Raw genomic sequence first — 44,712 nt, forward strand, 5'->3', positions numbered from 1 at the left:
TCAGGCTTTTTTGGTGGAGGTTCAAAAAGTTCGTCCTCGTCTTCTTTTGGTTCTTAAAGGTCAATAAAATGAAATTTTTAGAACTTGAAAAATTACAAAAAGATTATTTAGAAAATATGGGCTTTTCTTGGCATACTGATACAGATGGAAGTGATTATATAGATAATAACTTAGTTTGCGTTAGTCACAAAGAAGCAAATGCGTATTATGAGGCCGCTAATGAACTTTATGATATGTTTGTAAATGCAGCACAAAATGTAATTGATAATAATAGATTTTCAGAACTTAATATCCCTTTTAATTTAATTGATGCTATTAAAATGAGCTGGGAAAATGATGTGCACTGGCACTTATATGGTCGTTTTGATTTTGCAGGTGGGCTTGATAATGAGCCTATAAAATTAATTGAATTTAACGCTGATACGCCTACTTCTTTATTTGAAAGTGCTATTTTACAATGGGCGATTTTAAAACAAAATAATCTTGATGAAAGTGCTCAATTTAATAATATTTACGAAGCCTTAATGGATAATTTTAAAAGATTAATTAGCCTAGAAGAAAATGTCGAAAATTTTGAAGAACTTTATAGGGGTTGGAAAATTCTTTTTTCAAGCATAGCAGGCAATAAAGAAGAAGAACTTACCACTAAGCTTTTACAACATATAGCCATTGAAAGTGGCTTTAAAACGAGTTTTGCTTATGTTGATGAGGTGGATTTTTCAGAGAATGGAATTTTTAAAAATAATGAGAATTTTGAATACTGGTTTAAGCTTATCCCTTGGGAAGATATAGCTATAGAAGAAGGCGAATTAGCCATGCTTTTAACTCAAATAATGCGTAATCAAAAGGCTATTATTTTAAATCCAGCATATACCTTGCTTTTTCAAAGTAAGGGCATAATGAAAATTTTATGGGAACTTTACCCAAATCACCCCTTATTGCTTGAAACAAGCTTTGAACCATTACAAGGTGATTATGTAAAAAAGCCTTTTTTTGGCAGAGAAGGGGCAAATATTAGCATAGTTAAAAATAAAAAAATAGTGCATGAAAATATCGGCCCGTATGGCAATAATCCTTGCATTTATCAAGCCTTAGCTACTTTTAATACTCACAAGGATAATTTTTATCAAGCTGGAGTATTTTTTGCCTTTGAAGGCTGTGGTTTAGGCTTTAGAAAGGGTGGGACGATTATTGATAATGTTTCAAAATTTGTAGGACATATTATAAAGGAGAATTAATGAAAATTGTATGTTTAGATGCGGCAACCTTGGGAAATTATGATTTAAGTGTGTTTCAAAATTTTGGCGAGTTTATTAGCTATCAAACAACGCCAAAAGATAAGGTTATAGAAAGATTGCAAGGGGCAGATGTAGCCATGGTTAATAAGATTATCATGGATAAAGAAGTGCTTAGCAATACAAATTTAAAGCTTATTTTAGAAACTGCAACAGGGGTTAATAATATAGACTTAGAATATGCAAAAGAAAAAAATATTATAGTAAAAAATGCAGCTGGTTATTCTACAAAAAGCGTAGTACAGCACACTTTTGCTTTGATTTTTGCCTTTTTAAATCAAATAGTTTATTATGATAAATGGGTAAAGGATGGCAATTGGACTAGGAGTGAAATTTTTACTGATTATAGTGCTATATTAACCTCTATTCAAGCTAAAAATTATGGTATCATAGGACTTGGGACTATAGGAAAAGAAGTAGCAAAAATCGCAAGTGCCTTTGGGGCAAATCTTTGCTATTATTCAACAAGTGGAAAAAATAACGATTCAAATTATAATCAAGTTAATCTTGAAGAATTGCTTGAAACTTGTGATGTTATAAGTATACACGCACCCTTAAATGAAAATACTAAAAATCTTTTAAAAGAAAAAGAATTAATGCTTTTAAAAGAAAATGCTATACTTATAAATATGGGGCGAGGTGGCATTATAAATGAAGAGGACTTAGCTAAGGTTATAGATAAGAAAAATATAAGAGTTGGACTTGATGTGCTAGAAAAAGAACCTATGATAGCAAATCACCCACTTTTAAGCATTAAAAATAAACAAAATTTAATCATAACCCCTCATGTTGCTTGGGCTAGCACAGAAGCTGTGGAGGCCTTAATGAAAATTGTTTATACTAATCTTTTAGAATGGGTAGCAAATGGCAAGTGAACATAGTTTTGATATAAGTGCTAGTGTTGATTTACAAGAGCTTAAAAACGCCCTTGAACAAGCAAAAAAAGAAGTTGAAAATCGCTACGATTTAAAGGGCGTAAAGACTGAGTTTTTACTTGATGAAAAGCAAAATATCTTTAAATTAAGAAGTTCAAGCGAGACTAAGCTTGAAATTTTAAAGGATATTTTAATATCTAAGCTTATTAAAAGAGGTTTAAATTCAAATGCTATTAAAGAACTTTCAAAGGAAAGTGGGGCTATGTTTTCTTTAAATTTAAAGGTAAACTCAAGCATAGATAGCGAGAATGCAAAAAAGATTAATAAGACTATAAAAGATAGTAAATTAAAGGTAAATTCTAGCATTAGAGGGGATGAAATTCGCGTTGTAGCTAAGCAAATTGATGACTTGCAAGCTGTAATTAGCCTTGTTAAAGGCTTAAATTTAGAATTAACACTAAGTTTTAAAAACCTAAAATGAAAAAAAAATTTATCTTTTTATGCTTGATATTTATAGGGCTTTTTTTAAATGCTTGTGCTAGTAAGAATGAAAATTTTACTTCACAAAGCGTTTCTATTTTTATTTTTTCACCTAACATTAGGCTAAATGATAATGGTTTTTTAAAGCAAGATAAACAAAAAATACATTTAGAAGTATATAAATTTGGCAGGGCCTTTTTTGAATTAAATATAAGTGATAAAATTTGTACAAGTGGCGTTTGTTATGATAAAACTAGCTTTAATAAGAAATTTTTTAAAAATGTTTATTATGATGAGTTTTTAGAGGATATTTTGCTTTTAAAACCTTTATTTAATGGTAAGAATTTAACTAATACAGATTGTGGTTTTTATCAAAATTTAATCTCTAAAAATTATGAAATTTTATATGAAAAATGTGACGAGGGCATTAATTTTAGGGATAATATCTCACACACTAGCATTCGTTTGCTTTATATTTAGGAAAGATTATGCAAGATTTTAGGGAATTTTTAACAATGAGCGTTGAAAAAACAAAAATTTTCAAGGAGCTTAAATGTTCTAAAAATGAGGGTTTGATACTTCAAGAACTTTGTAAAAATTATGTCAATGCAAATCCAAGCGTAAATACCTCTTCCTTGCTTAGTACAGCCTTTAAAAATAAAAATTATGAATTCTTAGATTATTTACAAGATGTTAAAAATTTAATCGCAAGAGGTTTTATAGTGCAAAGTTCTGGCTTTTTAAAAGCTATTAATTCTAATAAAATTCAAAATTCAAAATTAAGTCTTTTGCAAAATGATTTAAGTTTAAGTGAGTATTTTTTGGAATTTTTAGAAAATAAGCCTAGAATCAGCCTTGATAAAACCGAAGCTTATACTGATTTTTTAGAATATTTAAAGGACGAATTTACTAGGATTGAATTTTATGAAAAACTAAGCTTTATGAAGTCAAATTCCTATAATATAGAGCTTAAAAAAGAGATTGCTAATTTTGAAAAATACATAAAAACTCGCCTTAAAAAAAGTAAATTTTACAATGTTTTAAACGCTATTTTTAAAGAATATGCCTTAGAAAAAAAAGAACAAATCATTTTCATAGCCCTTTTAAAAGAAGAATATACCCTAAGCGATGAAAATTCAAGCAATAGGGAGTTAAATTCGCTTTTATCTTTGATAAGTGAAAACGAGCTTGATTTAAGGCAAAATAAAAAATTCTTAGATGAGGGCTCAAAGCTTATAGATAATGGATTAATTGAAGGCGATGAGTTTTTTAGTAATTTCGGGCAGATTAATAAAAGCTTTTTTATAAGCGATGATATTTTGCAAAGAATTATTAATGTTAGGGGTAAGCAAAGTGCTAAGATTAAGCTTGAAAATGCTATTAAAGAACAAGATATTTTTGAGTTAATTGAACCAAGCACAGATATAAAAGATGTAATCATGCCTGAAAATACGCAAATACTGCTTGCAAATATCTTAAAACAACAAGATAAAAAGGTGCTCGAAAGGCTAAATTCTTGGGGTATTAAGACAAATAAAAATATAGAAGCAAAGATTATTTTTTATGGACCTGCAGGAACGGGTAAGACAATGTCAGCACTAAGCATAGCAAAATCAATGAAAAAAGCCGTTTTAAGCTTTGATTGTTCTAAAATTTTAAGTAAGTGGGTTGGAGAAAGCGAACAAAATGTGCGTAAGATTTTTGATACCTATAAACATGTTTGTAATTCTTGTAAACAAAGTCCTATTTTACTTTTAAACGAGGCAGACCAGTTTTTAAGCACTAGGATTAGTGGGGGTAGTGGTAGCGATAAGATGCATAATCAAATGCAAAATATTTTCTTAGAACAAATAGAAAGATTTAATGGGGTTTTAATAGCCACTACAAATTTTTTAGAAAGCTTTGATAGTGCGTTTTCAAGACGTTTTGACTATAAAATAGAATTTAAAAAGCCTGAATTTAAAGACAGGCTTAAAATGTGGCAAAAATTTTTACCAAAAAATGTGGAATTTGACGAGGAATTTAACTTAAAAACACTTGCAAATTATGAGTTAAGTGGGGCTCAAATTTTAATGGTTATTAAAAACACTGCCTTAAGGGCTGCAGTTTCAAAGGAGGGTAAATTTTTAATGCAAGATTTTTTAGATAGCATTAGAAAAGAACTTGACTCAAGCTTTGATAAAAGCAAGATTGTAGGCTTTTGATATGAAAAATATTTGCATTATACCTGCACGTGGTGGTTCAAAAAGAATTCCAAGAAAAAATATTATAGATTTTTGTGGCAAGCCCTTACTTGCTTATAGCGTTGAAAATGCTTTAAATTCTAAGATTTTTGACGAGATCTTTGTAAGTAGTGATGATGATGAAATTTTACAAACTGGTATTAAATTTGGAGCAAAGGCACTTTTAAGGGATGAGAATTTAAGTGATGATTATACTACTTCTTCTCAGGTGATTAAAGAAAACATTAAAAAGCTTATAGAAAGTGGCGAAAATTTAGACTCTGTGTGTTGTCTATACGCAACTGCTCCATTAATAAACGCTGATATTTTAAAAAAGGCTTTTGAAAGATTTAAGGAAAATAAAAGCAAGTTTTTATTTGCAGCAACTGAGTTTGATTATCCTATACAAAGGGCTTTTAAGCTTGATGAGAACTTTCAAGTTTCTATGTTTGATGAAAGATATTATAACTCCCGCTCACAAGATTTAACTAAGGCATACCATGATAGTGGGGCTTTTTATTTTGGAAAGGCTAGTGAGTGGTTAAGTGAAAATATAATGTTTAGACCACATTCTAGCGTATTTTTATTGCCTAAAAAATTAGTTTGTGATATAGATACCATGCAAGATTTAGAATTTGCAAAATTGCTTTATAAGGCAAATTATGAAAACATTAATTAGGGTGGATAGTTCTTCAAAAATAGGCTTTGGGCATATTAAAAGGTGCCTTGTTTTAGCTAAACAATATAGCGAGGTTAGCTTTGCTTGTCTTGATCTAGAAGGGGCATTAATTGAAGAAATTCCTTACGAGATCTTTATACTTGAAAATGAAAGCATTTTTGAACTTATAAATTTAATAAAGGCTGAAAAATTTGAGTTTTTGATTATAGATAATTATAATATTAGTGCAAATGATGAAAAGCTTATAAAGCTTGAAACGGGCGTTAAAATTTTAAGCTTTGATGATACCATAAAAGAACATTTTTGCGATATTTTATTAAATGTAAATGCCTTTGCAAAGGCAAGTGATTATGATGGACTAGTACCCTTTAAATGTGAAAGAAGATGCGGTTTTTCCTATGCCTTGTTTAGAGATGAATTTTATGAAGAGGTAAAGAAAAAAAGAAAGAAAATTTATGATTTTTTTATTTGCTTAGGAGGCACTGACATTAAAAATCTAAGCATACAAATAGCCCAAGACCTGCCCCAAGATAAAAAAATCGCCATTGCTACAAGTAGTTCAAATGCTCATTTAAAAGGGCTTAGAAGATTTGCAAATGAAAATGAAAATATAAGCTTATTTGTAAATTATGACAATATCGCAAAGCTTATGCATGAAAGTAAAAAGCTTATTATAAGTGCAAGTTCTTTGGTAAATGAGGCCTTACTTTTAAAGGCAAATTTTAAGGCTATTTGTTATGTGGATAATCAATTGCCAACTGCAAACTGGCTTGTTCAAAAGGGCATTGAGGTGGAGTTTATACAATGATATTTTTAAAGGATTTTACTAAGCTTAATAGGGCTGAACTTTATCTTGTGTTAATGTTTAGGAATGATAAAAAAATCGCCTCTTTTATGCATACAAAAGAAATTTCTTTAAAAACTCACTTAGAATTTATTGAAAATTTAAAAAATGATAAAAGCAAAAAATATTTTTTAGTCTTTGATGATGATGAAATTTTAGGCGTTATTGATTTTGTAAATATAAATAAGCAAAGTTGTGAATTTGGTATGTATCAAAATCCTTATTTAAAGGGCTTTGGGACTATTTTAATGAAAGAGATTAAAAAATATGCCTTTGAAAATTTAGGATTAAAAAATTTAAATGCTAGGGTGTTTAAGGACAATGAAAGGGCTTTAACACTTTATTTAAAGCATGGTTTTAAGATTATAAAAAAGGATGAAAATATGATTTATCTTAGCTTAAATGGGGGGGGTTAGCTTAATTTACGAGAGGCTTGCCTCGTGAAAATAGCTATATTAACTAGTAAAAATCAATGGTTTATACCCTTTGCTAAAAAATTAAATAAAAAGATTAAAGATAGTAAGCTTTTTTATTCGCATGATGATATAAAAGATTACGACATAGTTTTTATACTAAGTTATCATAAGATTATAGATAAAAAAACCTTATTGAAAAATAAAGAAAATGTAGTAATTCACGCTTCAAATTTACCTGCCTTTAAGGGCTTTGCCCCTATGTTTTATCAAATACTTAAAAATTATAAAAATATAGTTTTTTCTTGTTTAAAGGCTGATATAAATGTTGATAGTGGGGATATTTATTTTAAAAAGACCCTGCGTTTAAAGGGCGATGAGTTATATGATGAGTTAAGGACAAAGCAAGGGGAATTTGTAATAAAACTTTGTCTTCATTTTTTAAAACTTTATCCAAATTTTAAGCTTAAAAAGCAAAATGGGGTTGAGAGTTTTTGCAAGAAAAGAAATCCAAAAGATAGCGAACTTAACATTAAAAAAAGTATAAATTCGCAATTTAATCTACTTAGAATTTGTTCTAATGAAGAATTCCCAGCCTTTTTTTACAAAAATGGAAAGAAGTATATTTTAAAAATTTATCGCCAAGATTGAAATTTGAAAATATCAAAAAAAAACCTTTTAAATTTTAGCTAAAATTATGGATTAAATAATTATAATTTTAGCTATACAAAAAAGGGTTATTTTATGAAATTTACAAAGTCACAAAAGCAAATTTTTGATAAGAATCTTAATAATTTATTAAATGAGAATTTAAAAATCTCACTTCAAAATATAAAATCAAGCTCCTATAAAGTAGTTATAGGCGAAGATTCGCTTGATATAAATTTAAAAAAGGGTGATGATTTTTTATATGATAATGCCTTACAAGAAACACTTTCAATGCAGCAAATTTACAAGCAAAAATATATTTTTTACCCTGTTTTATACTTTTTTGGCTTTGGCAATGGAATTTTATTTAAATTGCTTTTGCAAAATAAGTACTTAAAGCATATCATAGTTTTTGAACAAGACATAGAGATTATTTGGACAATCTTTCATTTGGTGGATTTTAGTAAGGAGTTAAAGGATGACAAAATCATACTTTTTGATATCAATCATAGCGATACTAATTCTTTTGTCTTAACTACCTTATTTAGAAGTATCCCTATGCGTTATTTTTTAAGGGTATATTTTTTAGAACTTAGCTCAAAATACTATGAAAAAAAATTTCATCAAGAAATTCTTGATTTTAATAAAAAAATAGCAGAAATAATCCATTATGTTATATTAAATCAAGGAAATGATTCTAATGACGCCCTAATAGGCATAAATCAATTAGTTTATAATCTTGATAAAATGATAACTCATCCAAGCCATGAAAGCTTGATTAAAACAAGAAAGGTTAGTGGTAATCAAACAGCCATTCTCATAGCAACAGGTCCTAGTTTGGTAAAACAGCTTCCTTTACTTAAAGAAGTTCAAAACAAGGCAGTTTTATTTGTAGCAGATAGTGCTTATCCTATACTTTATAAGCATGGAATAAGACCTGATTATGTTTTATCCTTAGAAAGAGTTGTTGCAACTGCAAGATATTTTGACAATGATTTTAAGGAATTTGATAAGGATATAGTCTTTATATTCTCACATTTAATCCATAAACAAAGCATAGAAAATTTAGAAAAAAATAATAGAAATTATATTTTAGCATTAAGACAACTAAGCTTTTCTGATAGCTTAGGGCTTAATCATTTTGGATACTTAAACTCAGGTCAAAGCGTAGCCCATTTATCCTTTGGTCTAGCTTGTATGTTAAATTTTAAAAATATCATTTTAATAGGGCAGGATTTAGCATTTTCAAGCGATGATGGAAGCACCCATGCTAGTGGACATGTTTATGGTAATTATGGTGGCTATACTGGCAAAGAACACGAGATAGATTATAGCTTAAAGGTAAAGGCCTATGGTGGCAAGGGAGAAGTTTCTACAAGAAATGCTTGGAATATCTTTCGTATAACCCTACAAGAACACATAGTACAAAGTAAATATTTTGGCATTACAACTTATAATTGCACAGAAGGTGGAGCACGTATTGAAGAGTGCATTGAAGAGCCTTTTTTACAAGTATGCAACAAGCTTTTAAAGGATGATTTAGTTAAGGGGGGGGGCTTAACACCTTTTTGTCTAGCTAAACAAAATGAGTTTTTACTTAGGGCTTATGCTAGAATCTTTAAAAATTTAAGTATAGCACAAGATATTAAAAAGCAAATTATCCAAATTAAAAATAGTATCATAAATTCCTTAAATAACATAAATAACGCAAATGAAGAAGAGAAAAAATTTATCTTTGAGTATAGTTTTAATGAGATAGATAAGCTTAAAAAAATAATAGTAGATGAGTCTTGTTTATCAGATATGTTTCAAGCCTTGTTTTATCAAAATGAATTAAATATGGCTAAACTGTATGTTTTTAATCCACAAAATGAAGCAGAGATCATGCAAAAAAAGATTTTTTGGATTAATACGCATTTAAATTATTTTGATGAAATTTATGGGCACTTAAATGTTATGCAAAATAGCGTTTTTGAAAATTTAACCCCTCTTGAAAATATCATAAAAGAAAGAAAGCTTAGCAAATACAGAGATAAAATTTTCAATAAATTAGCTTTAAAATTACAAGGTTAAGCATGGAAAAAAGGCATTTTTTTGTAATAGGTGGAGGAAGTTTACAAGCTGATTTGATTTTATTGGCCAAGAAAGAATTTATAGTTCATTTATTTGATTATAATGAAGATTGCTTTTGTAGGGATTTAGCTGATATTTTTCATTTAATCTCAATAGATAAAAAAGAAGAAATTTTAAAACTAGCCAAAGAATACAATATAATAGGCATTGCAACTTGTGCTACTGAACTTGGAAATTTAAGCACTTGTTTTGTTGGAGAGCATCTAAATTTAGGAACAAATTCCTATGAATGTGCTCTAAATACTACCGATAAACTTCGTATGAAAAAAATTTTTGCTAAGCATGATATAAAAAGTGCTGAATACATCATTTTAAAAGAAGAAAAGGACTTAGAAAAGATTAAAAGCTTTCCTGTTGTTATAAAGCCAAGCGATAGGAGTGCAGGTAGGGGAGTGGTTAAAATTTATGATAAAAAGGATTTAAAAAATGCCTTTGAAAATGCACTGAGTTTTTCTTTTAATAAGATAGTCTTAGCAGAAAAGGAGTTAAAGGGTAAGCAAGTAAGCATTGAGTGCATAAGTTCAAATAAAAAGCACCAAGTTTTAGCTATAACAAGGGAGTATTTTAGAAGAGGCGAATTTGAAGATGATTTTTTAGAAACCATGCATTTAATGCCAGCAAGATTAGATAAGGATGATGAAAATTTAATAAAAGATTTTGCTATAAAAATTTTAAATGCCTTTGAAATTTGTTATGGGGCAAGTCATATTGAGATTAAATTTGACCCTGATACAAAGGAGATAAGTGTAATTGAGATTGCTAGTAGAATGGGTGGTTTGCGAGATTTTTTAATGCAAAATTCCTTAAATATTAATTATTTACAATTATTACTTGATGCTACCTTAAAAAAGCCCTTAAAACCTATATCAATTAAGCCTAGTTGTACTTGTTTGGATTATTTTATTTATACTAAAAAAGACTATGAATTTTATAAAGCTTTAAAACAATATAAACCCGAACTTTTCATAAAAGAACATATATTAGCAAATGAAAATACCAAATTTTCTTACCCATCTTCTTTAACAGATTCTCATGGGTATTATTATATAAAACTTGATTTAGACCAAGACATAAAACCCTTTATAGAACAAAATTTACAAGCTATAAAAATTTAAACTTATTTTTATAATAAATATGCTTTAATTTCAGTTTCAAATAAGCTTATTTTGGAGCTTATTCTCATTTTATAGTTTATTTTAAGGACTTTTTCATGCAAAGAAGACAATTTCTAGCACTTTCTAGTGCCTTTTTTGTTTCACTTGTCTCTTTAAAGGCAAATGATTTTTCTAAGGTAAAATTAGGATTTTTACCTATAACTGACCATTTTTTAATGATAGCTAAGGAACTTTACCCTGATAGCTTTCAAAGCATTAAATTTAACTCTTGGCCTGATTTAAGCGAGGCCTTAAGGGCTGGTAGCATAGACGGGGCTTTTATGTTAAATCCACTTGCCTTAAAACTTTCAACGCAACTACCGTTAAAATCAATTATGGCAACTCACAGAAACGGGTCGGTCCTAAGCGTAAAAAAAGAAATCAATAGCATAAACGATTTAAAAGGTAAAAAGATTGCTATACCAAGTCGTTTTTCTACTCATTTTTTACTTTTAAACACGCTTTTAACGCAAAATAATATTAAGCTAAGTGAAGTAAACTTAATAGACATGGCACCAAGTGAAATGCCTTTTGCTTTAAAAAATGGCTCAATTGATGCCTTTTTAGTAGCCCAGCCCTTTGGAAATTTGGCAAATTCCTTAAATATTTCAAAAAGTTTAAAATTATCAAGCCAAATTTTGCCAAACCACACTTGCTGCCAGTTTGTAGTAAATAAAAATTTATATGAAAATAAAGATAAATTGCAAGGTCTTGTTAATAATTTTGTAAAAACTGCTAAGTTTATAAATGAAAATAAAGACGAAGCTATAATCTTAGGCAACAAGGTTTTAGGGCATAAAAAAGAACTTTTAGCAAGTGTTATAAGAGATGAAAATTTGATATCTTTTTCGAATTTAAAAGTTAGCCAAAATGATTTTGACATAGTAATTTCGGGCATGAAAGATGCAGGGGTAGAAAATTTTAACATTTCATATAGCGATTTTGTAGATATTTCTTTTATAACTAAGGCTTATGTTAATAATGCTTAGTTTTCGCCTTTTATCCTTAGTTTTATTTGTCCTTGTTATAGGGCTTTGGCACTTTTTAAGCATTAAGGGCTTTTTTGTAATCATTCCAAGTCCCTTAGCTGTTTATGAGTGCTTTTTAGCAAATTTAAATGTCTTGCAAGTGGCTATTTTTGATAGCTTAAGAAGATTTTTTATAGGCTATATTTTAGGGGCATTTTTAGGGGTAATCTTAGGTCTTATTTTAGGTCGTTTTAGGCCGCTTGAAATTTTACTTGAACCTTTTACCCAGTTTTTAAGACCACTTTCTCCACTTGCACTCTTACCCTTAATAGTGCTTATCTTTGGCATAGGTGACATTGGGGCTATTTTTATAATAGCTTATTCTGTATTTTTCCCTATACTTTTTTTATGTATTAGTGGGGTTAGAAATATACCAAAACAAAGGCTTTTAATGGCTCAAAATTTCGGGGCAAATGAAAGGCTTATTTTTTATCATATCATTTTACCAAGCACCTTCTTAAGTATAGCAAGTGGCTTAAAACTAGCTGCAGCAATAGCCTTTATACAACTTGTAGCTGCTGAAATGTTAGGTGTTCAAAGTGGTCTTGGATATATGATTATTGATGGTAGAAACTTACTTCAAGTTGATTATATCTTAGTAGCCATTATAGTAATAGGCTTTTTAGGCTTTGTACTTCAAATTTTATTTAGTCTCTTAGAAAATTTCATTAAAGCAAGAATGGGTCATAAATGAATATAGTTTTAAAAAATGTTAGCAAGACTTATTCTAACAATATTATTTTGTCAAATTTAAATTTAAGCTTTAAGGATGGCGATTTTACCACGCTTTTGGGGGCTAGTGGCTGTGGAAAAAGCACACTACTTAATATAATAAGTGGCTTTGAAAGCTTTGGTGGAGAAATTCTTATCAATGAAAAAGCCTATAAAAATAGCTTAACAATTGATAATACAAGAATTAAAATTTTTCAAGATTACGCCCTTTTAGAATATAAAAGCGTTTTAGGAAACGTACTTTTTGCCTTAACATGCAAGAAAATTCCTAAAAATAAGGCATTAGAAAGGGCTAAGTATTATTTAAATTTGGTAGGACTTTATGAAAAAAGGGATAGTTTTATAAATGAGTTAAGTGGAGGTCAAAAGCAAAGGGTAGCACTTGCAAGGGCGTTAAGCGTAGAACCTAAAATGCTTTTGCTTGATGAGCCCTTTTCTGCCCTTGATAACTTTACTAGAAAAAAGCTACAAAATGAGCTTTTAAGCATAGTTTCTAAGCTAAAAATGAGTGCTATTTTTGTAACCCATGATTTAGAAGAGGCTGTGTTTTTAGGAAATAGAATTATCATTTTAAAGGAAAGGGGTGAAATAGTTGGCGATTTAAAGGGCTTAAAAAATATCACAAGTAGACAAAGCCTTGAATTTAACGCCTTAAAAAATGAAATAGAAAGTCTTTTAAAGGGAAAAAGTAAAGATGAGTATTATATCTAATCAAATTTTAAAGGAGAAAATATGAAAGAAAATGTTGTTGCAGGTTGTGCTTGTTTAAGTCCTATTGATAGGGCAGGTTTAGAGGCCTTAATAAAAAGTGGCAAGGAAAATCCAGAAGTGATTAAAACCTTAAAATGCAAAACTATAGCCGTTGGTAAGTTTAGACACGAAAATTATATTCGCAATCTTCCAGCCTATATAGTTGATGAACCGCCTGTTTTACTAGGAGATGATACAGCGCCAAATCCTAGCGAGGTAGTTTTAGCCGCACTTGGTTCTTGCATTTGTGTTGGAATTCATGCTAATGCAATAGCCCAAAACATTACTATAAGTAAGCTTGAAATCGAACTTGAGGGCGATTTAAATATAACTGCTGTTTGGGGAACTGGTGATTTAAGTAAAAATAAACCACTTGGCTTTACTGAACTTAGAATTAAGGTTGATTTGCAAAGCGATGCAGATGAAAAAACTAAAGAAGCCTTAATAGAACATGCGACTAAATACTCACCCGTGGCAAATACTATGATTCGCCACGTTAAAGTCGAAGTTGACGATAAAGAATTTAAAGGCTTATAATGCAAGTACTTGCAAAAGAACTTTTAGTTTCAAAATTAAAAGAAATTCATCAAGGATATTATCCTAAACAAGAATTAAAAGCCCTTGCACAAAAAGGGCTTTTTAATGGCTTTAATGAGGGGCTTTTTGGGGCTGTTAAAAACATTATGTTAATATCTTCATATTGTGCAAATACGGGCTTTTGCGTATGGTGTCAATATACTTTGATTTGGTATTTACAAAATAGTTCAAATGAGACCTTGAAAAATAAATTTATCCCCTTGCTTTCAAGTGGGACTGAATTTGGAGGAACAGGGCTTAGCAATGGAGCAAAGGCATTAAGTGATATTGAAAAAAATTTCATTAAAGCAAAAAAAGTTGATAAGGGCTATGTTTTAAATGGTAGCTTGCCTTGGGTTTCAAATTTGGATAATAATCATTATTTTGCCTTGCTTTGTGACGCAGATGAAAATGAAAAAATCTTTGCCTTTATTGATTGTTCTAAAGCAAAATTAAGCGATAAAATTCATTTTTGTGCTCTGGAGGGTTCTGCTACAAAATCAGTAAGCTTAAATGATTATTTTTTAAGTGACGAATTTATCATTGCAAAAAATGGAGAAGAATTTTTTAAAAAAGTATTAAAGGGCTTTTTATTGTTGCAATGCGGCATGGGTCTTGGGCTTTGTAAGAATTCCATTGAGCTTATGAAAAAGGCTAAAAAAGATGATATAAATTTTTTACCTATTAAGCCTAATATGCTTTTAGATAAGGTTTATGACTTTGAAAAAAAGACAGCCTTACTTTGTGAAAATATAAATAATACTGATATTAAAGAAATTATTGAATTTAGACTGGTCCTGGCTGAATTAAGCTTAGAGTGTTCAAAGTGGGCAGTTTTGTATCAAGGAAGCAATGCTTATTTAAAGGATAGTAATGGGGTTAAGAATTTGCTAGAAAGCTATTTTATGGCACTTGTAACGCCTTCGATTAAGCATTTATATAAGCTTTTAGCCAAATAATTGTTGCCAAAGGGCCTTTGCTTTTTGGCTTATATCATTAAATTTATTTTCCCATTCTTTATAAAGTAGAGTTTTAGGTCTAATCACAGCATTTCCTTTGCCATTTGTAGCATGATAAATGCTTACTCCATATTTGTTTGCATAATATCTCATTAAAAGCTGTTGCAATTTATACTCACTTGAATAATTAAACCAAGCATTATTTGAAATGGCTATTATAAGCTTTGATTTTTTATAAATTGCTTCTTTGGTAGCCTCGTAGCAAATAGCGTTTGTAATGAGTTGATTTTTAAGCTTATATTGACTAAGTAGGGGACCTTGAGAAAATTCTTGCATATTTGGTAAAAACCATTTTCTAACAAGGCTTGAAAAATAAGGAATGTATTCACCAAAAGGTACCAAATAATGCTTATCTAAGACATTCAAAATTCCACTTGCATAAATATAAGTAGAATTAAATACTTCATTATCATCGTCCGTGTTAAAGGCACCCGTTATTATAGTAATTTTTTTAGAAAGTTCTAAAAGTTCCTTGTGAAATTCGCCCTCATAAGCATTTTTTAAATCAAAGGCAAAGGCACTTTCAGGTAAGATTACTAATTCTTTTTTATTATCAATTGCTTTTTGAATTTCATAAAGTAAGATATTTGCATCTTCTATTTTATTTTCATTTATGTATTTTTTACCTTGATTAATATTTGTATTTACCAACTCATATCTTAAATTTAAGCTTTGACTTTCTTTTATATCATAATGAAAGCCTATAAAGAAAATTGCTGTTATAATCGCCATTTTATAGTATCTTGAAATAAAACGTTCATAATAAAAATAAGCTATTAAAAATAAACAAATGCTTCCTTGCAAATTTGAATCAAAAAAGCCAGGCACTGTTAAAATTCCCCAATTTAGCCAATCAAAGCCAATAGGGTGGATATAACTTAAACAAAAAATCGCACTTAAACGCAATAAATCAAAGTGAAATAAATGACAAATTCTAAACAAAATTCCATATACTAAGCCAACTAATAAGATAATAACAGGCACTAAATAAGTTAAATCAAAATAAATAGAAGATAAACCAAGCCACCAAAACCAGAAAATTCCTACTAAAACGCCTACCCAAAAATAGCCCTTTGCCTTTTGTCTAAGCAATAACACAAGTCCCCATATAGATAAAAGCGGGCTTAGAGTTTGAGTGTATATATTGTCATAAAAAGATAAATAAATACAATTTGATAGTAAAATTGCTATAAAAAAGACTTTTATTATTTTAAAAATGATAGAATTATAATTAAAATTTTTTGGAACAAAGGAAAAATATGACAGAATCGGGACTCTTAAGCTCATTGTTACCTCTTATAGTGCTTTTTGCAATTTTTTATTTTCTAGTTATACGACCACAACAAAAACAAGCAAAAGCTCACGCTTTAATGCAACAAAACCTAGAAAAAGGCGATAAGATTATCACCAATGGAGGTTTAATTTGCGAGGTTGTAAAACCAGAAAATGATTGTATCAAAGTTAAGCTTAATGATGAGAATGTTATTGTAAAAATTTCAAGAGAATTTGTCGCAAAGAAAATTAATGAGTGAATCTAAAATCACATATAGACTCGTAGTTTTCGCTATTGTATTTATCTTTGGTGTATTTTTTTCACTTCCTTCTTTTTTACAGTCTGAAAGTGGCAAAAAGATAAATTTAGGCCTTGACCTACAAGGTGGACTTTATATGCTTTTAGGCGTAGATAATGAAGAGGCCATAAAATCTAAGATAAAATCCATTGCCTCGTCCTTATCTTACTCAATAGATAAGGAAAATATACTTATAGATAAGATAATTATTAAGGATAAAAGTGTAGAATTTAATTTACTTGATGATAGCGATAAAAATAAAATTGAAAATTTGATAAATGAAACGCAGGGCTTAAATTTTAAGGTAGAAAATTTAGCTTATGAGTTATTGTTTAGCGATGAAGAGCTTAAAAATATAGAAAATTTTGCCCTTTTACAAGCTGTTGAAACTATTAGAAATAGACTTGATGAATTTGGACTTGCTGAACCTACCGTGGCAAAACAAGGAGAGGATAAAATTTTAGTAGAACTTGCTGGCATAAAAAGCAAGGAAGATGAGTTAAGGGCAAAGGAAAGAATCACCAAAGTAGCACATTTGCAATTAATGGAAGTTGATGAGAGTAGGCTTCATTTAGCAAATTCAATGAGTGATGCTGAGGCTGCTAGTTATGGGCTTGTAGTCGTTGAAGATGCTAAAAATAAAGATTTTAAATATACCTTAAAGGCTATTCCTATTTTGGATGGCTCACTTTTAACTGATGCAAGAGTAGGTTTTACTGATACTAGCACTTATCCAGTTATAAATTTTAGTTTAAATTCAGAAGGTGCTAAGAAATTTGGAGATTATACAGGTGCAAATGTTGGAAAAAGACTTGCAATAGTACTTGATAATAAAGTATATTCTGCTCCTTCTATTAATGAAAGAATAGGAGGAGGAAGTGGTCAAATAAGTGGGGCGTTTACTCAAGAAGAAGCAAGAGACGTGGCCGTTGCTTTAAGAAGTGGGGCACTTTTAGCCCCTATCAAGCTTTTAGAACAAAGAAGTATAGGTCCATCACTTGGAGCTGATAGTATTAGAATGTCTATGATTGCATTAATAGGTGCCTTTGTTGTGATAGTACTTTTTATGATGCTTTATTATGGGGTGGCTGGTATATTTGCAAATATTGCCTTGATTGCAAATATTTTGGTAATTGTCGCTGTTATGGCTATGTTTGGAGCCACTTTAACCTTGCCCGGAATGGCAGGGCTTGTTTTAACCGTTGGCATGGCAGTTGATGCAAATGTTATTATAAATGAGCGTATAAGGGAGCTTTTAAAAGAAGAGCAAGGCATTAAAAAAAGCATAGAAAATGGCTATAAAAACGCTATGAGTGCGATAATTGACTCAAATATTACCACCCTTGTTACCTCAATAGCCCTTTATGCTTATGGAACCGGACCTGTTAAGGGCTTTGCAGTTACCTTGGGTATAGGTATAATTATCTCTATGATTACTGCTATTTGGGGAACACATGGGCTTTTTGATTATTTTATGAAAAATATTGAAAAAAGTAATAATACAAGAATTTGGCTAGGATATAGGAGAAAATAATGCAATTTTTTAGCGAGAAAAAAATTTATAATTTTATGAAAATTCGTTTTATAGCCATTGCATTTTCTGCTTTTTTAATACTTGGTTCTATTTTTTTACTTTGGGATAGGGGACTTCAATATGGCATTGATTTTAGTGGTGGTACCTTAGTGCAGTTAAAATACGACAAAGACGCCCCTATAGCTCAAATTAGAGAACTTTTAGGCAATACAGGTAAATTTCAAAATTTAAGCGTAACTGAATTTGGAAGTAGCGAAGAAATTACCATTCGTTTTTTAGGAAGTGATGATAATTTAGGCGTTGATATAGGAGAGAGTATAAGTTATCTTTTAAAGGATACTGGAAATTTTGAAGTTAGAAGGGCTGATGTTGTAGGGCCAAAAGTAGGAGATGAGTTAAGAACTAAGGGCTTAATGGCAATAGGTGTTTCTTTAATAGCTATTTTAATATATCTAGCTTTTCGTTTTGAGTGGCGTTTTGCAATGGCTGCTATTATTACTGAAATTCATGATGTTTTAATCACCCTTGGGGCTATTTCTTTATTTAGAATTGATGTAAATTTAGAAATTTTAGCTGCCGTTTTAACCGTGCTTGGTTATTCTTTAAATGATACTATTATTATCTTTGACAGAATTAGAGAAGGCATTCAAAAAAGTAAAAGCACAAATCTGGCACAAATTATAAACGAAAGCGTTTCTGCCACACTTTCAAGGACTATTTTAACCTCTGGGCTTACCATTATAACCGTTGTTATTTTATATCTTTTTGGAGGTTCCATGATAGAAGGCTTTTCACTAGCCTTAATCGTAGGCTTAGTAGCCGGTACGCTTTCATCGATTTTTGTTGCAAGTCCTGCACTTTTATGGTTTAAATTTAATGTAGAAAATTATAGACAAAAAGAACTTTTAAAATTAAAAGCAAAACAAGAAAAAGAGAAAAATCGTGCATTATATGAAAAAGGTAGGGTTTAAAAATGGCTTACGAGGCTAGTTTAATAGAAAAAAAATGGCAAGAATTTTGGGATAAAAATGCTAGTTTTGAGCCTAAAAATGATTTTAACTTAAAGAAAAAATATATTTTATCAATGTTTCCATATCCAAGTGGGCGAATTCACATGGGTCATGTTAGAAACTATACAATAGGTGATGCTATGGCTAGATATTATAGAAAGGCTGGTTATAATGTACTTCATCCTATAGGTTTTGATAGTTTTGGAATGCCAGCTGAAAATGCAGCCATTAAACATAAAATTCACCCAAAAACTTGGACCTATGAAAATATAGATTATATGAAAAAAGAACTTTTTTCCTTAGGATTTTCTTTTTCTAAAAGGCGAATTTTTAATACCTCTGACCCACTTTATACTAAATTTGAACAAGAATTTTTTATAAAAATGTTTGAAAAGGGTTTAATTTATACAAAAGAAGCCCTTGTAAATTGGTGTGAACACGATAAAACCGTCTTAGCAAACGAACAAGTTGAAGATGGCAAATGCTGGCGTTGTGGAAACGAGGTTATTCAAAAAAATATGCCAGGATATTATATAAATATAAGGGCCTATGCTAACGAACTTTTAGATGGGCTTGAGGGCTTAAAAGAAAAATGGCCAAGTCAAGTTTTAACCATGCAAGAAAATTGGATAGGAAAAAGCGAGGGCCTTGAGTTTAAACTAAAACTTGATGATGAAAGCAATAAAAAGGCAGAATTTGAAAGCTTTGAAGTATTTACGACAAGGGCTGATACTATTTATGGTATTTCTTATGTAGCACTTGCCCCAGAACATAAAATTATAGAAAATTTGATTAAAAATAAATATTTAGATGAGAATTTAACAAAAAAACTTAAAGATTTATTTAATACTAGCTTAAAAGAAAGGCAAATGGCTGAAAAAGAGGGTTATTTTTTAGGAATTTATGCACTACACCCTTTAACAAATAAAAAAATTCCTATCTGGGTAGCAAATTTTGTTTTGGCCGATTATGGTAGTGGGGCTGTTATGGCAGTACCTGCACACGATGAAAGGGATTTTGAATTTGCTAAAAAATATAATTTAGATATTATTCAAGTAATTAATCATGCAAATTTTAATCAAAACGAAGCTTATATTGATAAAGAGGGTATTTTAATAAATAGTGATGAGTTTAACTCATTAGATTGTAACGAGGCTAGAAAAAAGATAATTGCTAAATTTGAAAGCTTAAAGCTTGGAAAAAAGGTGATTAATTTTAAGATAAGGGATTGGGGAGTTTCAAGGCAAAGATATTGGGGCGCTCCTATCCCTATGATAAGGTGTGATAGATGTGGCATAGTATCTCAAAGGCTAGAAAATTTGCCTATAACCTTACCTGATGATGTGCAAATCACAGGCGAGGGTAATCCTTTGGTAAATCATGCAAGTTGGAAATTTTGCAAATGTTCAAAATGTGGTGGTGATGCGTTAAAAGAATGTGATACCCTAGATACTTTTTTTGAAAGCAGTTGGTATTTTGCCCGTTTTGCAAGTGATGAAAATACTTGGCAAGAAAAAGCCTTTGATGAAAAAAGCCTTGATTATTGGATGAATGTTGACGAGTATATTGGTGGCATTGAACACGCTATTTTGCATTTATTATATGCAAGATTTTTTCAAAAGGCATTGCGAGATTTAGGATATTTAAGAGATAATGAGCCATTTGCTAAGCTTTTAACTCAAGGCATGGTTTTAAAAAATGGGGCTAAGATGAGTAAGTCAAAGGGCAATGTAGTTGACCCTGATGAGATTATTAAAAAATATGGTGCTGATACGGCTAGGCTTTTTATATTATTTGCTGCCCCTCCTCAAAAGGAATTAGAGTGGAATGATGATGCACTAGAAGGGGCTTATCGCTTTTTGTGTCGTCTTTGGGAAAGGGCTTTGAAGGTAAAAAAAGGAAAGCTTAGTGAAATTTTACAAGATAATTTAACTAAGGATGAAAAATACGCTCGTTTAAAGGTGTACGAGGCTTTGAAAAAATCTTACGAGGTTTATGAAAAAAGCTTTGCCTTTAATACCTTAATAGCAGCTTGCATGGAAGCACTTAACGCCTTAGCACTTTGCAAAAATGAAAATTTAGAACAAGAGAGCTTTTATATTATTTTAAATATTTTAGAGCCAATTGTTCCTCATATTTGCTTTGAGTTAAGTTCTATGCTTTTTGACCTAGAAAATTTTAAAGAGATTAAATTAAAAGATGAAGTTTTCATTAAAGATAGCTTAAATTTAGTAGTTAGTGTTAATGGAAAAAGAAGAGGAGAGATTGAAGTTAAAAGTCTGGCTACTAAGGACGAAATTTTACAAAGAGCTAAGGAAAATGTAGCAAAATGGCTTGAAGGAAAGGAAATTATAAAAGAAATTTATGTAGATAAAAAGCTTGTAAATTTGGTGATAAAATGAAAAAAATTATTTTATTTTTGAATATATTTTTTATATCTTGTTCTTATACACCAACTGCACAGCTTGCAGATTCTATATTTAATGATAAAATATATGTAAATGTGGAGTTAAGTCCACTTGACCCTCAAAATAGTGTTTTTATCGCTGATGCCTTAAAACAAATAACTATAAATAGGTTAGGTAAAAAACTTGCCTTGAAAGATGAAGCAAATGATATTATAAATGTTCGTATAAATAATCTTAGCTTTTCACCTTTGGTTTACGACCAGCATGGATATGTGGTTCGATATAAGGCAAAACTTAGTTTAGATTTTTATGTTGTTTTTATGGATGGGACTTCTGCGAATTTTACGACTGGTGGAAGTTATAATTTTGATATCTCGCCAAATAGCATTATTAGTGATAATGCAAAGACTATGGCCATTAAATATGCCTCAAGTGAAGCATTTGACGAGTTTATTTCAGTGATTGCTATTAGGAGGCAAGGCGGTGTTACCAAATATTAACGATATTGCAAAGCAAACTTTAAAAATTTTAAATGAAAGAAAGTTAAAACCCACTCCTGAAAATTACAATGAAATTTTTGAAGAAATTAGTAAAAAAAGTGGAATCATTAGCCAAAACCAGTTAAAAATAGAAAAATATAAATCCTTGCTTGTTCAAAATTATCAACAAGAACTTAAATCAAAACACATACGAACTATTGAAGAATTAATTAGCTTTTTAATTGCCATTTTAAATAGACAAAGTGGAAAGCAATTTAGCGAATTTTATGAGTTAATGTCTTTGATTATGAATGTTTTGCAAAAAAGTAAGGATAAAAAGGCAAGGGATTTAGCTAAGGTTAGCCTAGGAAGATTATCAAAAACTATGGATAGTGAAAGTATTTTTTTGTTATCTAAAAAATGGAAAGAATTAGAAAGCAGCTACGCAGATAATGACTTAGAAATAGAACTTAGCAAAATAGGCATAAATAAATATGAAGATTATGAAAGCATTATTAAAAAATTACTAGCAAGGCTTCAAGAAAGGTCCTTAGAATATTTTGCTACCTTGTTAAGTTCTTCTTTAATGCCTTCTTTGGTAGAGGATTTAAAAATTTTAGGTTTTTCACAAAATTTAGCCCAAAAGCCCTTTGTTATGATGGATACAAATTTTAAAAAAGAATTACTTGCTAATGTTAATCGAAGAATTGCAGTTGATAATATGTACGTGCAAAAAAATCTAAATTTCTTTAATGAAAATTTGCAAAAAACTCAGGAGTTATTAAGCTTACTTGAACATTCTAATAAAGAAAATATTGATTTTATGAATAATTTAACCCCCGATGAAAAGGGCGAGGTAAGGCTTAGTTTTGATGATTTAAAGGAAAAATTAACCCAGCTTAGTCAAAGAATAGATAGCTTAAATATACAGATTAAACTTACTCAAAGTAACGAGGCAAGGGAAGATTGGAGTATGGATAAAGAACTTGATAAGCTAGATGATAATTTTGAAAAATATAAGGTTAATTATTCTTTGGCTGTTTTTTCTATAGTCAATTATCGTTTTATTATGGAAAAATACGGACTTGAAAGCTTAAATGAAATTTTTGTACGTTTCAAAAAAACCTTAAAGGAAAGTTGCGAGGATGTGGATGAATTGTGGATGGTTGATGAAAAAAGCTATCTTATAATAACCCCTGGAAAAAACAAAGAAGAGATTGAGAATTTAGTTAATATAAATGTACAAAACTTGGAAAATTTTAGATTTATTTATAAGCAAGATGTGATTATGCCAAAGATTAAAGTATTTTACTTAGATAAGCAAAGCAAACCAGATTCTAATATAATAGAAGAAATTTTAGCCCAAATTGCCATACAAGATAGGGAGTACGAAGCCCAGTATGAGTGAGTTTAAAAGGCATTTAGAAAAGTTAAATTCCTCTTATTCAAACATAAATCGCTTTAGGGCTTTTTTTATCTTTGAAAAATATAAAAAAGAATTAAATTTAAAGCCCATTATTCACATAATAGGCACAAATGGCAAGGGAAGTACGGGTCGCTATTTAGCTCAGCTTTTAGAATGCTTAGATTATAAAATAGGCCATTTTACAAGTCCTCATATTTTTAGCTTTAATGAAAGATTTTACACTGATAAAAAAGAAGTTAGCACCACTTTGCTAGAAAGGGGTCACTTAGAATTAAAAGAAGTTTTAAAAGATGATTTAAACAAACTTTCTTATTTTGAATATGCTACTTTTTTATGTCCCTTTGTCTTTAAGGATTGTGATTTTATCATACTTGAAGCAGGGCTTGGTGGAGAATATGATGCTACTAGTATCTTTGAAAAAAGATTAAGTATTTTTACAAAAATTGGCTTTGATCACACTCAAATTTTAGGAAATACTTTGTTAGAAATTGCTAGGACAAAGTTAAAGGTTATGTCAAAATTAGCCTTAATTTCAAACGAACAAAGCGAAGAAGTATTAAATCTAGCTAAAAAAATAGCCTTTTTAAAAAATACTACATTAATAAATGATTTAAATTTAGATAAGAATTTATTAATTAAATTTAATGAATACAGCAAGTGTTACGATTTAGCACATTTTTTACAACATAATTTAAAATTAGCCCTAAAAGCTTGTGAAATTTTAACTTCCAAAGAAAGTACTTTCAATGCTTTAAGCAAGTTACCCCCTTTAAATTTAAGAGGTAGATTAGAAAAAATAAATGAAAATCTTTTTGTGGATGTAGGGCATAATGAAATGGCTGCAAGGGCTATTTACAAGAAATTTAAAGGTAAAAAGTTAATTTTAGTGTATAATTGTTTTTTTGATAAAAATATTTATGAAATTTTAAAAACTTTAAAGCCTATTATTGATACAATGCAACTTTATGTTTATCCTAGTAAGGATAGAAAATTAGCAAGCGATGAGGTAATTAGTATTGCTAAAAAATTAAATATAAAATGTGAAAAATTTACACACATAAGCCATAAAAAAACCCTAGTTTTTGGGTCTTTTATGCTAGTAGAAAATTTTTTAAAGGAAATGAGTGGCAAAAAATAAATTTACTATAACAATAACAGATGTAAATGGTTCTAGGCATTTTTATCTAAGTCAAGTGATAAAAAAAATTGTTTTTTATGTTATAGCCTTTGTGGTCATATTTTTAATATTTAGTGGATTTTATATAAAGTATTTAGATTCTAAGGTCAGTGACCTTGATAGAAAAAGAGAAGAATTAATTGCAAAAAGCAAGGAATTAGAAGAAACAAACGCTAAAATTCAAAAAAGCGTTGAAGAAAAGGCAGAACAATACGCAGCTATAGAAGATAAGATAGCTTCTTTTGAAGAATCTTTAGGTATTGTTATGAGTGATGAGCATATTAGCATTGATGAAAGGCTTGAAAATCTTTCTTTGACAAATGAACAACAAATTGGAATTTTAACCCAGGTTCCAAATGGATATCCTATTGTAAATAAGGGCATTACAAGCAGTTTTGGCTGGAGGGATCATCCTGTTATAAATAAAAAAGAATATCACCCAGGCATTGATTTAAAGGCTGATATGGGGACCCCTGTTTATGCAACTGCAGCTGGGGTGGTAGAATTTGCAGGCGTTAGCAATAATGGTTATGGTTATAACGTGATTTTACTTCACAATTTTGGCTTTAAAACCGTTTATGCTCACTTAACAAGAAGGGATGTAGTTAAAGCAGGACATTTTGTAAATAAGGGAGATTTGATAGGCTATTCCGGCAATACAGGGCTTTCAACAGGACCTCATTTGCATTATGAAGTAAGGTTTATTAACAAAACCTTAGAACCTTTGCATTTTTTAAATTTGCAAAGAAAAAATATGAATCAATTTTTTAATCAAGAAAGGAGAGTTCCATGGCAATCTTTGGTAAAGGCAGTGACATTGCAACATCAAACGCAAACACAGAAACAACGGTAATTGCAACCGGTTCAAAATTAGAGGGTAAATTTTATTTTACTTCTATGCTCCATATAGACGGGGAAATGAACGGGATTATTCATTCTGAAAATATAGTAGTTGTAGGTAAAAACGGGAATTTAAAGGGCGAGTTAAAGGCTGATAAGGTCGTGATAAATGGCTATTTTGAAGGCGAGTTAGAAGCTGATAGCCTTGAAATTTTATCAAGTGGGGCTGTAATTGGCAATATTACTATTAAAGAATTATCTATTGAAAATGGTGGAAAATTTAGTGGAGGTTCTACTATTAAAGAAGATTCATTAAAACTTCTTGAAACTAATTCAGACTAATGCAAGCTGCTTTTTTTGAGTATTTGTGTAATAAAAGCTGTGAGCTTTTATTGTGTGAAAATGATAAAGAAGCAGATTTATTAGCTCAAGTTGCTATTTTTAAGGGTTTAAAGACCTTTGTTTTGCCTGATTTTCGTGCAAATTTTGGAGATGATTTAAGGGTATTTTCAAAAGAACTTTTTGAACTTTGTAAGGTTTTAAATGCTTATCATAAGGAGAATGAGAAGAAAATTTTAATCTCTTCTTATTCTACTATCTTAAAAAAATTACCTTCAAAAAAGCATTTGCAAAGTTTTTTTATAAATAAAAAAGATAAATTTAATTTAGAAAATTTCAAAGATGAGATAACTAGGCTAGGTTATGAATTTGTAGATATCGTACAAGATAAAGGCGAAGTTTCTATAAGGGCTGATATCATTGATATTTTTTGTATCAATGAAGAAAATCCTATAAGAATGCTTTTATTTGATGAAGATATTGAAAGTATAAGATTTTTTGATATAAATACGCAAAAATCAATTGTAAAAGAGCTTGAAAATATTGAAATTTGCCCCTTTTTAGCCTATTTTAGCAAGGAAAATTTTAGCACTTTTAATGAAAAATTAGAAAATTTCAAAAGCCAGGCTTTGTTAAATGATATAAATTCCCTAGGCTTTTGGTGCATAGATGATTTTTATGATTATTTAAATTTAAATTACATAAGTATTAAAAAATTTGATGACTTAGATGAAAAATTTAATTTTATTAATGAAAAAATCATGCCCAGGGCTAAAATTTATCAAGACTTAAACATAACATATACAAAGGATTTTTTTAATTTTCATAAGGATAAAAAAATTACCATTTTAGCTAAAAATGAAGGGCTTTTTAATGGCTTAGAACTTGATGATTTATCAAATATTAGCTTTGTAAAAAGTGATTTAAGATTAAATATTATTAGCAAAGAAAAAATCATACTTTCCTTAAATAAAAAAGAAAGAAAGCAAAGGATTAAAAAGGCAAGTTTGATTATAGATGAGCTTAATAAAGATGATTTTGTAGTCCACGTTGACTATGGGGTAGGTAAGTTTTTAGGGCTTAAAATGATTGAAATTAGTGGGGCAAAACGTGAATTTGTAGAACTTTTATATCAAAACGATGATAGATTATTATTGCCTGTTGAAAATTTATATATGATTGATAAATATCTTGGTGTCAATGGGTCTATCCCCTTGCTTGATAGACTTGGTAAAAATAGTTTTTTAAGGCTTAAAGAAAGACTTAAAGAAAGGCTTTTTGAAATAGCTAGTAGTATTATAATCTTAGCAGCAAAAAGGGCATTAATCAAGCCAAAGCCTATAAATATAGATTTTGCCTTACAAGCAAATTTTGTAGCACAGGCTGGATTTACTTATACGCCTGACCAAGATTTAGTAAGTGAAGAAATTTTACAAGATTTATCAAGTGGAAAGGTTATGGATAGATTACTTAGCGCGGACGTGGGTTTTGGAAAAACTGAACTTGCTATGAATGCTATTTTTGCAACACTTTACAATAAATTAACAGCCTTTTTTTTCGCACCCACCACGCTTTTAACCCAGCAACATTACAAGGTTTTACAAAAACGTTTTAAGCCCTTTGATATGCAAGTTTTTAGATACGACCGCTTTAGCAGTACTAGCGAAAAAAATCAAATTCAAGCCTATTTAAAAGAAAATAAACCCTGCGTTGTTATAGGAACTCACGCCTTGCTTAATGTAAGTTGTGAAAATTTAGCTTTGATTGTGATTGATGAGGAGCATAAATTTGGGGTTAAACAAAAGGAAAAGTTAAAAGAAGTGAGTGAAAATTGTCATATCTTATCAATGAGTGCAACGCCTATTCCAAGAAGTTTAAATCAAGCATTAAGCACTATTAAAACCTATAGTACACTTCAAACGCCACCAAATGAACGTTTAGCAGTGCGTACCTTTGTAAAAGAATATGATGAAAGCTTGTTAAAAGAAGCTATTTTAAGGGAGCTTAGACGTGGAGGGCAAATTTTTTATATTCATAATCACATAGCAAGTATTGATGAGTGTAAAAAAGAACTTTTAAATCTAATTCCTAATCTTAGAATTTTAGTACTACACTCAAAGATAAAAGCCCAAATTCAAGAAGATGAAATGCTTAAATTTGAAAATAAACAATACGATATCTTGCTTTGTACTAGCATAGTTGAAAGTGGTATTGATTTACCAAATGCAAATACTATTATCGTTGAAAAGGCTGATTTTTTTGGCATGGCTGACTTGCATCAATTAAGAGGTAGGGTAGGTAGGAGCAATAAACAAGCCTATTGTTATTTTTTAGTAGAAAATAAATTAAGCTTAAATAAACAAGCCTTAAAACGTTTAGTAAGCCTTGAAAGCAATTCTTATTTAGGTTCAGGTAGCGTTTTAGCATATCATGATTTAGAACTTAGAGGAGGAGGAAATTTACTGGGGGTTGACCAAAGTGGGCACTTAGAACAAATCGGTTATAGTCTTTATTTAAAAATGCTTGAAGATGAGCTTAACAAGCTCAGTAAAAATCAAAGTTTAAAAGAAGAAAAGATTGATTTAAAACTTAATGTAAATGCCTTTTTAAATAGCGATTTAATCACAGAAGATAGACTTCGCCTTGAACTTTATAGAAGACTTAGTAAGTGTGAAAAGGTAAGTGAAATTTATGAAATAGAAGCTGAGGTTGAGGATAGATTTGGCAAACTTGATACCTATACAAAGCAGTTTTTATCGCTTTTAATGATAAAAATTTTAGCAGTAAATAAATACAAAATGATAAGCAATTTTGAACAAAATATTCAATTTGTCAATTTGCAAGATGAAAAAACAATAATTCATGCAAGAAGCAGGGATGATGATGATATTATCGAAGCAGTTTTAACACATTTAAGAAAGGTTAAAAATGGACTGGACTAACATTTATGCAGCAATTTATAGGGCTAGGAAAGATTATTTAAAGCCCGTTTTTGAAATAGATGATATAAGCTTAGATGATTTAATAGGTATTGAAACGCAAAAACAAGCCCTAGTACAAAATACCTTAAATTTTTTAAATGAAAAAGGGGCAAATCATGCCTTGCTTTGGGGTGCAAAAGGAACTGGAAAATCAAGCTTGATTAAGGCAGTTTTTAATGCTTACAAAACGCATGGTTTAAGACTTGTTGAACTTGCAAAGGATGATTTATTTGCCCTAGTTGACATTATAGATGAGTTAAGGCAGGAAAGCTTTAAATTTATCTTATTTTGTGATGATTTTTCCTTCGAAGAAAACGATACAAGTTATAAATTTTTAAAGCCCTTGCTTGATGGTAGTATTGAAAAGGTGCCTAAAAATATTTTAATTTATGCTAGTTCTAATCGCAGACATTTAATAAAAGAAAATTTAAGCGATAATGAAAATACTCAAATTTCAAGAGGGGAACTTCATCTTGGAGATAGCGTTCAAGAAAAGCTAAGTTTAAGCGATAGATTTGGACTTTGGCTTAGTTTTTATCAAGGAAATTTGGATGATTATTTAAGGGTGGTTGACTTTTATTTTAAAGATTTAAATATTAAAAAAGAGCTTTTACACGCAAAGGCTAGGGAATTTGCAGCATTAAGGGCAAGTATGAGCCCTAGGACTGCTAAGCAATTTTATATAAGTTTTAAGGATATCTTACAATGAATGGGGCAGTTATTTTTAAAGCACTTTTAAAAGAAAAAATTGATTTTTCTGGCTTTGATTGGCTTGAAAATAGGGGCTTGAGTGAATTTGAACTTTTAATTTCTGTTGTTTTAACTCAAAATACTAACTGGAATAATGTTTTAAAGGCATTAATAAATTTACAAGAGGCTAAAATTTCAAGTTTAGAACAAATTGCAAATTTAAAAGAAGAAAAACTTGCCTTATTGATTAAGCCAAGTGGTTTTTATAATATGAAAGCAAAACGCGTTAAAAACTTAGTTTTAGCTATTTTAAGGGATTTTAGTGATATAGAAAATTTTAAAGATAGGGTAAGTAGGGAGTGGCTTTTAAATATAAAGGGTCTTGGTTTTGAAAGCGTAGATAGCATTTTAAATTATCTTTGTAAAAGAGAAATTTTAGTAGTTGACAGCTACACAAATCGCTTAGCAAATGCTTTAGGTTATGAATTTGAAAGCTATGATGAGTTAAGGGAATTTTTTGAAAGTGGGATAGAAATTAATATGAATTGTTTAAATACAATTTTAAATAAAAATTACGAACTTTACGAACTATATCAATTTTTCCATGCCTTAATAATAGCCTTTTGTAAGATGCATTTTAAGGGAAAAAATATAGATGAAAAAGGACTTAAAATTATTGAAAATATAAGAAAGGAAAATTTATGAAAAAGGCAAAAAGTACTTATTTGATACCTATTTTAAGTATAGCAGGGAGTGATTGTAGTGGAGGGGCTGGAATTCAAGCTGATTTAAAAACCTTTAGTGCTCATAATCTTTTTGGAATGAGTGTTATTTTAAGTGTAGTGGCTGAAAATACGGCTAGGGTTATTAGCGTTCATAATGTGCCTACGAAGATAGTAGACGAACAATTACTAGCTGTTTTTGAAGATATTTATCCAAAGGCAGTCAAAATAGGCATGATAGGTTCAAGTGAGTTAATGAGTTGTGTTGCTAAAAATTTGGCTAAATTTAAGCCAAAAAATGTAGTAATTGACCCTGTAATGTTTGCAAAAAATGGCTTTGCCTTAATGCCTGCAAATGAGAGAGAATCTTTTAAAAACAATATTTTACAATTTGCTGATATTTTAACGCCAAATATACCAGAGGCCGAATTTCTTTGTGGTTTTAAGATAAATAATCAAGATGATATGATGAAGGCTGCTTTTTATCTTTATAAATTTGGAGCAAAAAGCGTTTTAATCAAGGGTGGGCATAGTAATGAAAATGCAGATGATATTTTTTATGATGGAAATGATATGTATGTTTTAGAAAGCAAAAGAATTGATACTAAAAATACGCATGGGACGGGTTGTACTTTAAGTTCGGCAATTGCATGCAATCTAGCACTAGGCTTTAACAAGGTAAAAGCAGTAACAAGGGCTAAAAAATATGTTAAAAACGCTATTTTGTATTCTTTAAATTTGGGCAAGGGTTGTGGCCCTACTAATCATTTTTATAAAAATATCAAGGATAAAAAGCATTGAAAAAACTTGATTTAAGCCTTTATTTAGTAGCTAGTAAAAAAGAAAATCAAAGCGATGAGTGCTTTTTAAGTATCTTAGAAAATGCAATTTATGGTGGAGTTAGCATTATACAGCTTCGCGAAAAAAATCTAAGCACAAGGGATTTTTTCAAACTTGGCTTAAAGGTAAAAAAGCTTTGTAATGTACGTAAAATTCCCTTTATAATAAATGATAGACTTGATTTAGCACTTGCCTTAAATAGCGATGGACTTCATTTAGGGCAAGATGATTTAGATATAAAGATTGCTAGAAAATTTTTAGGTTCTAAAAAAATCATAGGTCTTTCTGTTAAGAATTTAAAGCAGTTAAAAAAAAGCGTTGGGGCTGATTATTTAGGCTGTGGGACCATTAGACAAACGCCTACTAAGCAAAGTTTAGTACTTAGCAAGGATGATTTAAAGGACATTATAAAGCATTCAAAGGTTCCAGTTGTAGCAATTGGTGGCATTGATGAAGAGGTTATAAAGGATTTAAAGGGCTTAAATTTAGCAGGTATAGCAGTGGTTAGGGCTATTTTAGATTCAAATGATAGCAAAAGAGCAGCACTAAATTTAAAAAAAGTCTTTAATACTTATATAAAGGGCATTTAGTGCAAATTTATTTTTTAGGCGAAGATAAATTTGAGGGGGTAGAAAACTTAATATTAAATGAATTTAAATTTTTTCATTTTGATATTAATTTTAACGACTTTGACGCCCTTATAATAAGTTCTAAAAATGCCTTAAGGGCTTTGGAATTTAATCAAATAAAACCTGATTTTAATAAGCCCCTTTTTGCAGTTGGGGAAAAATCGGCTAAAAAAGCTATAAAAATGGGCTTTAAAAAGGTAAAATTTCCTAAACTTGCCTATGGTAAAAATTTAGTAAATGAGTTTAAAAATGAGCTTAAAAACAAGCATTGTTTATATTTAAGGGCTAAGCAAATTGCTTCAAATTTGGATTTTTTATTGATTAATGAAGGTGTTAAACTTAGTCAAATAATAGCCTATGAAAATATCTACAAGCACTCAAATTTAAAGCTTATTAGGCCCTGTGTTTTTATATTTTCTTCTCCTTTGCAAGTTAGCAATTTTTTAAAAACCTATAAGCTAGAAAAGGATGATAAATGCGTGGTTATAGGGCAAAGTACAAAAAAAGCTTTAAAGGATTTTGAAAATGTCTTTTTAAGCAAGGATACAAATTTAAACTCTTGCGTCAAACTTGCTAAAAAGTTAGCAAATTTTAATAAATAATCTTACTTAAATATAAGCCATTTGCAGGGGCTAATTCTCTAATATAAGCTCTTTTACCTTCAATTTGTTCTAATAAATTTTTTTCGTTAATTTTTTGATTAAGGGTTGCTAAAATAGCTTGTACGCTTAGTCTAATCTGTGCCCTTAAAAAGCCATTTGCCCTAAATTTAAAAACGCTAAATTCCTTAATTTTATATGCCTTTGTAAGATAAATTGTCCTTATGCTAGTATTTAAATCATTTGTTTTTTGAAAAAATTTAAAATCATGTGTGCCTTCAAATAATTTTAAAAGTTCTTTCGCTTTTTTAATGTCAAATTCAGGGTAAAAATACACAAAATCACTTAAAAAAGGATTAAATTCCTTATGGCAAAAAATATAGCGATATTCCCTAGCCTTTGCGTTGAAACGTACTTCAAAATTATTATCTACTTTTTCAATTTTTTTAATATAAATGTGAGGTGTGGCAAATTTGTTAATTTGCCTTTTTAAATATGCAAGGTCCTTAAAATGCTCCCCACACTCAATACAAGCTACTGCCCCACTTGCATGAACGCCTTTATCAGTCCTTGAGGCAAAAAGTGGTCTTTGATAAATTCCTAAATGAGTTAGGGCGTTTGCAAGTTTATCTTGGACGCTGTTTTGATGAGGTTGGCAAGCTGAGCCTAAAAAAGTGATGCCATTGTATGCTAAGGTTAATTTAAGTTTCATTAATAACGTTTCAAAATGGTCTTTTTAAAATAGATCATAGATGCTAAAAAGGTGCTTAAAAATATGAGTAAAACGGCTAAAATTGGGGGTTTATGAAAGATAGTTAAAAGTCCAAAATAAATAGAAATTACTAAAAACATACCCACATAAATAATGCCCTTTTCATAGCGATAAGTTACTATGCCAAAGGAGAGGGCAAAAAGCGTGCTAGCTAGTGGAAAAAGGGCGATTGTAGTATAAATTACAAATTCTTTAGCCTTGTGTTTATTGGTGTTTAAATCGTTCCAGTACTCATAAAATTTTCTTATTTGCATTAATTCATTGCTAAATTTGGTATTTATAGTTAATTTTTCAAAATCGCCCACAAATAGGCTTTCATCGTTTTCAAAATTATACATTTTGCCATTTAATAAATCAAAAGCAAAGTTATCCTCATTCCTATGAAGACTAGCCTCTTTTGCTATTATGAGTTGTTCTTTATCTTTATCTTTGCGCTTTGGGTGATACATAACTATATTTTCGTATTTATCATTATCCTTTTTTTGTATAAAAATCATCCATTCTAAAAATTTTTGTCCAAATTCTCCTATTTTGTAATTAAATTTAACCTGAGTTTTTTTATAATCTACAAAATTATCTTGCAATTCAAATACTATAGGAATCATAACAAGAGCTATAAAAAGCATAAAAGCACTAACTAGGGTAGAAATTTTAAGAAAAAATTTAGCTAAAAGTTTAGGTGAAAAACCAAGGGTAAAAAGTACTATGCTTTCATTTTCCCTTGATAAGCGATAAAGTGCAAGGCTAAGAGCGATAAAAAAGGATATTGGCAGGGTAAAAATAAGAATTCTAGGCAACATAAAAGAATAAAGTTTAATAAAGTCTAATAGGCTAATTTCAATGCTTGAGGTAAGCTTTGCAAGCTGTATAAAAAAAATCATAGAAACAATGCTAAAAAGTACAAAAAAGATTGATAAATTCGTGCTTAAAAATTGATTTAAAATATACTTAAAACTTAGTTTCATTTGTAAATTTCCAAAAATAAAAAATATACTATAAGATTAAGGCTAATAAAGGGTAAAAAGGCTATTTTTTTTACAAAGAAAAAAAAGGGCAGGGCTAAAACACAGGCTAAAAATAAGACCCAAAAGGCAAATTTAAAGCCAAAAATTCCACTTATACTAGCCATTATTATAATATCTGCATCGCCTAAATTTTCTTGTATATCCTTGCTTTTTATGCTTTTTAAAAAGGATATGAAATTTTTGAGCAAAAATAAAAAACCAGCACATAAACAAGCATTAAAGATAAAATCTATATCATAATTTACACAAAAGGCTATTATAAAGCTAAGCCACAGGATTAAATTTGGCACGGCTTTTAATTTTAAATCTATCAAAGAAAGACTAAAAAGCATAAATAAAAATAAGGAAAAAAAGATAAATGAAAAATTTGCTATTTTACTAGCATAAAGGCTAAATGGCAGCAAAAAAACCCCTATGATTTCGGCTAAAAAATTTATCTTTGGGATACCTTTGAGACAGTACTTGCATTTACCTTTTAAAAAAATATATGAAAAAATGGGTATTAGGGTAAAAAATGAGAGTTTATGATTGCAATAAAAACAATAAGAGCGTATTGAAAATAGGGGTTTGTTTTCGCAAAATCTACTTGTAAGGCATATGAAAAATGAAGAAAAAATTAAACTTAAAACAAAAAGAAAGGCTAAATTCAACGTCCAAAGGTCCTTTCTCTTTGCCTAAATTCTTTTATAATCTTTCTAAATTCCCTTTTTGTAAGCCCTGGAAATAGGGTTTGACTAAAATAAATTTCAGCATAAGAACTTTGCCACAATAAAAAATTTGAAAGTCTCTTTGCATTGCCAACTCTAAGCATTAAATCAACGTCCATACAAAGGTCTAAATTTTCACTAATATTTTTTTCATTTATTTCTAAATTTTTTTCTAAAACGCGTTTAACAGCCCTTACAATCTCATCACGTGCCCCATAGCTAATAGCCAAATTTACGCATAATAAATTGCAATCCTTTGTATCTTCTTCTAATCTAGCAATTTTATTTCTAATATCCTTATCTATAAGGGTCAAATCTCCTATAGCATGAAATTTAATATTATTTTTTTTAAATTCCTTCAAGGCATCTTCTAAACACCTGTTAAGAAGTTCAAAGATAAATTGAATTTCTTCTTTTGGACGTTTCCAGTTTTCTGTACTAAAGGCAAAAAGGGTTAAATTTGAGATTTTTTCATCAATGCAAACTTCCATAAGCTTTTGCATAGTTTTCACACCTTGCGAGTAGCCAACCGTGGCTAAAAATCCCTTAGCTTTAGCCCAACGTCTGTTTCCGTCCATTACAATGGCAAGGTGATTAAGCGTGTTCATTAGCTATCCTTTAAAATCAAATAATTTTTTAAATGTATATAAAGGTTTTAATTTATTATCATGCAAAACATTATATTCTAAGTGTTTATTAAGAAATTTTTGCACCTTTAAAAAGGGTGTGAAAATAGAAACTCCTTTTTTATCAATAATGATTTTTAAAGCCCCAAAAACACTAAAATAAAGATAAAGTTCTATGAAATTTTCATTTTTTCGCATTTGAAACAAACAAGCCTTATTTTCAAAAATAAAGGGAATATGATAGATATTTTCATAACTTGCAAAAAGCATTTCTTTTAAAATTTGATATTTTTGCCTATTTTTACACTCACAAATAGAATTTATAACAAAATCTTTAAAATTTATCTTTGTTTCTAAAAGTGCTACTATCACACTTAAACCCTCTTCAAAGGGGAGTAAATTTGGTCTCTTGCTAAGATTTTTAAATTGTAAAATGCCACCCTTATTTGTGTAAAGTTCTGCCAAATACTCAGCCCCAACTTCTAGTTCAATTAAGCTTTTTGTGCTTATTTTTTTGTGATTTAAAAGCAGTGTGTAATGCCCCTTATACGAAGAATCAAGCACCTTCATTTGAATAGGTAGGGTCGAGTTTATCATACTACTCATAATTTTTCACACATTCTAGCTAATATATAGCCTAATTCTTCTTTGCTTATTAATTTTGAAGTACTTATATCATTTTTTGTTATAAAGCTTAATTGATTAAAATTTGAACCAAAATTATTTTTATCTCCTAAAATATTTAAACAAATCATATCCAGCTTTTTTTCAATCAAGGCTTTTTTAGCATTATCTAAGGCGTTTTTTTCATCAAGCTCCATTTTAAAGCCTATTTTAATGCCCTTAAATTTGGTATTTTTAAGTAGGTCTTCATTTAAATTTAAGCTTAAATTTAAATTTTCTTTGCCTTTTTTAATCTTACCCTTTGTATATTTTTGTACAAAATCACTCACAGCTGCTGCCATTATCAAAAAATCATCATTTTGAAATTTATCAATTAAATTTTTTAAATCCTTTGAACTTTCAAAATTATACACTGCATAAGGTGCCTTAAATTCAACGCTACTAAGTAATCTTACATTAGCCCCTAAAAAATAAAAGGCATCAGCTATAGCCTTAGCCATTTTTCCACTTGAAAAATTGCTAATAAATCGCACATCATCAATCTTTTCTTTAGTCCCTCCACAAGTTATAACAATATTTTTATTTTCAAAAAATTTTTCTTTAAAAAGTTGTCTTTTGACTATATTAAAAATATCTTTTATATCAGCTAAAGCCCCGATTCCCTCGTCCTTACAAGCTAGTTTTTTAACTATGGGTTTAATGATTATGGCCTTATTTTTTTCTAAAATTTTAAGAGAGATTTGAGTGCTAAAATGATTATACATATTTGAATTTGCTGCAGGGGCTATTATTAAGGGCTTAGAACTAGCTATTAAGGTTTGGATAAATAAATTATCACTTATGCCATAAGCTAGTTTATTAATGGAATTTACACTGGCTGGTGCAAATACTATAATATCACAATCCTTGCTAAATTTAATATGATTATTATCATTTTCCCAGCTTTCATTTTCTACGCACAAAACGCTATCACACAAGGCTTCAAAGCTTAATCTACTAGCAAATTTTAAGACCCCTTCGCTTAATAAAACCTTTACTTTAAAATTTTCTTTTTTAAATAAGCTTATTAACTCATAAGCTTTATAAAATGCTATGCTACCACTAACTGCTAAAAGAATAGTTTTCATTTTTTTCCAAATTTTTTATAAAAATAATCCTTGACTATCTTTTCTTTTGCCCTATTTATAAATAGTGTCCCACTTTTTATATTTTGACTTACACAACTTCCAGCAGCGATTATCACTTCATCATCGATTTTTATAGGGGCGATTAGTTGCGTATCTGAGCCTATAAATACATTTTTACCTATTATAGTTTTATACTTTTTGACCCCGTCATAATTGCAAGTTATAGTCCCACAGCCTATATTTGTGCCCTCATCAATCTCACAATCTCCAAGATAGCTTAAATGTCCGGCTTTAACACCATTTAATCTTGCCTTTTTACATTCTACAAAATTTCCTATATGAGTGTTTGAAATCTCACAACCTGGTCTAATGTGTGCCAGCGGCCCTATATCTGAGTTTAAAATAACGCTTTCTTCTATAACGCTAGAATGCTTTATAATGGAGTTTTCAATTATGCTTTTTCCTAAAATTTGCACATTTGCTTCTATTTTGCATTCTTTAATAAATTTAGCCTGTGCACTTATAAAAATACTAGCTGGATTTTGCATTATAACGCCTGCTTGCATTAAGTTTTTTTTGATTCTTTCTTGCATTAAATTTTCAGCCACGCTTAATTCAAATTTATCATTAACGCCCATAAACTCATACTCATCAACAAAAATAGGAAGTATATTGTAATTTTTTTCCTTGCTAAGCCTTATAATATCTGTTAAATAAAACTCCCCGACCCTATTGTCATTTGTAATCTTAGGCAAAAGTTCATTTAAAATACTAGTTTTAATCACATAAACGCCACTATTGCAAATTTTTATATTTTTTTCTTCTTCATTTGCATCTTTTAATTCTACGATTTTTTGAATTTCATTATCTTTTATTATTACCCTGCCATAGCTTTTTGCATCTTTGGTATCAAACACTGCCACGCTTAAATCTGAGTCATTGTTAATCAAATTTTTAAGTGTTTCTTTTTGTATTAAGGGCATATCTCCACAAAGTATCAAAACCTTATCGTGCTTAGCCTTATATTCTTTTAAAGCCCCTGCTGTGCCCGGATAATTTTGCAAATCCTGGCTTATAAAATTTATATCCTTAAAATCAAGACAAATTTCTTTTTCAACCTCTTCTTTTTTATGTGATAAAATAACGCTAATATCATTACTCAAAGTATTAGCCTTATCTAAAATATGCCAAATCATGCTTTTATCTGAAATTTTTTGCAAAACCTTTGGAACATCTGATTTCATCCTAGTCCCAAGCCCTGCAGCTAGTATTACTATACTTATATTTTGCATAAAAAACCTTTATAGAATAAAGGATATTTTAGCAAGTTAAATTAAATATTTTTGCAATTTAGAAAGTATTTAGTTTTTTATTTTAAATTTAAGAATTGTTTTATATTTTTAGCTAAAGCATTTGAAACATTTACAGATACTGCATTGCCAAATTGTTTATAAGCTTGCGTATCGCTTACTACTTGTTTCCATGAATTTGGAAAGCCTTGCAGTTTGCTACACTCATTTGGAGTAAGTTTTCTTACATTTATAAGATTGTCATCATTAAATTTTGCAAAATTTAGTTCATTGGTTACATAATTATCTTGACTAGCCCTATGCATTTTACACATTGTAGCAGTTAGTGTTTTACTAATCTTACAATTTATGCTAGGTTCAGCTTTATATCCACCACTACCCCAACTAAGTATTGTTTTTGCTATTTTTTTACTTAAAAAATAGTTTTTATCTACATTTTTATCAAGTAAATCTTGTGTTGAAATTTTAAGCTTATAACCTTTTGGAAATTCAAATTTAATATTGCTAAATTCCCTTAAAATAGCTACTATAAAAATTCTTGTTCTTTGTTGTAGAAAACCAAAATCTTTAGTATTTAACATCTCATAAAAATAATTATATTCTAAATTATCTAGTAATTTTAACATTGTATTGAAAGTTTGTTTTTTGTTATGAGAGATTAAATTTTTAACATTTTCAAGAACTATAATTTTTGTTTTGTGTTTTTTTGACAATATCTAAAATTTCATAAAAAAGTGTTCCACGTTTATCATCAAATCCTTTTTGTTTTCCAAGAGAACTAAATGGTTGTCAAGGAAAGCCTGCGAGTATTATATCGTGTGGTGGAATTTGTTCTTTAAGAATTAAAATATCGCCTAAGATTATATTTTATCTATGTTTTCTTTATAGGTTTGCACAGCAAATTTATCAAAATCATTAGCCTAAATTATTTTAAAATTATTTTGCAAAAATCCCAAATCAAATCCACCAATGTCTGAAAATAAACTAACAATTTTCATTAAAAACTCCACTTTGTTGGATTTGTTGAAAAAGTTTTATTAAAACATCTACAACTATAGAATTTCCACTTTGTTTTCTAGATTGAGCCATAGAAACGCAAATTTTAAAATCATCACTAAAACCAAAAAGTCTCAAGGCTTCACGTTTTGTTAAGACCCTTAGTTTATTATTTGTAGTTACATAATTATTAATACTAGCCCTATGAGAGTTACCTTGAGTGGAAAGGATTGCACGGGCTATTTTTAAATCAGTTTTAGTATTTTGATGATAAAAATTCTTAGTACCTGGACTTAAAACATAGGCTTTTAACTTTTCACTTAAAAAATATTTATCATCTACAACACTAGGTGATTTTTTTATTTTAAGTTTTCCATTTTCACTAGTAAAATTTCTAAATTTACAATTATCTAAAAGAAGTCTTGCATACTAAATTTAAGTTTTTCTGGTTTTGGAAATTCAAAGTTATTAGCAAAATGTGCGTTTTTAAAAGCTACAATAAAAATTCGTTTTCTATCTTGTGGTATATTATAATTTCTATTATCTAAAAGTTGATATTTTAAGACATAGCCAAGTGGGCCAAATACGTTTTGCATAATATTCCAAGTTTTACCCTTATCGTGTCTTAATAAATTTGAGACATTTTCATAAATAAAAACCTTTGGTTTAATTTCTTGTATTATTCTTGCATAATCATAACATAGTGTCCCACGCGTATCACTAAGACCCATTTGGCGACCAATTTGTGAAAAACTTTGACAAGGTGACCCACCTACTAAGATATCAATTTGTCTTTTAAAATCAATCCCATCCAAAAGTCTAATATCCTTAAAAAAGTAATCACATTTGTAATTTGCTAAGTAAGTATCACGAATAAAATTGTGTTTTTTAGAGTTATTTTCATAAAGTTTATAACAATATTCTTCTTTTTCTTTGGGACTTTTTAAGCATTTAATAGTTTTTAATTCTTTATCATAATCTATTGTTAAGTTTATATCACTATTGTCACAAGCAAATATTGTTTTGTGTGGAAAATTTAAACGTTTTAATGCAAATTTAAATGCACCTATTCCACTAAAAACTGTGGCAATTTTAAGCATTTTTTCTCTTTTGTTCTTTGATTAAAAATTGTTTATAATGCCAAGACATAAAACGTATTCTTTGATCGTTTAGAAAAAAATTTGATATTTTTTATCATTGTATATATAAAGATTGTCTGCAAAATTACCATTTTCATTACCAAACAGGTAGGAAAGTTTTAATCGTCTATTGTTATCAATACTTATTAAATGTTTATCAAATAAAGCATCCATATTGGCAGATAAAAGTAAACCATTATGTATGTCATATATTTCTTTTAAATCACTATTTTTGTAACTTTTTATATGCGAAGCCCTAAATAATATTAAAAAGTTTTCTCTACTTGCCTCAATACCGCTAAATGGACAACTTATTGTTCCATTTTTTTGTATAGGCTATTACTTCATCTGCTAATTTATTACGCCAAACATTTTGGAAATTTCTATTTTTTACAATACATTTGATTTGTTCATTTATGGTAAGTTTATGATTTTTTAATTTTATTTGATTATTTATAAATTGTGTCAAACTTGGAAGCTGAATTAATTTATCGTTAAATTGCTGATACGAGAGAGAGTTAAAACGGCTGTTTTTGCTTATGTTTCTTCCTATTTTATTTATAATTTGTTTTGTATAATATTTTGTAAAATACTCTATTTAATGTTCGTTTACGATATAAATATTTGCAAAATCTGTCAAATTTATATTTTTTGCTTTGTTTCTTTTTTTCATTCGGTGTTGGTAAATTTAAGAATTTATTAAATTTACAAAGGAAAAAAAATGCAAAAATTAAAAGTAAAAATAAACAAATGAAAAAGGTCAAATTTATTCTCATATTCAAAAATGGTTCACTATAAGACCTGAGAAAATAATTATACAAAAATTTGTATGTACTTTAGTGAACGAATACAAATATAATCTAAATTAAATGTAAAAAGAATTAATACTTACAAGGCAACGGAGAGAGATTCAGTTAGTAATTTAAAAAATGCTAGTGATATAGCAAAAAACAATAATCCTTTTATAATCGTAGAATGCAAATCTGATAATGTTTACATAGATATAGGTCATGTAAAAGAAATTATAGATATACAAAAAAAAACGATGATGATGAAAAAGAAAGACAAAGATTATTAAAATCTATAGTAGTTTTTAAAAAAGATGAATTTAACAAAGTGCTTAATAAATGCCATGATATAATAAGAAACGCAGAAAAACACGACACAGCAAAGACCTTTGATGAGATTGCAAAGGTTTTATTTATGAAGGTTCATATCGAAAGAAATGCTTTAAAACAGATAAGTCCTACAACAAATATTTTTTCTTTAAAATATATAGAAGATAAGGAAAATGACCCTGGTAGAAATTTTAACGAAAGTGTTTTTAAAGATATGTTTGATCAAACTAAAAAGGAATTTTCGAGAGATAAAATTTTATGGAAAATGAAAAAATAGAATTAAAAGATAGTACTATTAAAAATATAGTCAAGGAATTAGAAAAATATAATCTTTCCTTAACTTCTGCTGATATTAAAGGTATTGCCTTTGAAAATTTTTAAGCACTACTTTTAAAGGTGATTTAGGACAATATTTTACACCAAGGGCTATGGTTGATTTTATGATAGAAGCGTTTAATCCTTTATAAAATGAGCTATGTTGTGACCAAGTAGTAGTGGTTTTTTAATAAATATCTTTAATCAAATTAAAAAAGATATTCTACAAGTAATTTTTAGTAGGTTTTATAGGCTTTAAAGTCCTATTTTTTCATAACAATTTTTTTATATTTTTCTAAAAATGGCACAAAATATGCCACTAATTTAAAAAAATTTGTAAATATTATAATCATTTTTTGCATTTTTTGTCAAGTTTTTAAAAAAAAAAAATTCATTTTTTTGCAATTATACATAATAATGACTTATTTTTAATGTTTATTTTATAAAAATTGCTCTTTTTGTCTAAGGTTTTTTAAGCTTTTAAACTTAATTAAAGCTTAAAAAAGTCGGGGCTTGATTGGTTTTTTTGTAAATTGGTTGGCTTTTTGCAAAATTGCATTTTAAATATTTTTTTTAAAATTAAAAGCGCGCCCTGCAATTTTATATTAATTTTTAACTTTTTCATTTTTTATTAATAGCTTTTTTTCTTTTTCTAAGTTTTTTTTATTTTTCCGTGTGGTGTGGCGAGGTTTTGAATTAAGATTTAAAATTGTGCGTGGCGTGAAAAGGTAAAAAAACTTAGAAAAATAGTTATATTTTTAAGGTTGTGTGCGTTGGTGTAAAAAAATATTAAAAAAATGTGTGCGAGTGGCTATGGCTTGTGCGAGAATATTTTAAAATTTAGCTTTTAAAGATGTGTTATAAAATGTGTTTAAAATCGTGCGTTGGGTGTCTTGTGAGTTTTTTTTTTTTTTTAATTAAAAATAAGTCCGTGCGGAGTGGCATTTTTTTAAAAATGTATTACTTTTTAAAAAGAATATTATTAAAAAAATATTTTTATGCCTTTTCATACATAATAATTTAGGAAAAAAAACTTTAACCCTTTTTTTAAAAATTACATTAATTTAAAATATCTTAGTTAAAAAAAAGGAGTAATAATGGCTGGTGAGTTAAGTATTGAAGAACAAATTAAAGAAGTTTTAGCAAATGACAACGCCTTTTTAGAACAAGTTAAACTAACCTTGCTTGGTGTTAATGAAATGTATAATATTTTTAAATCTTTAAATGAGAGTTTTAATAATATTGAAAGCAATTTTTTAAGCCATGATGAAAGCCTTAAAAATTTACAAGATAATTTAAATCAAAATTTAGAAAATATGTCAGCACAAATAAGTAATTTTGAAAGCTTAATTAATCAAAAAGAAAAGGATTTTCAAAACTTACAAAATTTGCTTAATGAAACTAGTGTTTTAATGGAAGAAAAAGGCGAAGAGTTTATTAAAATAAGTGATGAAGTTAATAATTTAAAAAATATTATTTTAGAGCATAAAAATGAAATAGCTGCTCTTTTAGAACTTTTAAGAGATACTGAAAATTATGAAAAATTAAAGATAATTAGTAATAACTTCGATACTCAAATTCTTTCAATTAATAGTTTAATTGAAAATTTTAATTCAAATTATTTATTAAAAAAGATTGATTTTAAACATTTTGTACAAGAAAGTAAAAAAAGTCTTATTAAAGAGGTACAAGTTTCTAATATTAAGCAATTGGCTAATATTTATAATTATTTGTTTACACTAGAAAACACAATTTTTAAAAATACGCTAAAACAAATTAAGGAGTAAAAAATGGCAAATTTGATTTTAAATAAGGTTTCAAATTATACAGGCCTTAGTGGGTCTATATTTGATAGTGGCTTAAGTTTTTCTTATGAGGATTTAAATGAAGAGCAACTTAATACAAAATTTATTATTACATTAACTGCTAATAATTTAACACTAAATAGCGAATATGATAATTTAATAGATGAAAGTGGCTCTGTTACTTTTTCTCATACCATAAGCGAATATAATGAGGCTTTTAAGGCTTTAAAAATAACCCTTGGTAATGAAAATGGTAGCCTTGAAATAACTTATAATTCTTTGCTTACAAATAGCGAAATAAAAGAAAGTATTATAAGTATTGTCAAAACGCCTAGTGAATTAATAGAAAATGACTATCAAAAAATTAATTTTTATCTTGAAAATATACAAAACTCAGCTACTATTTTACAAGATTTAAGGCAAAGGGTTGAACTTGCCTTTGGAGATTTGTCAAGCTTTGATAGCGATATAACCTCTCTTTTTCAAAGTTTCAAGGATTTAAAAACCCAAAATGAAATACTTATTAATGAAATAGTAGAAAGGTCTAAAAATGAGTTAAATGAGTTAAAAGAAAGTATTATAGTTGAACTTAATGAATTTAAAGATAATCTTAATCAAGAAATAGAAGGGGCTAAAACTACAGCTTTAACAGATATAGAAGGGGCTAAAACTACAGCTTTAACAGATATAGAAGGGGCTAAAAATTCTTAATTTTAAGGATTTTTAAATTATTTAAGGATTTATTATGAATGAAAATTTAAATATGCTTTTACAAACTCAAATTAATGCTTTAATTGAGTTACAAACTCAGCTTAAAATAATACTTGATAATTTTGAAAGTATTGATTCTTCTTCTTTTGATGAATTAATAGGCCAATCTTTACAAGAATTAATAACCACCTATTTAGAAGAAAATGAAGGTCTAAAAGACCTACAAAATCAATTTGAAGAAGTAAAAAAAGAGGTTGAAAACATTAATATAACAGGCGATATAAGCACAATTAACACTTTACAAGATGAAGTTAAGGTTTTAAGTAATAAAATATCTTTAAAGC

General features: G+C 29.0%; 49 protein-coding genes and 1 pseudogene (1 of these 50 cut by a window edge). 37 read left to right on the forward strand and 13 right to left on the reverse strand.

All coding sequences use genetic code 11. The features are described from left to right. From FMM58_RS04315 to FMM58_RS04395, 17 genes are all read left to right on the forward strand, one after another. Positions 1–57: the 3' portion of a UPF0323 family lipoprotein gene (locus tag FMM58_RS04315; RefSeq protein WP_150140045.1), read on the forward strand. Its footprint begins 519 nt before the window's first position; the window shows 57 of its 576 coding nt (coding positions 520–576); its start codon lies off the left edge, out of view; it ends in the stop codon at positions 55–57. Positions 58–68: 11 nt separating this feature from the next. Next, positions 69–1,238 (forward strand): glutathionylspermidine synthase family protein, encoded by a 1,170-nt coding sequence (locus tag FMM58_RS04320; protein ID WP_150140046.1) that lies wholly within the window; start codon positions 69–71, stop codon positions 1,236–1,238. Then, positions 1,238–2,170, forward strand: coding sequence for a D-2-hydroxyacid dehydrogenase (locus tag FMM58_RS04325; RefSeq protein ID WP_150140047.1), 933 nt, complete (start codon positions 1,238–1,240; stop codon positions 2,168–2,170). The genes FMM58_RS04320 and FMM58_RS04325 overlap by 1 nt, the downstream gene beginning before the upstream one ends. Further along, positions 2,160–2,651, forward strand: a complete 492-nt coding sequence (locus FMM58_RS04330) for a YajQ family cyclic di-GMP-binding protein (RefSeq protein WP_150151065.1) — start codon at positions 2,160–2,162, stop codon at positions 2,649–2,651. The genes FMM58_RS04325 and FMM58_RS04330 overlap by 11 nt, the downstream gene beginning before the upstream one ends. Beyond that, positions 2,648–3,130, forward strand: coding sequence for a hypothetical protein (locus FMM58_RS04335; RefSeq protein WP_150140049.1), 483 nt, complete (start codon positions 2,648–2,650; stop codon positions 3,128–3,130). Before FMM58_RS04330 ends, FMM58_RS04335 begins: the two co-directional genes overlap by 4 nt. A gap of 8 nt (positions 3,131–3,138) precedes the next feature. Next, the gene (locus FMM58_RS04340; protein ID WP_150140050.1) at positions 3,139–4,854 is read left to right on the forward strand and encodes an ATP-binding protein; all 1,716 of its coding nucleotides are present in this window, start codon (positions 3,139–3,141) and stop codon (positions 4,852–4,854) included. Position 4,855: 1 nt separating this feature from the next. Further along, positions 4,856–5,551 (forward strand): pseudaminic acid cytidylyltransferase, encoded by a 696-nt coding sequence (pseF, locus tag FMM58_RS04345; protein WP_150140051.1) that lies wholly within the window; start codon positions 4,856–4,858, stop codon positions 5,549–5,551. Further along, a complete protein-coding gene (gene pseG / locus FMM58_RS04350) occupies positions 5,535–6,359 on the forward strand; it encodes a UDP-2,4-diacetamido-2,4,6-trideoxy-beta-L-altropyranose hydrolase (RefSeq protein WP_150151062.1) in 825 nt (274 codons plus the stop codon). Before pseF ends, pseG begins: the two co-directional genes overlap by 17 nt. Next, positions 6,356–6,811 carry a UDP-4-amino-4,6-dideoxy-N-acetyl-beta-L-altrosamine N-acetyltransferase gene (pseH, locus tag FMM58_RS04355; protein ID WP_150180434.1) on the forward strand — a complete coding sequence of 152 codons (456 nt, stop codon included), beginning with the start codon at positions 6,356–6,358 and terminating at the stop codon, positions 6,809–6,811. The genes pseG and pseH overlap by 4 nt, the downstream gene beginning before the upstream one ends. Before the next feature lie 24 nt (positions 6,812–6,835). Continuing rightward, entirely contained in the window at positions 6,836–7,459 is a 624-nt protein-coding gene (locus tag FMM58_RS04360) for a formyltransferase family protein (RefSeq protein WP_150180435.1), read from the forward strand. A gap of 93 nt (positions 7,460–7,552) precedes the next feature. Continuing rightward, a complete protein-coding gene (locus FMM58_RS04365; protein WP_150180436.1) occupies positions 7,553–9,529 on the forward strand; it encodes a motility associated factor glycosyltransferase family protein in 1,977 nt (658 codons plus the stop codon). Between the two features lie 2 nt (positions 9,530–9,531). Further along, positions 9,532–10,704: an acetyl-CoA carboxylase biotin carboxylase subunit family protein gene (locus FMM58_RS04370; protein WP_150180437.1), complete on the forward strand. Its 1,173-nt coding sequence runs from the start codon at positions 9,532–9,534 to the stop codon at positions 10,702–10,704. A 95-nt stretch (positions 10,705–10,799) separates the two neighbouring features. Beyond that, the gene (locus tag FMM58_RS04375) at positions 10,800–11,732 is read left to right on the forward strand and encodes an ABC transporter substrate-binding protein (protein ID WP_150140058.1); all 933 of its coding nucleotides are present in this window, start codon (positions 10,800–10,802) and stop codon (positions 11,730–11,732) included. After that, the gene (locus FMM58_RS04380; RefSeq protein WP_150180438.1) at positions 11,716–12,465 is read left to right on the forward strand and encodes an ABC transporter permease; all 750 of its coding nucleotides are present in this window, start codon (positions 11,716–11,718) and stop codon (positions 12,463–12,465) included. The genes FMM58_RS04375 and FMM58_RS04380 overlap by 17 nt, the downstream gene beginning before the upstream one ends. After that, the gene (locus tag FMM58_RS04385) at positions 12,462–13,214 is read left to right on the forward strand and encodes an ABC transporter ATP-binding protein (protein ID WP_150140060.1); all 753 of its coding nucleotides are present in this window, start codon (positions 12,462–12,464) and stop codon (positions 13,212–13,214) included. Before FMM58_RS04380 ends, FMM58_RS04385 begins: the two co-directional genes overlap by 4 nt. 21 nt (positions 13,215–13,235) lie before the next feature. Continuing rightward, on the forward strand, positions 13,236–13,790 hold the full coding sequence (locus FMM58_RS04390; protein ID WP_150140061.1) for an OsmC family protein: 555 nt from the start codon (positions 13,236–13,238) through the stop codon (positions 13,788–13,790). Next, positions 13,790–14,788 (forward strand): acyl-CoA dehydrogenase family protein, encoded by a 999-nt coding sequence (locus FMM58_RS04395; protein WP_150140062.1) that lies wholly within the window; start codon positions 13,790–13,792, stop codon positions 14,786–14,788. The genes FMM58_RS04390 and FMM58_RS04395 overlap by 1 nt, the downstream gene beginning before the upstream one ends. Here FMM58_RS04395 and FMM58_RS04400 read toward each other — a convergent pair. Next, positions 14,777–16,135 carry an apolipoprotein N-acyltransferase gene (locus tag FMM58_RS04400; protein WP_150180439.1) on the reverse strand — a complete coding sequence of 453 codons (1,359 nt, stop codon included), beginning with the start codon at positions 16,133–16,135 and terminating at the stop codon, positions 14,777–14,779. The two genes, FMM58_RS04395 and FMM58_RS04400, sit on opposite strands and share 12 nt — an antisense overlap. Between FMM58_RS04400 and yajC the strand changes: the two genes are divergently transcribed. Genes yajC through FMM58_RS04475 form a run of 15 tightly spaced genes read left to right on the forward strand, consistent with a single transcriptional unit; the run spans position 16,108 to position 32,096 of the window. Next, entirely contained in the window at positions 16,108–16,380 is a 273-nt protein-coding gene (gene yajC, locus FMM58_RS04405; RefSeq protein ID WP_150140064.1) for a preprotein translocase subunit YajC, read from the forward strand. The genes FMM58_RS04400 and yajC overlap by 28 nt on opposite strands. Then, positions 16,373–17,953, forward strand: coding sequence for a protein translocase subunit SecD (secD, locus tag FMM58_RS04410; protein WP_150140065.1), 1,581 nt, complete (start codon positions 16,373–16,375; stop codon positions 17,951–17,953). Before yajC ends, secD begins: the two co-directional genes overlap by 8 nt. Beyond that, on the forward strand, positions 17,953–18,924 hold the full coding sequence (gene secF / locus FMM58_RS04415; RefSeq protein WP_150140066.1) for a protein translocase subunit SecF: 972 nt from the start codon (positions 17,953–17,955) through the stop codon (positions 18,922–18,924). The genes secD and secF overlap by 1 nt, the downstream gene beginning before the upstream one ends. 2 nt (positions 18,925–18,926) lie before the next feature. Further along, entirely contained in the window at positions 18,927–21,365 is a 2,439-nt protein-coding gene (gene leuS, locus FMM58_RS04420) for a leucine--tRNA ligase (protein ID WP_150140067.1), read from the forward strand. Next, complete coding sequence (lptE, locus tag FMM58_RS04425; protein WP_150140068.1) at positions 21,362–21,871, forward strand: LPS assembly lipoprotein LptE; 510 nt, start codon at positions 21,362–21,364, stop codon at positions 21,869–21,871. The genes leuS and lptE overlap by 4 nt, the downstream gene beginning before the upstream one ends. Continuing rightward, entirely contained in the window at positions 21,855–23,258 is a 1,404-nt protein-coding gene (locus FMM58_RS04430) for a hypothetical protein (RefSeq protein WP_150140069.1), read from the forward strand. The genes lptE and FMM58_RS04430 overlap by 17 nt, the downstream gene beginning before the upstream one ends. Beyond that, on the forward strand, positions 23,251–24,414 hold the full coding sequence (locus FMM58_RS04435) for a Mur ligase family protein (protein ID WP_150151688.1): 1,164 nt from the start codon (positions 23,251–23,253) through the stop codon (positions 24,412–24,414). Before FMM58_RS04430 ends, FMM58_RS04435 begins: the two co-directional genes overlap by 8 nt. Continuing rightward, positions 24,401–25,306: a M23 family metallopeptidase gene (locus FMM58_RS04440; RefSeq protein ID WP_150140071.1), complete on the forward strand. Its 906-nt coding sequence runs from the start codon at positions 24,401–24,403 to the stop codon at positions 25,304–25,306. Before FMM58_RS04435 ends, FMM58_RS04440 begins: the two co-directional genes overlap by 14 nt. Then, positions 25,243–25,635, forward strand: a complete 393-nt coding sequence (locus tag FMM58_RS04445) for a polymer-forming cytoskeletal protein (RefSeq protein WP_150140072.1) — start codon at positions 25,243–25,245, stop codon at positions 25,633–25,635. The genes FMM58_RS04440 and FMM58_RS04445 overlap by 64 nt, the downstream gene beginning before the upstream one ends. Next, positions 25,635–28,574, forward strand: a complete 2,940-nt coding sequence (locus FMM58_RS04450) for a DEAD/DEAH box helicase (RefSeq protein WP_150180440.1) — start codon at positions 25,635–25,637, stop codon at positions 28,572–28,574. The genes FMM58_RS04445 and FMM58_RS04450 overlap by 1 nt, the downstream gene beginning before the upstream one ends. Beyond that, complete coding sequence (locus FMM58_RS04455; protein WP_150140074.1) at positions 28,561–29,322, forward strand: ATP-binding protein; 762 nt, start codon at positions 28,561–28,563, stop codon at positions 29,320–29,322. The genes FMM58_RS04450 and FMM58_RS04455 overlap by 14 nt, the downstream gene beginning before the upstream one ends. After that, the gene (locus FMM58_RS04460) at positions 29,319–30,008 is read left to right on the forward strand and encodes a 3-methyladenine DNA glycosylase (RefSeq protein WP_150140075.1); all 690 of its coding nucleotides are present in this window, start codon (positions 29,319–29,321) and stop codon (positions 30,006–30,008) included. Before FMM58_RS04455 ends, FMM58_RS04460 begins: the two co-directional genes overlap by 4 nt. Then, positions 30,005–30,826 carry a bifunctional hydroxymethylpyrimidine kinase/phosphomethylpyrimidine kinase gene (thiD, locus tag FMM58_RS04465; RefSeq protein WP_150140076.1) on the forward strand — a complete coding sequence of 274 codons (822 nt, stop codon included), beginning with the start codon at positions 30,005–30,007 and terminating at the stop codon, positions 30,824–30,826. The genes FMM58_RS04460 and thiD overlap by 4 nt, the downstream gene beginning before the upstream one ends. Next, on the forward strand, positions 30,823–31,455 hold the full coding sequence (gene thiE / locus FMM58_RS04470; RefSeq protein WP_150140077.1) for a thiamine phosphate synthase: 633 nt from the start codon (positions 30,823–30,825) through the stop codon (positions 31,453–31,455). The genes thiD and thiE overlap by 4 nt, the downstream gene beginning before the upstream one ends. After that, the gene (locus FMM58_RS04475; RefSeq protein WP_150140078.1) at positions 31,455–32,096 is read left to right on the forward strand and encodes a uroporphyrinogen-III synthase; all 642 of its coding nucleotides are present in this window, start codon (positions 31,455–31,457) and stop codon (positions 32,094–32,096) included. Before thiE ends, FMM58_RS04475 begins: the two co-directional genes overlap by 1 nt. Here the strand turns inward: FMM58_RS04475 and truA are convergent. The 12 genes and pseudogenes from truA to FMM58_RS09340 form a co-directional block, all read right to left on the reverse strand. Next, complete coding sequence (gene truA / locus FMM58_RS04480) at positions 32,086–32,805, reverse strand: tRNA pseudouridine(38-40) synthase TruA (RefSeq protein WP_150140079.1); 720 nt, start codon at positions 32,803–32,805, stop codon at positions 32,086–32,088. The two genes, FMM58_RS04475 and truA, sit on opposite strands and share 11 nt — an antisense overlap. Further along, positions 32,805–33,830, reverse strand: a complete 1,026-nt coding sequence (locus FMM58_RS04485) for an LptF/LptG family permease (RefSeq protein WP_150140080.1) — start codon at positions 33,828–33,830, stop codon at positions 32,805–32,807. The genes truA and FMM58_RS04485 overlap by 1 nt, the downstream gene beginning before the upstream one ends. Further along, positions 33,827–34,294: a prepilin peptidase gene (locus FMM58_RS04490; protein WP_263312611.1), complete on the reverse strand. Its 468-nt coding sequence runs from the start codon at positions 34,292–34,294 to the stop codon at positions 33,827–33,829. The genes FMM58_RS04485 and FMM58_RS04490 overlap by 4 nt, the downstream gene beginning before the upstream one ends. Before the next feature lie 3 nt (positions 34,295–34,297). Beyond that, positions 34,298–34,540 (reverse strand): annotated as a pseudogene (locus tag FMM58_RS09120) (prepilin peptidase); the annotation flags it as partial. Further along, positions 34,537–35,205: a polyprenyl diphosphate synthase gene (gene uppS, locus FMM58_RS04495; protein WP_150151676.1), complete on the reverse strand. Its 669-nt coding sequence runs from the start codon at positions 35,203–35,205 to the stop codon at positions 34,537–34,539. The gene uppS and the pseudogene FMM58_RS09120, both read right to left, overlap by 4 nt. Positions 35,206–35,208: 3 nt before the next feature. Further along, positions 35,209–35,829 (reverse strand): hypothetical protein, encoded by a 621-nt coding sequence (locus FMM58_RS04500; RefSeq protein WP_223810453.1) that lies wholly within the window; start codon positions 35,827–35,829, stop codon positions 35,209–35,211. Further along, positions 35,826–36,974 (reverse strand): bifunctional phosphopantothenoylcysteine decarboxylase/phosphopantothenate--cysteine ligase CoaBC, encoded by a 1,149-nt coding sequence (gene coaBC, locus FMM58_RS04505; RefSeq protein ID WP_150140084.1) that lies wholly within the window; start codon positions 36,972–36,974, stop codon positions 35,826–35,828. The genes FMM58_RS04500 and coaBC overlap by 4 nt, the downstream gene beginning before the upstream one ends. Further along, a complete protein-coding gene (gene glmU, locus FMM58_RS04510; RefSeq protein ID WP_150140085.1) occupies positions 36,971–38,266 on the reverse strand; it encodes a bifunctional UDP-N-acetylglucosamine diphosphorylase/glucosamine-1-phosphate N-acetyltransferase GlmU in 1,296 nt (431 codons plus the stop codon). The genes coaBC and glmU overlap by 4 nt, the downstream gene beginning before the upstream one ends. Positions 38,267–38,343: 77 nt before the next feature. Further along, the gene (locus FMM58_RS04515; protein WP_263312658.1) at positions 38,344–38,997 is read right to left on the reverse strand and encodes a DNA cytosine methyltransferase; all 654 of its coding nucleotides are present in this window, start codon (positions 38,995–38,997) and stop codon (positions 38,344–38,346) included. A gap of 271 nt (positions 38,998–39,268) precedes the next feature. Then, complete coding sequence (locus FMM58_RS09125) at positions 39,269–39,643, reverse strand: DNA cytosine methyltransferase (RefSeq protein ID WP_263312659.1); 375 nt, start codon at positions 39,641–39,643, stop codon at positions 39,269–39,271. Between the two features lie 47 nt (positions 39,644–39,690). Then, positions 39,691–40,380, reverse strand: a complete 690-nt coding sequence (locus FMM58_RS09130; protein ID WP_263312657.1) for a DNA cytosine methyltransferase — start codon at positions 40,378–40,380, stop codon at positions 39,691–39,693. A gap of 69 nt (positions 40,381–40,449) precedes the next feature. Further along, positions 40,450–40,752, reverse strand: coding sequence for an HNH endonuclease signature motif containing protein (locus FMM58_RS09340; RefSeq protein WP_150140094.1), 303 nt, complete (start codon positions 40,750–40,752; stop codon positions 40,450–40,452). 783 nt (positions 40,753–41,535) lie between these two features. Between FMM58_RS09340 and FMM58_RS04530 the strand changes: the two genes are divergently transcribed. The 5 genes from FMM58_RS04530 to FMM58_RS04545 all read left to right on the forward strand — a co-directional run. Beyond that, positions 41,536–41,814, forward strand: coding sequence for a hypothetical protein (locus FMM58_RS04530; RefSeq protein ID WP_150140086.1), 279 nt, complete (start codon positions 41,536–41,538; stop codon positions 41,812–41,814). Next, positions 41,796–41,918 carry a hypothetical protein gene (locus FMM58_RS09135; RefSeq protein ID WP_263312609.1) on the forward strand — a complete coding sequence of 41 codons (123 nt, stop codon included), beginning with the start codon at positions 41,796–41,798 and terminating at the stop codon, positions 41,916–41,918. The genes FMM58_RS04530 and FMM58_RS09135 overlap by 19 nt, the downstream gene beginning before the upstream one ends. Positions 41,919–42,949: 1,031 nt before the next feature. Then, entirely contained in the window at positions 42,950–43,639 is a 690-nt protein-coding gene (locus FMM58_RS04535) for a hypothetical protein (protein WP_150180441.1), read from the forward strand. Positions 43,640–43,642: 3 nt separating this feature from the next. Further along, a complete protein-coding gene (locus FMM58_RS04540; protein WP_150180442.1) occupies positions 43,643–44,368 on the forward strand; it encodes a hypothetical protein in 726 nt (241 codons plus the stop codon). Positions 44,369–44,402: 34 nt separating this feature from the next. Next, positions 44,403–44,712: DUF342 domain-containing protein (locus FMM58_RS04545; RefSeq protein ID WP_150180443.1), on the forward strand; the 310-nt coding region annotated here is incomplete at its 3' end.

The sequence above is a fragment of the Campylobacter sp. LR291e genome, from assembly GCF_008633915.1.
Classification (GTDB): Bacteria; Campylobacterota; Campylobacteria; order Campylobacterales; family Campylobacteraceae; genus Campylobacter_D.

What these genes read in the sequence shown, in the direction of transcription:
- FMM58_RS04320 (WP_150140046.1), top strand. Translation starts at nt 69, where the DNA reads ATGAAATTTTTAGAACTTGAAAAATTACAAAAAGATTATTTAGAAAAT.
- FMM58_RS04325 (WP_150140047.1), top strand. Translation starts at nt 1,238, where the DNA reads ATGAAAATTGTATGTTTAGATGCGGCAACCTTGGGAAATTATGATTTA.
- FMM58_RS04330 (WP_150151065.1), top strand. Translation starts at nt 2,160, where the DNA reads ATGGCAAGTGAACATAGTTTTGATATAAGTGCTAGTGTTGATTTACAA.
- FMM58_RS04335 (WP_150140049.1), top strand. Translation starts at nt 2,648, where the DNA reads ATGAAAAAAAAATTTATCTTTTTATGCTTGATATTTATAGGGCTTTTT.
- FMM58_RS04340 (WP_150140050.1), top strand. Translation starts at nt 3,139, where the DNA reads ATGCAAGATTTTAGGGAATTTTTAACAATGAGCGTTGAAAAAACAAAA.
- pseF (WP_150140051.1), top strand. Translation starts at nt 4,856, where the DNA reads ATGAAAAATATTTGCATTATACCTGCACGTGGTGGTTCAAAAAGAATT.
- pseG (WP_150151062.1), top strand. Translation starts at nt 5,535, where the DNA reads ATGAAAACATTAATTAGGGTGGATAGTTCTTCAAAAATAGGCTTTGGG.
- pseH (WP_150180434.1), top strand. Translation starts at nt 6,356, where the DNA reads ATGATATTTTTAAAGGATTTTACTAAGCTTAATAGGGCTGAACTTTAT.
- FMM58_RS04365 (WP_150180436.1), top strand. Translation starts at nt 7,553, where the DNA reads ATGAAATTTACAAAGTCACAAAAGCAAATTTTTGATAAGAATCTTAAT.
- FMM58_RS04370 (WP_150180437.1), top strand. Translation starts at nt 9,532, where the DNA reads ATGGAAAAAAGGCATTTTTTTGTAATAGGTGGAGGAAGTTTACAAGCT.
- FMM58_RS04375 (WP_150140058.1), top strand. Translation starts at nt 10,800, where the DNA reads ATGCAAAGAAGACAATTTCTAGCACTTTCTAGTGCCTTTTTTGTTTCA.
- FMM58_RS04380 (WP_150180438.1), top strand. Translation starts at nt 11,716, where the DNA reads ATGTTAATAATGCTTAGTTTTCGCCTTTTATCCTTAGTTTTATTTGTC.
- FMM58_RS04385 (WP_150140060.1), top strand. Translation starts at nt 12,462, where the DNA reads ATGAATATAGTTTTAAAAAATGTTAGCAAGACTTATTCTAACAATATT.
- FMM58_RS04390 (WP_150140061.1), top strand. Translation starts at nt 13,236, where the DNA reads ATGAAAGAAAATGTTGTTGCAGGTTGTGCTTGTTTAAGTCCTATTGAT.
- FMM58_RS04395 (WP_150140062.1), top strand. Translation starts at nt 13,790, where the DNA reads ATGCAAGTACTTGCAAAAGAACTTTTAGTTTCAAAATTAAAAGAAATT.
- yajC (WP_150140064.1), top strand. Translation starts at nt 16,108, where the DNA reads ATGACAGAATCGGGACTCTTAAGCTCATTGTTACCTCTTATAGTGCTT.
- FMM58_RS04400 (WP_150180439.1), bottom strand. Translation starts at nt 16,135, where the DNA reads ATGAGCTTAAGAGTCCCGATTCTGTCATATTTTTCCTTTGTTCCAAAA.
- secD (WP_150140065.1), top strand. Translation starts at nt 16,373, where the DNA reads ATGAGTGAATCTAAAATCACATATAGACTCGTAGTTTTCGCTATTGTA.
- secF (WP_150140066.1), top strand. Translation starts at nt 17,953, where the DNA reads ATGCAATTTTTTAGCGAGAAAAAAATTTATAATTTTATGAAAATTCGT.
- leuS (WP_150140067.1), top strand. Translation starts at nt 18,927, where the DNA reads ATGGCTTACGAGGCTAGTTTAATAGAAAAAAAATGGCAAGAATTTTGG.
- lptE (WP_150140068.1), top strand. Translation starts at nt 21,362, where the DNA reads ATGAAAAAAATTATTTTATTTTTGAATATATTTTTTATATCTTGTTCT.
- FMM58_RS04435 (WP_150151688.1), top strand. Translation starts at nt 23,251, where the DNA reads ATGAGTGAGTTTAAAAGGCATTTAGAAAAGTTAAATTCCTCTTATTCA.
- FMM58_RS04445 (WP_150140072.1), top strand. Translation starts at nt 25,243, where the DNA reads ATGGCAATCTTTGGTAAAGGCAGTGACATTGCAACATCAAACGCAAAC.
- FMM58_RS04450 (WP_150180440.1), top strand. Translation starts at nt 25,635, where the DNA reads ATGCAAGCTGCTTTTTTTGAGTATTTGTGTAATAAAAGCTGTGAGCTT.
- FMM58_RS04455 (WP_150140074.1), top strand. Translation starts at nt 28,561, where the DNA reads ATGGACTGGACTAACATTTATGCAGCAATTTATAGGGCTAGGAAAGAT.
- FMM58_RS04460 (WP_150140075.1), top strand. Translation starts at nt 29,319, where the DNA reads ATGAATGGGGCAGTTATTTTTAAAGCACTTTTAAAAGAAAAAATTGAT.
- thiD (WP_150140076.1), top strand. Translation starts at nt 30,005, where the DNA reads ATGAAAAAGGCAAAAAGTACTTATTTGATACCTATTTTAAGTATAGCA.
- truA (WP_150140079.1), bottom strand. Translation starts at nt 32,805, where the DNA reads ATGAAACTTAAATTAACCTTAGCATACAATGGCATCACTTTTTTAGGC.
- FMM58_RS04485 (WP_150140080.1), bottom strand. Translation starts at nt 33,830, where the DNA reads ATGAAACTAAGTTTTAAGTATATTTTAAATCAATTTTTAAGCACGAAT.
- uppS (WP_150151676.1), bottom strand. Translation starts at nt 35,205, where the DNA reads ATGAACACGCTTAATCACCTTGCCATTGTAATGGACGGAAACAGACGT.
- FMM58_RS04500 (WP_223810453.1), bottom strand. Translation starts at nt 35,829, where the DNA reads ATGAGTAGTATGATAAACTCGACCCTACCTATTCAAATGAAGGTGCTT.
- coaBC (WP_150140084.1), bottom strand. Translation starts at nt 36,974, where the DNA reads ATGAAAACTATTCTTTTAGCAGTTAGTGGTAGCATAGCATTTTATAAA.
- glmU (WP_150140085.1), bottom strand. Translation starts at nt 38,266, where the DNA reads ATGCAAAATATAAGTATAGTAATACTAGCTGCAGGGCTTGGGACTAGG.
- FMM58_RS09130 (WP_263312657.1), bottom strand. Translation starts at nt 40,380, where the DNA reads ATGCTTAAAATTGCCACAGTTTTTAGTGGAATAGGTGCATTTAAATTT.
- FMM58_RS09135 (WP_263312609.1), top strand. Translation starts at nt 41,796, where the DNA reads ATGGAAAATGAAAAAATAGAATTAAAAGATAGTACTATTAAAAATATA.
- FMM58_RS04535 (WP_150180441.1), top strand. Translation starts at nt 42,950, where the DNA reads ATGGCTGGTGAGTTAAGTATTGAAGAACAAATTAAAGAAGTTTTAGCA.
- FMM58_RS04540 (WP_150180442.1), top strand. Translation starts at nt 43,643, where the DNA reads ATGGCAAATTTGATTTTAAATAAGGTTTCAAATTATACAGGCCTTAGT.